Genomic DNA, 56,491 nt, shown 5'->3' with positions numbered 1-56,491 from the left:
CGTATTACGGGTTTGGCTAGCCACACAGATTTTAAGCTGTATAAATTAACGCCAAATGAAGGGCGCTATGTGGTTGGTTTTGGTAAGGCTTATGCGATCAAGGGCGAAGGCTTTTTAGGCGATAGCATCGAACATTTGCGTGACGGCCATAAAAAGCGCGAAGAAGAAGCGGCTTAAAAAAGGGGGGTAGAGTGTAAAGACTCTGACCCCAAATGTGAATTTAAGAGAGAATAAAAAAAGCCGCATGGCAAGCATAGCGGCTAAGGGACAAGCTTGGATGTTAAATGAGAACAGGTAAAGACTCTCAGTGATTTTTACGTCCTTTATTTTTCCTTGGATCAAATTACCTAAAAATTATTGGAACAATTTTTAGAATTAGGTTGATGCGAAAAATGCTAGATCTAAATCGTATGACTGATGAGGTGTTATTAAGTTCAATTCAGGGGTGTTTGGAGAAGCGAGATCTCACAATCACAAGCGCCAAGCTTTGGCATAAGACGAAACTTATGCCGTTTATTTTATGTGGCGTCCGCCATCAAGATTGAGGATTCGACCGGTAACGTACTTGCTTTCGAGAAGATATTCGACTGTTGCAATTGCTTCTTCGAAACCGCCTTCCCAGGGTAGGCTAGCCTTCTTCACGGCTTTCTGTTTGTACTCGTCATCGTCACCTTCGTTGAATTTCAGAAGTGCTGGTGCGATTGAGTTCACTTTAATTTCTGGCGCAAATGCTGCCGCAAAAGATAGCGTAAGGTTTTCTAGTGCCGCTTTGCTCGCCGCGTATGCAATATGCTTTTTACTTCCTTTTTCGGCGACAAAATCTGTGATGTGAATAATATCTGCAAGATGCTCTGCATTGCTCGAATTTCTGAGATTGTCTCGCAGGTTGAGGTTAAATAAATATGGGACCTTGGTATGCACATTAAACATACGATCGAACACTTGCTCGTTTGGGAAGCCTTTTCCTTCTGGCATCCAATCTGAAGCATTGTGGATCACGGCGCGTAGACGTATGTGTTTCAATTTGATTTCAGCGTTTAAATCGTTGACCGCATCCATATCCTGAAAATCGCATTGGTACAAAGTTGCTCCTTTGTCCCATAGCGAGTTCAATGACTCCGACTCACTGCGATAGGTGCCGACGACTTGCCAGCCTTTATCTAAAAAATGGTGAGCGAGGGCCAAGCCTAGTCGTTTAGTAATCCCTGTAATCAATACGCAGTGTTTATGATCCATTTCACCCTAGGCCTGTGACAAAAACTCTTGACGGGTGCGCTCATTCGACTTGAATGTTCCGCCTAATGCAGTCGTTGACGTGTAAGAGTTTGAATCCATTATGCCGCGCGATTTAACACAGTAATGAGTTGCATTAATGGACACCGCAACATCTTCCGTTCCAAGCAATGTCTGTAATGATAATAGAACTTGTTGTGTCAGTCTTTCCTGAACCTGAGGGCGTTGAGCGAAGAATCGAACAATACGATTAATTTTCGATAAGCCAATCACTTTGTCTTTTGGAATGTATGCAACCTTTGCTGAACCATCGATCGTTACGAAGTGATGCTCACAGGTGCTAGTGACGCTAATGTTAGATACCGTGACCATCTCATCAACGTTCATTTTATTGTCGATCACAGAAATCTTTGGGAAGTTTCCATAGTCGAGACCAGAAAATATCTCGCGAACGTACATCTTGGCGATTCGATGAGGTGTCTCGGCTAGGCTGTCATCGTTCAGATCAAGGCCAAGTGTTGATACTACGTCTGTAAACAAGGACTTCAAACGTTCGTATTTTTGCTCGTTATTTAATCCTGTTGGGATGAGTGGCGTTTCAAGGCCTGCTTCGACGAGCGCGTCTCGAACCAAGCGCGCTTCTTGGCTCACTTTGTGAGTGACTGTGGTGCTTAGAGCTTCCATGATTTAGTCCTTCTGTTGAGTGCTTTGGACAGCGTGGAATTAGGCTTGAAATTCAAGTGAGAGTGAAACAGAATCAGCAAAGCGTAATGCATGTGGTTTATCTATCTTAACACGAGCATAGCTGACCCAGGGATGTTCATGACAAATCAATAAAACGTCACTCACTAATTTCTCGAGCAATAAGAATCTGCCTTGCTCGACGTGCTTAATCACTTTCTTAGTAATGTCTTTATAATTCAGGGCGTCGTCTACGCTATCGCTTAGGCATAATTTACTAGCCGGATAGTGAATCTCAGCGTTGATCACGACATCTTGTTGCTTCTCTTTTTCTTCCTGATTAAAGCCAATAAATGTTCGCAACCGGAGGTTGGTAATGTTGATAATCGCTTGGCTTGTGTCTGATGAGCTCATTCGAATCTCTATGTCAGTTTAAAGTAAGTTGTCGATCGCACGTGAAAGCACGGCTGCGTTTGGCCTCACAGAACTGCCAAAAACTTCTACGACTTCGCCTTGGGTGTTAACTAAATATTTGTTGAAGTTCCATCTTGGCTCAGAACTTTGGGCGCTCAATTCTTTGAACACCGGGTGAGCACTTGAGCCGCGAACATCAACCGTCTCTGTCATTGTGAATTTTACACCAAAATTGACGAAACACACTTCGGCTGCTTTTTCCTCAGACTTAGCAGCCTGTCGAAAGCTATTTGAGGGGAATCCAATGACTGTGAAGTTCTGGTTCTCGTACTTTTCGTAGAGGGCCTGCAACTCCTTGAATTGTGGTGTAAATCCACAGTGGCTTGCCGTATTGACAATTAAAACATTTTTTCCGGAAGTGATCTCGCATAGGTTCAATGTTTCTTGACTGTGAAGTTTACCGATATCGATATTCAACCATTCCGGGCAAGCGTTAGCAGAACTGTTCTGGCTCGCAAAAGCGAATATTAAGAAACATAAAATTGTGCGTGCTGATCGTGTCATTCAAGACTACTCTTCAGTTATTTCGTGATGGTTCATACGCGACATAGTAAGCTTTGGTTTACCTAAATGTATCTAAGTATTGAGTTGACCTAGTGGTCAGATTATTATTCATGCTTTCATTTTGATCAAAAGAGAGAGTTCAATGACCTACCCAAGAGACCTCGTTGGTTATGGCCAACATACGCCTAAAGATGTATGGCCAAAAGGCGAGCGTGTTGCAGTGCAGTTCGTTATTAATTACGAGGAGGGTGGTGAGAACTGTATTCTTCATGGTGATCCTGCATCAGAAGCATTCTTATCTGAAATTATAGGAGCTCCTGCAATGGAAGGCGTTCGTCACATGAGCATGGAATCTATCTATGAGTATGGAAGTCGAGCAGGGTTTTGGCGTCTTCACCGAATGTTCACGGAACGCAACATGCCAGTCACAGTTTATGGTGTGACGACAGCATTGGAGAAACATCCAGAAGCTGTGCAAGCCATGAAAGATGCTAACTGGGAAATCGCGGCACACGGATATAAGTGGATTAATTATCAGTACATTGATAAAGATGAAGAACGTCATCAAATTCAAGAAGCGATCAAAAAGCATGAAGAAATTACCGGTGAACGGCCGCTAGGTTGGTACACCGGACGAACTAGCCCGAATACACGTGATCTAGTGTATGAAGCAGGTGGTTTTATGTACGACGCTGATTCGTATGCTGACGATCTTCCGTATTGGGTGTATGACTACGAAAACCCATTTCTAATCGTCCCATACACGCTTGATACGAATGACATGCGATTTGCAACGAACCAAGGTTTCAACACTGGAGAGCAATTCTTCACCTACCTAAAAGATGCCTTTGATGTGCTTTATGCGGAAGGTGAAACAGCGCCAAAAATGTTAAGTATTGGCTTGCACTGTCGTTTGGTTGGTCGTCCAGGTCGTGCCGCGGCTCTGGCGCGTTTCTTAGATTATGTTCAGTCGCAAGAAAATGTTTGGGTGACGCGTCGCATAGACATAGCCAAGCACTGGCATGAGAATCACCCTCCAGTTAAGTAAGTCAGAGCTACTGCGCTTACTTATACTGCGTTAAAAATTGGGGTCAGAGTAAAAGTACTCTGACCCCAATTTTATTCTTCCAAACTTTAGCTACACTTTTGTTCAATTTTAGAACTTCTATTGGGGTGACCTATGTCTACCGAGCAAGAGCAAATGAAACTCCTAATTGATCTTCACTCGCACAATGAGCGTCAAGGCCCCGGCGGTAAAGCAGAGATTGAGTAAGCGATTTATTTGGCCGGCTTAGATTTTAAGGTCAAGTATCGCATCGCAGATATTGGCTGTGGGACAGGCGCAGCGAGTCTCGTACTGGCTGATACCTTAGATTGCGATATTACTTCGGTAGATTTTCTGCAGGCCTTTTTAGATGTGTTGAATGATCGAGCTTCTGAGGTGGAACTCGCTTCAAGGATTTCGACGCTCTGTGCTTCGATGGATGATCTACCTTTTGAAGCAAATAGTTATGATGTTTTATGGTCTGAAGGCGCAATTTACAACATCGGTTTTGCCAAGGGCATTCAAGAATGGAAAGCCTACTTGAAACAAGGCGGTGTGCTAGTAGTGTCTGAAGTTACCTGGACGACGGATGAACGACCGCAAGAGTTAGAAGATTATTGGGAAGCTGCATATCCCGAAATCGATACCGCTTCGAATAAAATGAAGGTGTTGGAGCGAGCAGGGTATCAGCCACTTGGTTACTTCACATTGGATTTACATTGCTGGCTTGAGGGGTATTATGGTCCGATTCAAGCTTCATATAATGCTTTTCTCGAGCGTAATGCAAATTCTGAAGGGGCGAAAGAAATTATTGCTGCTGAAAGAGAGGAGGTGGCGATGTATGAGAAGTTCAAAGACTTCTATAGCTACGGAGTCTACATCGCCAAGAAACTATAATTTTAGTTCGTAGCCGCTTTTGCAAAGTTCGCGAGCGCTTTGCGTACCTTTTCTAATACGGCATCGCAACCTCTTATCTCGTGTCGCTCCTTCAAGTAAGCTGGATCGTTGTACGTGAGCATTACTTTTCCTTCTTCATCTTGTGTAATCAAAGCTTTTTGCGGTAAATCAATACCGACCATCTGCGTACATGCCATCAGTGGTGCACCCACTTTGGGGTTTCCAAAAATGATCAATGTCGTAGGGTTGATCGTTACACCTACATCTTCTGCTCCTTTAGAGTGACGGATGGTCGCAAAGACTTTCATGCCTTTCTCCTTAAGGGTTTCAAGCAACTTTTCTTGGGTTGTTGCGAAATCATTATTGCTTTCAATGTGAAGCATTCCGTTATGCGCCATGGCTGTTGAGCTGACAAATAGAAAGCAGGAAAGTATTAGCTTTAAGGATCTCATTTTTGTTCTCCAGAGGTCTTAAGTGGTGGATCTAGATTGAAGAGCGTTTTTGTGTTTTGCTAATGCTTCAGCATATGATGTGAAGCTACTCGAGACAAATTGCCGCCAGGCTTTCAGCAATATCGCTTTGAATTATTTTTTGTAGAGGTAGACAAATGAGCGTTGCTAGCGTTTCAAAAACAATAACAACCACCGCTGGATATCTTGTTTCACTCATCCGAAAATATACACCGCTAAGCGCAAAATCTGAGACGCTCGAAGATATTTATAACTACCTTCCAATCTCAGACTTAGTGACTACATCTGGTCAACCTAGCGAGGCACAGTTTGCTTTAATCAAAGAATCTGGTTTTGAACACGTTATCAACCTTGCACCTGCTAATGCGGAAAACTCTCTGAAAGATGAAGATGGCACACTCGCTGATCTGGGCTTAAGTTATACCCACTACCCAGTGAACTTTGTGAAGCCTTCTGAACGAAAGTTTGGATTATTTGTTGAAAAAATGCAGGAGCTAGATGGACAGAAAGTATGGGTGCATTGTGCTGCGAATATGCGCGTCTCCGCGTTTATGTATCGTTATCGAACTCAAGTGTTGAAGTTAGATATGGTAGAGGCTCGCCAAGATTTAGAAAAAATATGGGAGCCTCTTGGTGTTTGGAAAACGTTTATTTCTCGTTCTTAAAACCACCAGTTAAATCGTGTAGGGAAGTCTGCGAACATCTCTTGCATACGCGCATTGGCTTTTTCGGCATTAAATTTCTTAACATTGACCTGTGTTAAATCGCCAGTTGTCGCGGCTTTCCAAACTACATCTCCTGAACTCGACTCAATCACGTTAACAAGCATGCGAGCTTCAAATACTGCTTCCATATGAGGTGGGTGCGCAGGAGGAAACCTCCCTAATACGCCAGGCGTTGGGGCTTGATCAAATTCGAGGCGTTGAGATTGCTGTGTGCGTAAAGAATATTGAATAACGAAGTCAGGCTCTGCTCCGTCTACATATCCTTTATCAAGCATGACATTAGCAATGGCTTCGTTTAATAGCTTCTCGGCTTCAGTGGCAATATCTGTATGTGTGTGCACGACCTTGAAAGATTTGTAGTTGTTACCGAACTTGGGGCTTTGCTCATACAAAACCTGCATTTGTGGGGCTTGGCAGGCTGATATGAGAACAGCGAGCGCTATAAGTAAACCTGATTGATTGAGTTTAGTTAGCATCGGTAAATCCCTTCAATGATCATTCATTAAAAACTATAACACTGCAAATGCATGTTTGTAATTCAATAAGTTAAGCGATTGCATCACGTTTTATGTATAAGCTAACCGGACTTATCTCATCATCAAACGTTTCGCTAGTCTGGCTAGATTCGCTCTATCTACACCAAGCTGTTTTGCTGTCTTTGACCAGTTGTTATCGTTTCTTGAAAGAGCTTCTTTAATTAGCTTGCGCTGAAACTCTTGGGTTTGTTCTTATAGTGTCGTGCCCTCAGTGCCTTAATCAGTATTGTGAGAGTCCGTTTCGTTCGAGATTACGATTGTTCTATTGAACGCGCTATTAGTTTGCTCAGTGCTGATCGGGATGCTGCGCTCGTTAAGGTAAAGGACTTGTTTGTCGTTTGAGCGACTTTGTTCCGTTACAAGGATTCGCGCCACCATATTTTCAAGCTCTCGCACGTTTCCAGGCGACGCATATTCATTCAGTATTTGCATTGCTTGATCTGAATACCGGACTTCATCAATGCCAATTTTGCTTTTCCATTGCTTCGTAAAGAACTCAATAAGCAATGGGATATCACCATGGCGTTCTCTAAGAGCTGGGGATTGAACAGGGAAGACGTTCAAACGATGGTATAAGTCTTCCCTAAAGCGGCCTTTAGCTACTTCATCTGAAAGGTTGCGATTGGTTGCCGCAATGACTCGGCAGTTTACGCGTATGCTGGTTTTAGAGCCGAGGCGTTGAATTTCTCCTTGCTGCAGTGCTCGCAGTAACTTGGCTTGCAGTGCTAAAGGCAGCTCGCCAATTTCATCGAGAAACAGCGTACCGTTATCAGCGAGCTTGAACTTTCCCCGTTTTGCTTTATCTGCACCAGTGAATGCTCCTTTCTCATGTCCAAACAGTTCTGACTCTGTTAGCTCTGAAGGCAGAGTAGCGCAGTTTAGTGTCACGAGCACTGTATCTTTAAGATGCGATTGTTGATGTATCTATTGGGCGATTAGCTCTTTCCCTGTACCACTTTCGCCTTGAATTAATACGTTCAGACCTGTTGTCGCAATAGCGGAGATGTTGTTTTGCAAATTTACCATCCCTGTACTGTTGTCAATGATGCGAGGCGATGGATTGATGTTTGTTTCTTGAATCTTCGAAAGTGTGTCGATGCTTATTTCTATGCTAAGGCAAAGGCTTGCAAGTTCGGTGACGACTTTTAATAGGTTAGGGTCTAGATCATTAAATGCATGGGGTACTAGGGTATCGAACGTTAATATTCCCCAGCGCGAGCCATCAATATTAAAAAGTGGTGTACCCATGCAGTCATGCACAGGGAGGACTCCTTCAATGCTATCGACAAGGTTGTCATAGGGGGCGGGTAGTGGCGAGTTAGCATCAAAGCGAACCCAGTCTCTACCTTGGAGGATGGTATCTAAGCGCGGATGATCTTGAGCAAAAAAGGTCGTTTGTGCGCTTTCTTCTCTCAGGCTTTTTTGGGCGGCGATCTCCAATTTGTCTGCTGATCCGCTTAGAAGTACCGCAGCATCGCATGGAAAGATGGCCTCAACCATTTCAATCAAACAATGAAATGCGCTTGCCTTGTCATTGTGTGCAATGGCATGGAGCACACGATTAAGTTTTACCAAGATAAGTGTGTCTGTAGTCATATTGACCTTGATGTTGTCTAAAAGACTTCATTTTATTGTGGTCGAAATGACATTTTTATTCTTGATTTTATATTAAGTTTTTGATTTATAAATAAATAAGAATTGGCATTTTCCTCGCTAGCTAGTCATTAAACAGATCTAGCTGATACAAAACTGAGGAATGAAAATGAAAAACTTCGCTGCAATCTCTAGTGTTGGTGGAAAAGTAATGGCTGTGAGCGGTTTGATTCTAGTGTTAAGTATTCTTGTTTCTTATCCGTTCGCATCTATGTTCTCTTTAGTCATTCAATTAATTGGTCATATCGTGACTATAGTGTCTGCTGCAGCATTCAAAATTGGCTATATCGTTTTCGCGATTGGTCGCCATGGGCATTGTTTAGAGTTCTAGGTGGGGAGTATGACTTCATTTCTGAGTAGTCCGTTTAGGCCGTTCTTTTTATTAGCCGCTGCTTATTCAATCTTATCGCTTTCCTTATGGGTGTCAGTGGTTGCAGGCTTTTTTGCTTTTGACCGTGTAGGGCTTGTTTGGCATGTCCGTGAAATGTTGTTTGGTTTCGTAGCGACTGTGATGTTGGGCTTTCTGCTGACTGCGTGCGCTAATTGGACAGGGCAGCAGACTTTCAAAGGCGCAATGTTGGGCGTTCTCGTCTCGATCTGGATTGCAGCGCGCTTTTTTTGGGTCACTGGAAGTAGCTTATCAATCGCTGCGGCATTAGATGGTCTTGTATTCGCTGCTGGTGGGCTAAAGCTCGCGCATATGGTGTTGATCAGTCGTAATACGCGTAACTATGCCTTTCCTGTTGTTTTGTTTGTCTTTGCGAGCATATGCGCCGTTGAGTCGTATCTGTATATGAATGATCAACATCTTTCGTTGGATGTATTAAAAATCGTATTTTTCATCATGATGCATGTTGTCCTCGTGATGGGAGGCAGGGTAATACCCTTTTTCACTGACCGTGGCTTACAACGATCACAAACAAGGCGTTATCCAGTGTTAGAGCGCTTATCGTTAGTCTCGAGTATTTGTTTCGTGTTGGCGTTTGCTTTTGATATCCCCGAGGTTTGGCTGCAAGCGATAGGTGCGCTTGTTGCGCTATTAAATGCTGTGCGTTGGTTGACCTGGCGTCCTTTTGAGAGCTTGGGGTATTCAATGATTTGGCCTTTGCATTTGAGTTACCTGTTAGTGTGTTTGGGATTTGCGCTCTTTGCTTTTGGTTCGCCAAATAGTCTTGTCATGCACGTGTTCGCGATTGGAGGCTTCGGGATGATGATTTTATCGATGATCTCTCGTGTTTCACTTGGCCATACGGGTAGAGCTTTATGCTTACCGCCTTATATGGTGACGGTATTTTACTTATTGCTAGGCTCTTTAATCTTGAGAGCTTGCGCTGTGTTCTTTGGGGGGACGTACCAAGCGTTTATAACCTTAAGCGCCATTGCATGGTTTTTGGCATATGGTATTTTTTTAATCAGTTATACCCCCATACTGATTTCGCCGAGGGCTGATGGCAGATAATTAAAGATAGAACGAGATATGAAGTGGAAAATTAATGAGAGCCACAAGGTCAAAAAGGAATCTAAGAAGCTTGCCGCCGAAATTGTTCAACATTATCAGGCATGGAAGCAGATTATTATTGATCAGGGCTTAGAAGGCATGCTGTCGCAAAATGGCTTGCACGAGGAGCATCTACATGGGGGCTTATCTCATGAGCGATCGGACAGATTAAATCAGCATTTTCGCGTGATATATCGTGTAGATAAAAAGAAAGGCGAGATACATGTAGAAGATATCTCGCCTCATGCTTATCGTGCACATCATTAGTTTATTTGTGCAAGTATTTCGTTTGAAATTCTACAGAGCTAAAAACGTTTTTTCACCAGTTTTGCGGATTTCTTTTTCGCTAGCCCACTCGAGCTCTGCTGTCTCCAGATTTAGCACCTTCATCGTAAACTTGTAATAGACATCCTTTTTATCGTCATTGCGTTTTTGAATGCTCGATAAGTTTCCGTACAGCATATATTGAGCGCCGGTTTGTTTGCCTAGAGCTACTGCTTTAGCTGGATCGACCAAACCACTTTCTTGTTGATAGTTAAGCTGCTTTTTAACTTGTTCAACGGCAGTCATATCGACAAAACGGAACTTACCGCTTTGAAGAAGTTTAGTTTGAATCGAGTCGGTGATTGATTCGGTATCAATGTGTTCTGTGGTTTTGTTTTTTATTTTATCTACGAATGCAACAGGACGGCCTTGCTTTGAAACCTCAGCAACAAAGGGTGAGGCTAAAACGTCATCTACCATTTTTGTTGCGATTGATTGTAAGTCGGTCGAGCCGAATCCAATGGTCGTGGTTTCTGTTGCGGTTGCATCGCCATACGCAATTTTTTCTGAGCACCCAGATATGCCAATACCAGTCGCCAGTAATGCTGTCGCGAGGAAAAGAGGTTTAGCGTTTAATTTCTTCAACATGATTTTCTCCATTTAATCCTGTACCAAAATTTTGAATGAGGCAGCACTTGGGTTAGGGGCAACAGCTTGAACATTCTTGCTTTCATATGCCGTGATACTGAGTGGTTGCCATGGACGGCTATCGAGAGACAGTTCAAATCCATCTTTGTCTAGCCATTTGAATTTGTATTGGAATTTCGCATCGTTACGAGAGTCATTCTTAATTGTTACCTGAACTTTGAGTAGGTCTCCTGCTTTCGCGACGATTGTGTCAGTGACGGTAATATCTTGAGAAAATAAACCGCTGTTCGACTCAATAATAGTCTGTTTTTGATTGGATTCATCAATCTTAACGCTTGCGGTTTCATTGACGGCGCAGCCTGACAATAAACTAAACCCAATAAATAGGCTCAGTAGATAGTTCTTTTTACTCATAGAATGCTCTCCAAATTTTCTGTTATTTAAAGTGGAAGAACTTGCGTAATCAGTCGGTTGTTTACGTTTACAATACGGATAAAGTTCGTTTTTCCTTTTCTAATATCGACATCGAGTTCAACAGACTTTGATTTTGTACGGAACGCAAGGGTGCGCTGTCCTGATGGAAGATTAACGCGCAATGCTTGGCCTGATCGGGGAAGAGTAAGCCAAGAGCGAAGATCTGCTCGTTCAGAAATAATGCTGTAGATGTTCGCGACAAAAAGACCTAGCGCGCCGCCACTGTCTGCCGATTGTTTCTGTAGCTCATGTTTCGCGAAACCCCTCAGTACCTGACGTACGATGAGGCTAGGGAGCTGTTCTTTCAGATTTTTTACAGCGAGAGTTCCGTAGTCAGTCAGCGGGAATGTTTCGCCATAATCTACAAATTGGTCATCTCTTATCGATAGCGGAGTAGGGCGTGACCATGACTCTGTATTGGCGTAGAACGGAAACGCTACGCTAATGATTCCGCCATCGTAAAAATTAGGGATACTCAGAGCAAATTCAGTTCTTTCTGGAATAAAGCCTTGTTCATACAAAATAACGATAGAGCCTTCGTTGTCCTTGGGTGAATTGGTTTCGCCAGAACTTGATCCTCCGAGTTGGGCAGATACACGTCTAATATCTGCCTGAATAGACTGAGAGTTTGGCACGATCTCTAAAGCGAGCTTGTAATCAATTAATGCATTGTTGTACTCGCCAATGGCTTCCCAAAATGCGGCTGATGTGTAGTAGGTATACGGGCTCAAAAAGGAGCTTTTTACTGATCCCGCGATTTCATCTAACCCCGAGAACTTTTGGCTGATACTCGCGATATCTATGTTGTTTTGTTGGGCTTCTGAATGCGCTTTAGCAATCTCATCTTCATAGCGTTCGCTCAATACACGTTGTTCGAGCGCGACTTTACGAAACTCGACACTGGCACCCTCAATGTCATTTTGAGCCCAGTAATTTAGCGCTTGTTGATGATGAATGAATATCCTCTCATATCCAGCACCGCTGTATGGAATTGCGTTTTCATTTGTCAGTAAGGAGCCGCTCTTTGCGCCAACATCACTTAGTCGAACTGTAGCTTGTAAATCTTGTTTTTCGAAAGCGTTTATCACCTGATTCGCGTTATTTTTACTTCGCTCAAATTGCTCACTGAGCTGTGCAACGCGAGAGCTTTCCATCATGTAAAGCATGGCATCAGCGGTGTCTTTTTTACTCTCTAAGTTTTTGAGTACGGATTCTGATTCAGCGTTATTACCGAGCGCCGATTTCGCAGACTGTACTTGGCTTGGGTAGGGCGTGAACACAGAGGTTGATGCGCAGCCAGTGAGCGCAATGAAAAAAATACTGACGAGCCAGATTTTCGCTCCAGTAAATGAAGGTGTCGAGGTGGTGTTGGCGCTTATATTCATGCCTACAAGCTTAGTTTAATAGAATAAAAAAAGAGAAGATTTAATCGATGATTTACTGAACTGTAATAGCGTAGGAGGCTGAATGAAAACATAAAAAAAGCAGCGGGGCTAAACCTTGCTGCCAGGGTCTCCCCAATAAAGTAGATCTATACTGTCCCTAAGATCTTCTGAGGTATTAGGCTGCTGCGTGAGCTTTTAGCATGTTGAATAATTGATCTTTGAGGTTGAGGCGCGTCTTTTTGCGTTCCTCTAAATAGTCATCGCTAGGTATTTCGACGCCTTGTTCAATGCGATGTACTTCACGATCAATCTCATGATACTCATCGAATAAACGCGCAAAGTGAGCGTCTTTCATTTTTAGTTCATGGATGTCGTTACGGAATTCTGGAAGCTCGTGGACAAGATCGTGTTTTTCTATTGTCATGCTTATCTCCTAGCAATTGAAGCGATGTGTCTTGAGATAAGCATGACCTCAAATGCGACAAGAGGACTTGATGCTGATCAAGATAAAGTGCGGCTAGCTAACAAATTTTTACTTACCAATCTCGCGTCGAGAAATTCGTTGGCGTAAGAACGGTATCGTTCGCTTCGCTTTGCAGAGATGGATAGTCAAGCGTGTAATGCAGACCTCGACTTTCTTTTCTTTGAATCGCCGAGCAGATAATGAGGTCCGCTACCGTTACTAGGTTGCGTAATTCTAGAAGGTCGTTATTTACCGAGAAATTACTGTAGTAATCGAGGATTTCTTGATGCAGTAAATCGACACGATGCTTTGCACGTTGCAAACGTTTGTCTGTTCGAACAATGCCAACATAGTCCCACATAAAACGGCGCAGTTCGTCCCAGTTGTGCGAGATTACGACATCCTCGTCAGAGTCGATTACGCGTGATTCATCCCAAGCCGGCGCCTCTGGTGGTTCAGGAATAGATTTCGCTTTCTTGTTGATATCTTCTGCTGCTGCATGCCCATAGACAATGCACTCCAATAAGGAGTTGCTCGCCATTCGGTTGGCGCCGTGTAAACCAGTAAATGAAGCCTCACCGAGAACGTAAAGCTGGTTAACGTCACTTCTGCCGCGATGATCGACCATCACGCCGCCACATGTGTAGTGTGCCGCGGGAACAATAGGGATGGGTTCTTTGGTTATGTCGATACCAAATCCAAGGCAGGTATCGTATATCGTTGGAAAATGAGCTTTGATGAAGTCTGCGTCTTTATGGCTAATATCAAGATATAAGCAGTCAGCACCGAGGCGTTTCATCTCATGGTCAATAGCTCGCGCTACGATGTCGCGAGGTGCGAGTTCTAAGCGTTCGTCAAAGCGATGCATAAAACGCTCGCCGTTTGGCAAGAGCAAGTGACCGCCTTCACCTCGCACGGCTTCGGTGATCAAAAATGTCTTCGCTTGTGGGTGGTATAGGCATGTCGGGTGGAATTGATTGAACTCCATGTTGGCTACGCGACAACCACTTCGCCACGCCATCGCAATACCATCACCGCTCGCGCCATCTGGATTACTGGTGTACAGGTATGCTTTCGAAGCGCCGCCAGTTGCAATGATGACAAATCGAGCTCGGAACAGTTCAACTTCACCATTCTCTCGATTAAGAACGTAAGCACCGACACATCGATTGCCGGGTAGAAAGAGCTTTTTATGTGTAATCAGATCGATCGCAACGCGATTGGTAAATACATCTATGTGCTCAGCTGCAAGTGTTTGCTGGCACAAGGCACTAGATATCGCATGACCTGTTGCATCATCAGCGTGCACGACGCGGCGATGACTATGTCCGCCTTCTTTTGTTAAATGATAGTGTTTAGGGTTTTCTGCATCGCTATCGCGAGTAAAGTCGACGCCTTGATCTTTCAGCCATTTAATACTGACCTTTCCGCCATTTACAGTCTGTTCAACCGCATCTTGGTGACACAAACCTGCCCCAGCGATCAGAGTATCTTGAATGTGTGATTGCTCGTTATCTTGCTGATCTAGAACGGCTGCGATGCCCCCTTGCGCCCAGGGCGTCGATCCACTTGATATTTCGCCTTTAGACAAGACCGCGACACGTAAACTAGAGTCTAGCTTTAGAGCTGCGCTAAGGCCTGCAGCGCCGCTGCCAATAATAAGAACGTCGTAAGAATCAGGCGAAGACATAGAAAATTTCTTAGATTTTGTGTGTGAATAACATAGCAATGCGAGAATTTTATTCGCGCTTGGAACTTATTTGCAAACCTTATGTCATAACGCGTGTACATAACTATAGGGATAGGAAAATGCCGCACGCTTTGCGTATTGTTAAAAACGATGTTTGTGTTTCTGCTGTTGCCGTGGATAATACTGCGGATTGTCCTAGTGTAGATCAGCCGCAACCGATAGATAAAGCGAACAAAACCGTTCCCTGTAATTCCATGACGCAAGCTCCCACGCACACACAACAATTTGCGACTAATCCTGAACGCGTTGTCGATCAGAAGCTTGTTGCGCGTGCTCAAAACGGAGACAAAGCATCGTTTGACCTACTTGTGTTGAAGTATCAGGGCCGAGTCGGTGCGATTATTTCTCGATATGTGTCTGATCACCATGAAATATCTGATGTTGCGCAAGAGACGTTTATCAAGGCGTATCGTGGCATTAAAAACTTCAGATCAGACAGTGCCTTCTATACATGGCTGTTTCGGATAGCCGTGAATTGTGCCAAAAACTATCTTGCGTCTAAGGGGCGCAAGACGCCATCGGTTGATGTTGATATTGACGATGCTGAGGTCAAAGGTAATCACGCAAGCTTACAAGATATTTCGAACCCAGCAGATCAGTTGAATCGAGATCAGTTGGAGGCTCTGGTACTCCGCACGATTAAAAATCTTCCTGAAGAGTTAGGTGTTGCCTTAACGCTGCGTGAGTTTGAAGGTTTGAGTTACGAAGAAATTGCAAATGTGATGGGCTGCCCTGTAGGCACAGTCCGTTCTCGAATATTCCGTGCGCGTGAAGCAATCGATAAAGCGATGCAGAAGGCGCAGGGAGAATTAGCTTAATATGACTAAGCTAAATAGTTATATTTTGATTCTTAGGAGAGTGTAAGTGGACGATAAATTACGCGAATCGCTTTCAGCCCTAATGGATGATGAAGCGAATGAAATTGAAGTTCAGCGTGTGTTAAGCAAGGCGGACTCTGAGCAACTCAATGCAACTTGGAAACGCTACCATGCCGTACGTGATGTGATGGCTGATATGCGTGGTGATTTTAATTCAGCAACGAGCCTAGATATCGATATCTCTGCCTCAGTCGCTGCGGCGATTAGGGAAGAGGATGAGCAGGTTTCAGAGCATTCTGGTTCTGCTAAAACAGAACAAGTGGTTGTTCCTCAAAAGAGTGCCAAAATTTGGCGTTATGGTGGGGCTATAGCTGCTTGTTTTGTGTTGGCCTTGGGTTTGAATAACGAATTCGGTGATGTGGCTTCTCAAGGAGATTCTGTGCAGGGCTTGGTTGTGAATGAGTTAGACCCTTCTCAGGTGAAAAACTTTAATCAATACCTTCTTCGACATTCTGAATTGAGCGCTCTCACGGTGTCTTCTGGAATGGCACCTTTGATTCGTGTTGCTAGTGTTAATTCTGTTGGTATTTAACTGGGTTATATGATGTTAAAACGTATTTTATTCAGTCTGGTGTTAGTGCTCGTTAGTACCTCAGCGTTTGCTGAGCAAGACGCAGCGCACTGGATTAATAAAATGCGAACGGCTTCGACATATGAATCCTATCGTGGGGTTTTCATGTTTAGTCGTGGTGACATGTCTAGCTCTATGCGTGTTGTGCATCGATTTATAGACGGACAAGAGCAAGAGCGTTTGACTCAGCTTGATGGGGATATGGGAGAGATTCTGCGTCGTGGCACGCAAGTCATGTGTCTTATCAAGGGGCAGCGCTTAGTTGAACTTGATAAACCGGACTTTGCTAATCCTGTCAGTAATCGATTTGCCAATTTTATTCCTGGTCATATGCATTACACCCTGCATAAAAAAGGCTATGAACGGATCGTTAATCGATCGTCTGTTAAATTAAAGATTATGGCCAATGATGCAAAGAGATATAGCTATGCGTTATGGCTTGATGAAGACACGGGTTTGTTGTTGAAATCACAGGTCTTGGGTGTTCAAGACAAACCATTAGAGTTATTTCAATTCTCCCAATTAGAATTGCCTGCCGAAACGTTTGATTCTGATTTTGAATTTGATGTGGATAGTAGCGTTGTTTCTCACCATAAAGTGCCGATGAGTGAAAACGATATGCGTTGGCCAGAAAGACTAAACTGGACTGCTAATTATCACCCTCCCGGATTTATGGAAGTAGAATCGACTAAGAAAGCGGGTAGTGTTGTGTTGTACTCCGATGGTCTTGCGAACTATACCGTTTTTGTTGAGTTGAAGAGCAAGGCATCGTTACCAAATGGCGCGACTAAGGTTGGTGCAACAACTATGTATATCAAACCTCTAGAGTTTAATGACTCTGAATACACAGTGACGGTTGTTGGTGAAATTCCACCCATGACGGCGATGAACATCGCTGAGGGTGTTCAGCCGATCATGGAGTAGCCGCATGGCAAGTGAACGCGGTATAGTTCTTGAGCTTCGTGATCAGCGTGCTCTTATTCAGACTCAAAGAAGAAGTTCTTGTCAAAGTTGTCAGTTAGAAAACTCTTGTGGTCAAGGCTTGATCTCAAAGCTCGGCTCTGAGAAGAGCATGGAGTTTTGGGTTGATAACTCCTTAGATGCACAGGTAGGCCAGACTGTGACGATAGATTTACCAGATGAAGGCTTGCTGTACGCATCGGTCTTAATGTTTTTGGTGCCTCTCATCATAATGCTTGCATCTGCAGGACTAGCTTTCGCAACAACAGAGAATGAACTCTTTTCGATTTTCGCTGGGGTAATCGGATTGCTGTCGGGCTTTTATTTCGCACGCGTTAAAAGTCAGTCGATGCAGAATGACTCCCGTTTCGTACCAGTGCTGAACACGATTCAGTTATCTAGTGCCGAAGGTGGCGCTTGCTTTCCCTCAAAGTGATACTTTGGGCACAACTGAGTTGTGGCCCTTCTTATAAAAATAGTGCCTTACCTAAGGTTAATTTGAATCTCATTCACACAACACTAAATATGAATGTAAGAGACCTTTTGTTCCTTTAATGTTAGGAGTCGTTATGCGTCATTCCCTCGTGCAAACAGTGCACATTCTTACTTTTTTTCTAACGTCTTTTTTTGTTTTAAACGCGCACGCTAGAAGTCTTCCAGATTTTACGGATCTTGTTGAAGAGCATGCGCCTGTCGTCGTTAATATCAGCACCGTCAGTAAAACGAGAGCTGATAACGGGCAGGGCTTTCAAGGTGACATGGAGCAAATACCGGACTTTCTTCGCCATTTCTTTGGAGGGCAATCTCCTTATCAAGAGAGAGATCAGGAACGTGAGCGCTCTTCTACTGGCTCAGGATTTGTGGTGACGGAAGATGGTTATATTCTGACGAATAATCATGTTGTCGAAGGTGCTGATGAAATTTATGTGCGTTTTAATGACAGAAGTGAATTAGCAGCTGAGCTTGTTGGTTCTGATAAACGCTCCGATTTAGCGGTTCTAAAAGTAGATGCTGATGATTTGCCTACTGCCAAGTTGGGTAAATCAAAAGACCTAAAAGTAGGCGAGTGGGTATTCGCCATCGGATCTCCTTTTGGCTTTGATTACACGGTAACTGCTGGCATCGTGAGCGCTAAGGGCCGAAGCTTACCCAACGAGAATTATGTTCCATTTATTCAAACTGATGTCGCGATTAATCCGGGTAACTCAGGTGGCCCTTTGTTCAATATGGATGGGGAAGTTGTAGGTATTAACTCTCAGATCTATACGCGTTCTGGTGGTTTCATGGGTATGTCTTTCGCTATACCAATGGACGTTGCTATGGAGGTCGTTGATCAGCTACGTGGTCAAGGTTATGTCTCGCGCGGTTGGTTGGGTGTTTTAATTCAAGAGGTAAATAAAGAGTTAGCGGAGTCGTTTGGTTTGGATAAGCCGCATGGCGCCCTAGTTGCACAGGTTGTGCCTGGCTCTCCAGCCCAGAAAGCTGGGATAAAGGTTGGCGATATCATCGTTAAGTATGAAGATGAAAAAGTAGGTTTATCGTCTCAGTTACCTCACTTTGTTGGACGAACCAAAGTTGGTGAAACCGCGAGCCTTACACTCATTCGAGATGGCAAAAAACAAACCGTTGATGTTGAAATAGGTGAGTTGCCAAACAGTGCTGACAAAACTGCGAAGCCTGCAAAAGCAACAGCTCCCAAAGCAGATCGCCTCGGATTGATGGTGCAGGAGCTTGATGACGCGATTGTTAATGAAATTGGAATGACGGGAGTTGAAGTCGTTAGCGTCGAAAAAGGTGCTGCGAGTAAAGCGGGTATTCGTCAAGGTGACATCATCGCCAAATTGAATAATGAGAGCTTCGAAGACTTAGATAGTTATGAAGACTTGGTTGATGATTTGCCGGAAGACAAAGCTATTCCGGTTCTAGTTATTCGAGGTGGAAATCCTTCATTCTTGGTTCTTAAAATCGAAGATTAATATTTGAGGTATCGATGTTGCCCTTGGAATTACAGGAGTGGCTTTTTAACGAAGGCTACGACTGGCAAGATGAGCAAACAGTGCTTGGTGGCGATACCTGTGCAAATATAGTTTGTTCACATCGCAGTGAACCGCCGGTGTTTATTAAATATATGGCATCGGCTCCACCAAGCTTTTTTCAATGTGAGGCTGAAGGCCTCTCATATTTATCTAGTGTCTCTAATGTTTGTACGCCAGATGTATACGCTTATGGACAGAGCTACTTGGTTTTGGAATACATTCGACCAAATCAATTGGCAAAGGACTTTTGGGAGCAGCTTGGTGTTCAGTTGGCTGCGATCCATTCATTGACTCGTGATGAATATGGTTTCGTCAACGATAACTATTGTGGTCGAACTGTTCAGTCGAACAAACTCACGAAAGACCCATTCAATTTTTTTGCTGAGCAGCGATTAATGGTGCTTGCAGAGAAAGCATTTGATTTGAATTTTCTGGCCGTAGGAGATCTTCAAGCGATTGAGGCATTATGCTTACGGCTAGATAATATTGTGCCTTATCAATTAGCTTCGCTATTACACGGAGATCTTTGGTCAGGGAACGTTCATTCGAATCAGCTTGGGTTGCCTGTATTTATCGATCCAGCGGTGTATTACGGATGGGCTGAAACTGATATTGCGATGACGCGCTTGTTTGGCGCCTTTGATCAACGTTTTTACGATGCGTATCAAAGTGTTCGTCCGATGGAGCAAGGCTGGGAAGGTCGCTTGGACCTTTATAATTTATATCCATTATTGAATCACTTGGTCTTGTTCGGACAAAGTTATTTGCCTAAAGTGCGTGATGTACTTGCAAAGTACGCATAGCGCTTTAAGAGCGTCGTTCACTTAAACAATAAATGTGAGTATTCCGTGCTGTTTCCTGATTTAGACGAAGACACTATTTTTATTCATCGCGCTGATGACAAAGAACAATTTGGAGTGTTTTCTCCTCATTCTTTTGACTTAGAAGGTAAATCTTGGCCAACGGTTGAGCACTATTATCAAGCGATGAAATTTAGCGAAACAAACCCTGAATATGCTGAAAAAATTCGCCTAGCTAGCTCGCCTAAACAAGCGAGAAAGTTGGGACGTACGCGATTTAGAAAGATCAGAAAAGACTGGTCAAAGGTTAAGCGTGTGATGATGACGAGAGCTGTGTATACCAAGTTCAAATCATATCCCGAGATTGCTTCTGCTATACTCGATACTGGATCTGCGAAAATTATGGAAGCAAGTCAGTATGATTATTACTGGGGATGTGGCCGAGATCGACGTGCTGAAAACACGTTCGGAAAAGTACTAATGGATGTGCGTAAGAAATTGTCAGAAGAATCTGCGTAAACAAAAAAGCCCAGTTGAAACTGGGCTTTTTTATGTCTACTGCAGTATTACTTAGCTTTACGTGCTGCTCGTAATGCGATTAAACCTAGGCCAAGTAGTACGAAGGTTTGTGGTTCAGGAACTTTCTGAACTGAGATTGCATCGACATCAAAACCATCTGTGCTTTTTGAGCTAATAGTTGCGCTGATGTCTACTAAAGCAAGGTACGTCCACGTGCCATCAAATAGTACGGAACCTCCGCCATTCGCTTCGGTATTTGTGATGTCGCCAAGATGCGTGAAATCACTAAGATCACTAAAGTCATGGCTACCGAAATTGTAATTGTTGCCTACCCATACTTGCGCTTTTTCAGGGTAATGACCGCAGTCGTTACCGCAGCCAAAGGTAACTTCCCAAATAGATGATGGGCCAGTAAAGGTTTCGCCAAACTCAAATACTGCAAAGCCACCAAGACCAATCGCAGTAAACTGACCATCAGGTGAACCTAGTGCATTTGCAGGGTTGGCTCGGTCATTAGTGCCACCGATCGTGCCATTGTTTTGCCAATCAATATCCGTTGCATAAATTGCGCCGGCATTTGCATGAGCAGCCAGTGACAGCAAACTAACAGCTAAAAGTCCCTTTAATAGTTTCATGTGTTAATCCTTAAGATTGAGATGAATCAATATTGATTTGTGTTAAAAAGTAAGCAAACTAGACGCCTATATTTTTAATATATTGATTTTTATGGGTAATTTAGGTTTTCGATAATGCTGGATAGAAGCAATGTGTAAATCATTTCTAAACTTTTTAGTCGGTTTTAGAAACGAGCGTAAATTTATTTTCGATTCAGAATATGTCTTGCTCGATCTGCAAGATCACTAGCAAGCAAACCTCGTTCTCCGTGTGCGGCGGCCTCTTCATCTGCTGCATGGCTGTGAAGGCATACCGCTAATTCTATAACGTCATTGATGCTGCTTTGGTTTTGGTAAGTCTGAGCGATTAATGCTGCAGCGATTCCTGTTAACGCATCGCCCATTCCGCCTGCTGCCATGCCGGGGTTGCCGTAGCGGCATACCGTAATTAAATCGGTATTAGGATGAGTGATCAGAGTTCCTGAACCTTTCAAGGTTACGTGACAATTCAGTTTTGCTCTTAGAGCCTTAATCGCTTTTATTCGGTCTTCCTCGATATCTGTTGTGCTGCAGTCAAGTAATCGCGCAGCTTCACCAGGGTGAGGGGTTATAAGCGTATTCGTATCGAGACTTTCAATTAAAATTGGGTTTTCTGCGAGGATGTTGAGAGCATCAGCATCTAACACTTTAAAACAGTTTTCGTTGAGAGTCCGTTTCAGAAGTCTCTCGGCCCATTCGTCTTTACCCAAGCCGGGGCCGATTGCAATGACATCAGCCATCTCAAAAAGCGTGTTACTTTCGATCGGGTTATATGTATGAGCCATTACTTCTGGTTGGTGAAGGATAACACTGTTTAGATAGTCTTCATGCGTAATGACAGATGTTAAGCCGGCGCCCACTCTAGCGCACGCTTGAGATGCGATTAATATTGCGCCGCCAAATCCTTTGTTACCTCCGACAAGCAAGGCCCTTCCTTGTTTACCCTTGTGCGTATGTTGTTCTCGAGCGGGGAGTACCTCAAGTAATTCAGTAATCTTCGGTAGATGCAAACTGCTGGGAACTTCACTAAAAATGCCTTCTATAAGATTGAGATCATGAAATGCGATCTGACCAGAATAATGACGACCGACGCCCGTCATTAATCCTATCTTGTTTGCAATGAAGGTCGTTGTAAGATCAGCTTCAATGCACGCATTAAAAATGCGTCCGGTATTTGCACTTAAACCTGATGGAATGTCTAGCGAGATAGTATGGATATTGCTTTTCTCTCTTCGAACGGTATTGGAAAGCTCGATGGCGTCAGCATAGTTTGCGTCAAGATCTCTGTTTAATCCTGTTCCAAATAATCCATCTACGATGATGCAATCAGAGGTTTGTTTGTCGAGCAATATACGAAAGGTGTCGCAATTGTATGCAGCAATATGAACCTCTGTTTCATGGCATTGTTCGTAGGCTGACTTTGCATCGCCGCTTAGGGTGTTTGGGGCAACGAAGTGTATACATTGTGCTTCGAGGCCTTTTAATTTAGCGAGCATTGCAACGAGGTAGGCGTCGCCGGCATTATTTCCTTTTCCGCACAGGGCAATGACCATTTTTGTATTTGGCCAAGTTGCCAATAATTGTTCTAACGAAAAGTTTGCGGCGCGACGCATTAACTCAAAGCCAGGTATGCCATATTCTTGGATGGCTATGCGGTCTAGCTCTCGAGTTTGTTCTGCTGAAAATACAGTTTTTGGTAGTGTTTCGACTGGAGATTTCATCATTCAATATATCCCGACGCGTGAGGACTGGATGTTAATTAGAAATATTGAAGCATCTGATAATTCTATTGTATCGCAACTTATTCGCGATGTGTTGACGGAGTTCGGCGCTAATCGACCCGGTTTTGCATGGCAAGATCCTGAGCTTGATGCAATGTCTCACGCGTATGAAACGCCTGATCGAGTCTATAAGGTGATAGATCTTGAAGGGCGAGTTGTTGGCGCAGGAGGAATCGGACCCTTCTTGAACAATCAATATGATCGTTGTTGTGAACTTCAGAAAATGTATTTGGATGCAGGGCAGAGAGGCAAAGGATTTGGTCGATCGTTAATTGAAACTTTATTGCAGTCTGCTCGAGAGCTTGGTTATGAGTATTGCTATCTCGAGTCACTATCAACTATGAAACAGGCGATCGCTCTATACGAGATACAAGGGTTTAAGAAGCTTGAAGGGCCACTAGGAGCTAGTGGCCATAATGCTTGTGATGAGTGGATGCTGCTAAAACTTTAAATCTGACTAGCAGCTTCTTTAGCTGAAGTTTATTCTTTTCGTGCTGCAGAGCACTCTGCATTTTCGGGCTCAAGTTTGCAGCGCACTTTTCGCATTAGTTTGAGTGTTCTTGAGTCATATATTCCCATTTCACCTAACTCAATGCGGCTCTGACGAAAGTCTTCTACCCAATAGTCATATAGATGTTTGGGTATCTCAATCCAATACTCTTCCGGAATTGTGGCCTCAGGGTCGACTAGCCATTTGACGAAACGGTTGTATTCTCGCATGGCTTGATCACGTGCTTTTTGCGCAAATCCTTCAGGAAACTTTTCCCATCGCGCAACGACTTGCATGGTGATGAACAAAAATGGCTCTTCGTATATACCGCCATTTGGTTCCAAGCCTTTATGCATTTCAAATGGCTCGTATACGATTGCGGGAGCAGCGGTAAGGTCGACACTTCCGTTATTGAACTTTAAGATCGAATTGAAAATGGTTGAGCTAACTGGCGTGATGCCGTGTTTCTTTGATAAATAAGCAGACTCAGGTATGTCATCTAGTACTGCCATTCTTTTACCAGCGAAGTCACCAGGAAGGAGAATTGTTCTGTCGCGTGTAAACATGAAAATTGCGCCAGCTGGACCGATCGCAAAAATCTCATACTCACCATTACGCATAAGTTTGGAAGCTTTCTTTGAAGAAAGAGATTTAAGGACAATGCCCATAGCTTCGTAACTTGGGATTGCTCCAATCGCACCGAGACTTCCTGTTAAGGAGTTAAACTCCCGAGCACGAAAGCCCAGCATATTTACTGCGTCACAGCGCCCTAATTTGAATTCTTCAATCGCAATGCGCTCGTCCTCATAGACCACATAACTGAGGTCAACGCCCCAGTTCGCGGCATGAATCTTAGCTTCGGCCATGATCTGGCCGACAGGGCCCGCTTTGCCGATAGGATCCCAAACACAGGCGAGAATAGGGATTAAGTTTGTGGCTTTTCCGCCTACCGTTTGATTAGCCGTAAGGGCAGTACTGGTGAGCGAGATACTTATGAAAATGAGAGTAAGGACTGCTTTCTTAAAAATCATATTGATGGCACTTTTTATTTTGATCAGGTGAAGTGTACTGAGCGTAGGAAGCGGTGTCGTGGATTGCCGCACAAAACCTGAAAAACATCCCTAAATCTGTACTGCTTATACTGCCTTAAAGGTGTATTGATACTCTACGCCTATTCATTGCTAGGATAATGTTTTATTCGGCCAAGCAAGGAGAGGTATTTTGATGAACATCGATATTTATCAAGTAGATGCATTTACTGATACGATTTTTAAAGGAAATCCTGCTGCAGTCATTCCTTTAGATGCGCCTATCGAAGAAGTGCTCATGCAGTCTATTGCCGCCGAGAACAATCTTGCTGAAACAGCATTTTTTTACCCCATTGATGGTGGGTATCACTTGCGATGGTTTACTCCGACTGCAGAAGTCCCCCTGTGCGGGCACGCCACGCTCGCAAGCGCCTTCGTTGTCTTTAAGTTCCTAAAGCCTGAACTAAATAGTATCCGCTTTAATTCAGCGAGTGGTTGGCTAGTCGTTAATAAACGAGCATCGGATCTCGAGTTAGATTTTCCTTTGATTTCCTATGACTCCATAGATTTGCCTGAGTCAGTGCACAGGGCTTTGGGGGGTAATGTTATTGAAGCGTATCGAACAGAAGGTGACCCTAATTATCTTGTCGTGTTGGAAAGTGAGACAGCGGTACAATCGATAGATCCCGATATTCGAGCATTGAAAGACGCGGCAGAGGTTGGCGTCATCGTAACTGCACGTAGCGATATATCTAGTGTTGATTTTGTTTCTAGATATTTTGCGCCAGCAATGGGAATAGATGAAGATCCAGTCACAGGATCAATTCATTGTGTGCTAACGCCTTATTGGTCAGAGCGTTTGAACAAAAAAACGCTTCAGGCTAAACAGCTATCGGAGCGGCAAGGGGAGCTTGAATGTGGATTGCGCGAAAGCCGAGTTTTGATTCGAGGGAAGGCGACACTCTTTATGAAGGGCGCGCTGCATTTGGATATTTAGCGTTTATTGGTATTAGCCTTTCACTTACTCTTTACATGGTTCATGTATAAATTTCTATTGTGGACGGCATTCTGTCTTAAGTGGCCAAGCTTATTAAACGGTATTGGCAAATGGAATGCCTGAGAGTAGGATTTACGCCGCTTTGCGTATTGCTTGAAGCACAGCTACGATTTAAACGCGGCGATTAAGGAAACAATAATAAGAAACGATAAGGGATTTATCACTGAGAGTAGATGACCATGGTTTACCTTGAAGATCAAATTGCCGCTCAAGACGGCCTTCAGCTAAATGTTTATCGATGGATGCCTGAACAGCCTGCTCACGCTGCTTTAGTTATCTCTCACGGTTGGAGTGAGCACGCAGCGCGTTATCATGAATTAGCGACATGGTTTACTCAGCAAGGATTTGAAGTGCATGCTCTAGATCATCGGGGGCATGGTAAGTCTGAAGGCAAGCGCGGTCATGTTGATGCATGGACAGATTACACGCGAGATCTCGAAACCTTGCGTCAAACCATTTCGCACGAATATCAATACATTCTCGGACACTCAATGGGGGGTATGATTGCTGCGCTTCACTTACTTGAATATCCAAACCGCTTTAATGCCGCTGCCCTGAGTGGTCCAGCAGCAGATGTATCCTACAAAGTTCCTGTTCTTAAAAAGCTCATCGGTAAGATTATGAGTGCTTGGTACCCAAGCTTGGCGCTTAAAAATAAGGTTGACCCTAATATTGTCTGTGGAAATCCAGACGTTGTACGAGCTTATATGAATGACCCGTTAAATCACGGTCTCGTATCGGCGCGATGGTTTAGTGATTATCTACAGCAGATCGAACGCCTTAAAAAAGAAGCGGCTAGTATTCGAGTGCCTGTTGCTATCTGGCATGGCGAGAAAGATGAGTTGGTGGCTCCATGGGTCGGTAAACAGTTGCACGAAGGTCTTCAATGCTCGGGCAAGCAATTTCATACCGTTGAAAACGCCTTGCACGAAATTCTATTCGAGCAGAATTGGCAGTCTTTGGCTGGCGATATGAAAGTCTGGTTAGAGCAGTATTAAATTCACAATCACAGGCCGCTATGTATTGGCGGTAATCGTAGCAAAAGTGTAGAATACGCGCCTTTTTACGATTGCCCTCAAGGACTGTGAATGCTTGAAGTAAATCCTATTGTTCAGAAGATTAAAGAAATGCTCGAGCGTGTTGTAACGCTTAGGGGGTATCTTTGACTTCGATACCAAAAATGAGCGCTTAGTTGAAGTTACGCGCGAGCTAGAAGATCCTGCTGTCTGGGACAATCCCGAAAATGCGCAAGCGCTTGGTAAAGAGCGTTCAAGTCTCGAAGCTGTTGTCACTACCATCGAAGATTTAGAAAGCGGATTGAATGACTGCCAAGACCTATTAGATATGGCGGTTGAAGAGCAAGACGAGGACGCTGTGAACGACGTTCAAAGTGAAATCGAAAGCTTAGAAGAAAAGCTAGCTACTCTTGAGTTCCGTCGTATGTTCTCTGGCGAAATGGATCCCAATAACGCGTACTTAGATATTCAATCTGGTTCGGGCGGTACTGAAGCACAAGATTGGGCATCGATGATTATGCGCATGTATTTGCGTTGGGGTGAGCAAAAAGGGTTTAAAACTGAGTTAGTTGAAGTGTCTGATGGAGAGGTCGCAGGTATTAAAAGTGCGACCATTCAATTCACAGGTGAATATGCTTTCGGCTGGCTCAGAACAGAAACAGGTGTGCATCGCCTAGTTCGTAAATCACCTTTTGATTCGGGAAATCGTCGCCATACTTCATTTGCTTCTGTGTTCGTCTCCCCAGAGATTGATGACAATGTCGACATTGAAATTAACCCAGCAGATTTGCGTATCGATACATATCGATCAAGTGGTGCGGGTGGTCAGCACGTCAACACGACGGATTCAGCGATTCGTATCACGCACGAACCTTCGGGTATTGTTGTTCAGTGTCAAAATCAGCGTTCACAGCATCAGAACAAAGACAAGGCCATGCAACAGTTGCGTGCCAAACTCTATGAACTTGAGATGATGAAGCGTAGTGAAGCAGCACAAGCCTTAGAAGAGAGCAAATCGGATATCGGCTGGGGAAGCCAAATCCGTTCTTATGTACTAGATTCTTCTCGTATTAAAGATTTACGTAGCAATGTCGAAACTAGCAACTGCAATGCAGTGTTAGATGGCGATTTAGATCAGTTTATTGAAGCTAGCCTCAAGCTAGGATTGTAATTTTATTCGGAACCAAACATGTCGAACGATGTAAAGTCAGAGCAAAGCCTATCTATTGAAGATGAAAACAAGTTGATCGCAGAGCGAAAAGCGAAACTTGAGCAGTTGCGTGAAGGTAGTAAATCGAACGGTCACCCCAATGACCACCGTCGTGAGAACTTAGCGGGTGATTTGCAAGCGCAGTATGGTGATAAGAGTAAAGAAGAGCTTGTTGAGTTAGCTATCCCTGTTGCTGTTGCCGGGCGCGTTATGCGTCGTGGTGGCCCGTTTGTAGGCATTCAAGACGTATCTGGCTCAATCCAGAGTTATGTGGGCAAGCCTATCCAGAAAGAATCGAAAGATTGGGCCAACCTAGATCTTGGCGATATTGTTGGAGCAACCGGCACGCTGAGTAAATCAGGTAAGGGTGACTTATATGTTGAAGTTACTGATGTCGCTAACTTCCGTATTTTGACGAAATCTTTGCGTCCTCTGCCTGATAAATATCATGGCTTAGCGGATCAAGAAACAAAGTATCGTCAGCGTTATGTTGATTTGATTGCTAACGAAGATACGCGCAACACCTTCATGATTCGTTCGAAGATCGTGAGTGCTATTCGCAATTACTTAGCTGAAAAAGACTTCATGGAAGTTGAAACACCAATGCTTCAGGTGATTCCAGGTGGTGCGACGGCTAAGCCATTTGAAACGCACCACAATGCTTTAGATATCGACATGTTTTTGCGTATCGCGCCAGAGCTATATTTGAAGCGTTTAGTTGTTGGCGGTTTTGATCGTGTGTTTGAAATTAACCGTAATTTCCGTAATGAGGGGCTGTCAACGCGACATAATCCTGAGTTCACAATGATCGAATTCTATCAGGCGTATGCTGATTACCACGATTTGATGGATATTACCGAAGATATGCTGCGCACTGTTGCTTTACAGGTATTAGGTACTACCGATATCAAGAGCACGAAGAAAGATGCAGATGGCAATGTGGTTGAAGAGACTTTATATGATTTCAATCAGCCGTTTACACGCATGACCATGGCTGAGGCTGTGTTGAAGTACAACCCTGATTTTGACGCTGCGGTGATCAATAACCCTGAGTCGAATATTGATCAAATGAAGGCTTATGCGAAGCAAGTTGGTGTGCCTGATTCACCTCAGCAAGCGACGTGGGGCGCAGGAAAATACTTGTGCGAGATCTTTGAAGAGACTGCTGAAGAGAAACTTGATCAGCCAACATTTATCACCGCGTACCCTTGGGAAGTTTCGCCTTTGGCACGCCGTAATGACGATAACCCATTCGTCACTGATCGATTCGAATTCTTCGTTGGTGGCCGTGAATTAGCGAATGGCTTCTCAGAGTTAAACGACGCGGAAGATCAAAAGCAACGTTTCTTAAAGCAAGTTGAAGAGAAAGATGCGGGTGATGATGAAGCGATGCACTTTGATGCTGATTACATTACGGCACTTGAGTATGGTTTGCCGCCAACCGCTGGTGAGGGTATTGGTATTGACCGCTTAGTGATGCTGTTTACTGATTCGCCAAGTATTCGTGATGTTATATTATTCCCGCACATGAAGCCGCAAGGTGCGTAACTCATTGCAATGATGATCAAGGAAGAAGATTTATCAGCGTCTTGGAAGACGATAATAGGGGAGCAATTTACGCTCCCCTATATGCGTGAGCTAGATTCTTTTCTTGATTCAGAGCTCGCCGCTGGAAAAACTATTTATCCCGCATCAGATCTTCTTTTTAGTGCCTTAAATGCAACTGATTTTGAAGATGTTCGCGTTATCATTTTAGGGCAAGACCCTTATCATGGGCCAAATCAGGCACATGGTCTGAGCTTTTCTGTTCAGCCTGGTGTAAAAATTCCACCTTCTCTGATGAACATTTATAAAGAGCTTGAAACCGACATTGGATGTCCGATTCCGATGCATGGTTATCTACAAGAATGGGCAGAGCAGGGTGTTTTATTATTGAATGCTGTTTTGACGGTAGAGCAGGCGAACGCAAATGCGCATCAAGGAAAGGGGTGGGAGCAGTTTACAGATGCGATTATCCGCAAACTAAATGATGAACGAGAGAACCTCGTGTTTATATTATGGGGTAGCTACGCTCAGAAAAAAGGGCAGTTCATTGATACGTCGAAACACTGCGTATTAACGTCAGTGCATCCTTCACCATTATCTGCGCATCGAGGTTTTTTTGGGAGTCAGCCTTTTTCAAAGGCTAATCGGTATTTAGAGGAAAATGGGGTTTATCAAATTGATTGGAATCTGCCGTTCTTTCTATAAATTAGAAGGGCAGACTCCGGTTGCTGTGAAAGCGAAAGCTACATACTTAGAAGAGCCATTGCTGCTTCCATTTCTGCATTTAAATCTTCATCTTCATGTTCAGGGTCAGGATTAATCCCAACGCGCTCAAAGGCCGATACTTGGTGATAGTCCATCTCAGTGTAGTGATGATCTGTGCCGTTATAGCTTTGAAGTAAAGACACCATAACAAGATCTGCATAATCAACTTGCGCAACGGTACGCGTGAAGTTTGTGCACTCTTTCGGAACGATCGCAAGCTCTGCCGGGAACGACCATTTAGTAAGGATTTTGTCACCGACGAGGGGCTGAAGCTCATCTAATAGGTTATCTAAAATAACGCTATTGATCTGAATATCGTTGTCTTCGACAAACTTTAAAACAGGCAGAGCGCCAATCGAATGAATCAATCCAGCTAGAGTTGCTTGGCCAGGTTGAAGATGTTTGTGCTGGCGAGCGAGTACGGTACACATGCCTGCAACTTCGGTACTTTTTTCCCAGATCTCGCGCATACGTTTATCGATCATATCTGAGGTGGCTTGGAACATCTGCTGCATAGCCAAACCCATTGCCAAGCTACTTGTGTACGACATTCCTAGTCGACTAACAGCCATGTTCAGGTTAGAGATTTCGTTATTGCCGCGAAATAGTGGGCTGTTGCTCACCTTAATGATTCGAGCAGAGAGTGCTGCGTCTTTTTCAACAACGTCAATCAGATCGCCGATACCAGAGTCTTCTTGTTCTGTCACTTCACGCACGTTAAGCGCAACCTCGGGTAGTGACGGTAGAATTAGGCGATCATCATCGATAGCTTTGGTAATGGCTTCGACGATCTTACTTGCGAGTTCAGACATGCTTACACTTACCTCAAAAACTAATAACTTTTAGATATACGTAAGTGTAGAGCAGAATTACAATAAAGCGTGTAAATTACTGTTTTTAGTTAGGATTGTAATGTAATTCGAATAACTCAGCTTTTACAGATTGATTCGAATTTAGATAAGCGACGTTACTGTCTTTTACTCGCTCGATATCGCAAACAGCTAGGCCTAAGGTATCGTTTTCATTCGTATGAACGCGAACAATCTCTCCTAGTTTTTTACCAGCTTCATCAAAAATATTTTCTCCGGGAAGTAGGCTTGCAGATTGCCCAGATTGAAAGCGATACATACGCTTCTTCGCTTTCCCAAGAAATTTCATACGCGCGATAATTTCTTGCCCAGTGTAGCATCCTTTTTTGAAACTCACCGCACCTAAGTCTTGAAGATTCAGATTTTGAAGAATAAATGTCTCGATGGTTTCAGGATATAGTTCTGGGATTCCAGATAGGCAGTCCTGCTTATACCACTCGTTGAGTAAATTAGGGTCTAAGGTAATTGGCGCGTCTGCCTCATTCAGTTGCCATAGTTCTTGTCGTTGTGCGTCGACTTGGCGAGTAAGACCGAAATTCGTGTTTTGCAGCACGTGTTCATCTTTTAAATTCGACTCGTCGAAAACGCCAAACACTTTTGCATGTTCAAGCGTTTCGATCTCGCATTTAAAAAAGACTTTGTATTTACTCAAAGTATCGACGCCTTGTTGGCGAACGCTTTCATGTACTTTTATCAAAAAACCGTCTTCGATTCTGGCGATGACGAACAACCAATACATGCGCCCTTTGGCGCTGTTAGCTGTGCCATAGGTGCATTGAAGCGGTGCTAGTTCAGTTACGTCGCAACTAAATTGGCCCTGCAAAAATTTCTCAGCATCTGGGCCGCTTACTTTGATTAATGAATAGGGGAGTTGTACACCTGTCTGTATCATTTTGTCGCTATCGTTGAAGTTGTTTGTGAAAGTTCTTTGTTATGCCGATCGTGAACGTATAGTCTGCGATGGTGATCTTTTTTACTGCTCGTTAGAGGGCTCAAGCAAATGATGTATTTCGCACCGCTATTAGTGGCTAGTACCAGAATCGCAAAGGCGTGCGTGAGCCAAACTGAGCTATGAATCGAGATTGGTAAGTAGTGTCCATCGCGACGATAAACGAGTTTTTTCCCCTCAATCATGAGAGCATTGTTGTGTGCGTGAGATTTGAAAACCGAGTAAGTTAAATAAGCATTAGTCCCTATGGCGATGCATGCAGCACCTGCACTAAATAATGAGGCTTCTGCGATTATCAACATAGCTAGTGCCACGATGCTAGGTAAGGTTAATATACCCAGCATTGCGTAGGACTGTTTAATGGTGATATTAACTTGGTTGAACACGATCCAATATCATTTTTACCATGTAAGCATGGTCTGCATTGTCCGGTACGCTCTTTTGCATGAACCACTGGAAGAGCTCAGTGTCTTCGCATGTTAAGAGGTCTTCGTATTTTGCTTTATCTTCTTCAGATAGATCTTTGTAGACTTCCTTCAAAAAGGGAACCAACAACACATCTAGCTCGAGCATCCCTCGGCGGCTATGCCAAAACAGACGATTGAACTTAATCGTTTCTGGGCAATCTTGCTGAGTATTGGCTTGGTTTGACATAAGGCTATCTCTAACTGTAAAGAGTCGAATTATAAGAATGCTCGCGCGCACTAACAAGCATCATGAGCGATGATTATAATTTTATTTCTATACGGTGGCCGAGGTGTTCAGAGATTCATTATTCACTAAAAATATTTAGAATCCCACCGACTCCATTTTCGATCAATTCAGTGATTAAAAATGGGATGATCAGGCCTGCTATCAAAGACCAATAAATTGAAAAAAGAAGAGGGTTTTCTGGTTGTTTAAATGTTGGCCAAACATGTAAGTAAAACAAACACTGATAAGCTAGTAGGCCTAATGCGAGTATAGCTAGACCTAAACCGATGATTGGAAATGTATTGGATGCAAACCACATCAACAATGACAAAACTAATGTTATGGTGATTGAAAGATTTTTAGGTCTGATGAGTTTATCGTTTCGAAACATAAGTAATGCAATATGCGATGGCTGAGTACGACGGATTATATGTAAAATCTGCCTAGTGTTTTATATGTTTTGTTGATTAGATGTGGATGAATGTCGTGGAACAGCGCTGGTATGTTTATATGGTTGAGACTGAGTGCGGTGTCCTTTATACCGGAATCTCAACAGATATTGATCGCCGTTTCTCAGAACATTGCGCTGTATCTAATGGTGGAAAGCAGGGTGCTAAGTTCTTTAGAGGCAAAGTTGCGAAGGCTGTCGTATACCGTGAACAGTGCCTGAATCGAAGCGAGGCATCGAAACGAGAATATGTAATTAAAAAATTAAGCGCCGCTAAAAAAAGAGCTTTGATTAACGGCGCAGACTGACTTAAGCGCGTCTTTTCTTAAATGCGTGTCTACCCACCGAAAATAGTGTTTGGCCTACGGTAGACCATGCATTCAAACTCGGTTTAGGAAGTTTTCCATCACCCATTCTCGCGAGTTGGAATTCGTACCATGTGATCGAAAGCATGGCCATTTGATCCACACTTTTTACGCCCGTTGTAGGTTCTTTCCAGTCGATTCTATATGAGGCGTCATCTAATAGTTTTTGTCCGACTTTAGGGTCGATCGCAAGTGGACGCGCTAGCCCGATCATGTCACAAGCGTTTTGATCGAGAGCATGTTGCATTGCTTCTGCTGAACGGAATCCTCCGGTTACGACAAGTGGTACGTTTACTTTGTCGCGGATTGATTCTGCGAACTCTAGAAAATATGCTTCTCTTTTTTGCGTACTTTCTGCGATTTTGTGGCCCATCATTTTAGGACTTTCGTAGGTGCCACCAGAGATTTCAATTAGATCAATGTTCAGTTCACCAAGTCGAGAAATAACCTGCATGGCTTCTTCATGACTGAACCCGCCTTTTGAATAATCGGCTGAGTTGAGTTTAATACCTACTGGGAAATCATCGCCGACTGCTTTTCTTATTGCGGAGTAAACGCTTTCAACAAAGCGCATGCGATTTTTTAATGATCCGCCCCATTTGTCCTTCCGTTGATTGTGGTGGGGGGAGAGGAACTGACTAACCAAATAGCCATGTGCGCCATGGATCTGTATGCCATCAAATCCTGCTTCTTTAGCGAGTCGCGCGCTGGTCGCAAACGCATCAATAATGTGGTTGATCTCATTATCGTGCAAAGCGCGGGGGCAATTGAAAGATGCTTGCAGTGCGCCTCCTAGAGGAATCGCTGATGGCGCAACAGGCTCTTTGCTTAGGAATTTAGGTATTTGTTTACCTGGATGATTTAACTGCATCCATACTTGAGTACCGTTCTTTTTTGCGGCTGTAGCCCAGGCTCTAAAAGCTGCGAGGTCACTTTGTTCATCTAATACAACGTTCTTAGGCTCACCTAAAGCGGTTCTGTCTATCATGACGTTGCCCGTGACAAGTAAACCTGTGCCTCCTAATGACCATGCTTCATATAACTTAGATAGACGTTTATCAGGATTATGTTGCTTGTCGCCAAGCTGTTCGCTCATGGCAGACTTGAACAAACGATTTTTTATTTCAGGCTTATTGTTTGGACTAAATGGGCTATTTAATGCAGGCATACATCATACTCGTACTTTGATTTTATTAGCGAGCGAGCAGGATACTTAGTTCTATTTGCGAGCGATAGAGCACGGCCGTATTTCTAAATGTTTTTCAGAAATGAACTAACTATCTTTGAGCCTTGATCAAAGAGAGAGTTTTGTGTGTCCAGCCAATGGATTTTTACGCCTTTCTTCTCGATATTGCGAAACCACTTTTCCTGTTGTTTCGCAAACTGATGAATAGCGCTGCGTAGCTTTTGATGCATGTCGTTCAAGTTCATTTCTCCAAGTAGATGTTGAGAGATAAACCGATACTCTAAGCCGTAATGCTCAAGTGCTTCGTGTGAGACACCATCTTGAATAAGGTTTTCTACTTCTTCGATCATACCTTCTTCTAGGCGCGCCGATAGGCGCGCACTGATTCGTTCACGAGTCACTTCTCTTGGAAACTGCAGGCCTATAACGCAAGGCTCAAAATCGGGCCAATGTACGCATGGGCTACCAGATTTCTCTGCTAAAGCGATTTCTATTGCGCGAATGGTTCTGTCTTTATCAATTGAGTCGGTCTCGTTGTGAAGACTAGGGGATAATTCGTGAAGCTGGTGTATAAGCTGTTCGTGCGATTTTTCTTCTAATTCTGAACGCAGCTTTTTATCAATCGGGGCTGAGGTTAATGCATAACGCTGGAGTGTCGCATCCAAATACATTCCCGTTCCACCAACAAGAAAAGGCAATTTATTACGAGATATGACTTTTTCAAAAGCGGAAGAGAAGTCTTGCGCATACCGAAAGAGATTATATTCCTGGCCCGGCTCGGCAATATCAATGAGATGGTAAGGAAGATCACCGTATTCTTGAAGATCCTTCCCCGTTCCGATGTCCATACGACGAAAGACTTGTCTTGAATCTGCGGAGATAATTTCGCCATTAAATTGTTTGGCGAGCTCAATCCCTAAACGAGTTTTTCCATTTGCGGTAGGCCCAAGGATCACGATTAGAGGTGTTTTTTTTTGAATTTGCATGATCTTGTTCAAAGTTTGCGCAGAATGATTTGATGCTTGAGGAGTGCACTATTAATGTAGTGCCCCCTTGAAGCTTCGCAGCAATGTTAGCAGGCTTTATATGCATTTGTTGACCACTGTTTATTAAAATAACTCGGCAGTGGAACCAATAATGATAGCGGTTACATTTTCTATGAAAGCACGGACAAGCTTATATTCGCGCGATACAGTGATACGTTGTTTCGTAATAACGTTGTTACTTTCAGTATTTGCATCATCTGCACATGCACTTGAGCGTAAAGTGTTTTGTGTATGGGATCCTGTCGGCCGCAGTGGGCCTGTCATGGCGTTTTATTCAGATCTTATTCCTAAAGCGCAATCCTGGGGCTTAAGTATACGGTTCATCGCTTATACAGATGAAAAAATCGCAGCAAATGATTTCAAAGCGGGAAAGTGTGACGCCGTCTTGCTAAGCGCTATTCTATCGCGTCAGTTTGTAAAGTTTGGCGGAACGATGGATGCCATCGGTGCGATTAGCTCGCAGCGAGGTTTGGAAACTGTATTAAAAACCTTAGCCAGACCCAAAGCTGGAAGGTTAATGACTCAGGGAAAGTATGAGGTTGTCGCAACATTCCCTGTCGGCTCGATGTACGCTTTTGTGAATGATCGATCCATCAATAATATAGGTGATTTTTCTGGGCGTCGTATCTCTGTTTTGAATAACGATCCACAAGCTATGAAGTTTGCCAAACTTGCTGGAGCAACGCCCGTTGCAACGACCCTTTCTACTTTCGCTCCCATGTTTAATAACGGCAACATAGACATACTGCTTATGCCCGCGCTTGCGTATAACACCTTCGAGTTGTATCACGGTTTAGGAAAACGAGGTGGCATTATCGATTACCGATTGTATTACGGCATGTTGCAGACGGTGTCACGCAAAAGTGCGTTTCCTGACGATTTCGGATTTAAAATGCGTAAATATATTTTTACGCGTTTGAAAGCGATCGATAAATTGGTTAGTGATGCCGAGAAAGAAATACCGGCGAAATATTGGATTGGGGTCGATCAATTTACGAAAGATGATATTGACCACTTCAGTAAACGTGTTCGCTTGGCCTTGAAAGACGATAAGGTGAATCATCCAACAGCGCTTAAATTATTGTGGAAGATACGTTGTCGACAAGACCGAAGTCGTGGTGAATGTGTCAGACCAGAATAGCGAAGGAATAAAAACCAAAAAAATTAAAAGGCGCCAATTGGCGCCTTTTTTCTTATGATGCTTGCTGATTTACTGTGACAGCGTCATTGACGGCTTCTTTGTTTTGCATTGATGTTGTATGGGATTTATCGCCCTTATCAAGCCATAGAAGCATTGCAGGTAATGCGAAGAAATCAAAAATCAAAGCGAGTGTAATCGTGATCGCAGTGAAGATTCCCATGTATGCGTTCATATTAAAGTCTGATAAAGCAAGTACCATAAACCCTGCAACAAGTACGAATGTTGTTACCCATAGGGCGGTGCCTACCATGGTAAATGCATATCGAACGGCTTCTTCAGCGGTATAGTTTTTCTCTCTGCGAGCGCGTTGATATTTGCTAAGGAAGTGCACAGTATTGTCGATCACGATACCCAATATCATGCCAACACCACTTCCAATAGAGATGCCTACATCGCCTTGAAATAGTCCCCATATACCAAAGGTTGCGCCGATTGGTACGAGGTTAGGGATAATGCTTACAGCGCCTAATCGTAAGGAGCGTAAAACGATACACATCACGATGATGATAACGATTAAGGCATAGCATACGCCCATGATCATACTGTCGACATTGCGCTTTCCGATATGGGAAAACATCAAATTGGTGCTTGCTGCATAAAAAGATTCGATATCTGTATTATCTTCGAGCCATTGGCTAATTTCCTGCTCGAGGCGCAATGTAGTTCTGGTATCAACGTTTTCTAACGAGATTAATATTCGTGCAGAGGACTTATCGATATTCAACTGGTTGTTCAGGTCTAAGCCATAAGGAAGCGACATCTCATATAGCAACAGGTACTGTGCAGCTAATTCTTTGTCCTCAGGCAGCATGAAGAAGTCCTGATTATCGGCATGCATGTTTTTGTTTAAACGTTTGAATATCTCGGTGATGGTTTCGACATTTGTGACTTCTGGCTTTGATTTGAGCCATTGCGAGAACGACTCAACTTGTCTCAAGAATTCTGGTTGGCTAATACCGTTGCTTTCGCCTTGCTCCAGAGAAAAGGCAATATTGTAGATGCCAGTTAAATTGTCAGATGTGAATTCAGTGTCTGCACGGAACTCCACCGATTCCTTGAAGTAGGCGATAAAGTCATCGTTAATTTGATTTAGCGGAATTAAAGCGAACAAAACGACTGTGACAATGCCAGAGCCGATCAAAACGCCATTACGATTGTTGATGATGAAAGAGGCAAGTTTGTCCATACCCTTGCTTTGACGTGCTGCTTGCTTCTTCGTTGAAATTGGCATCACTGACATAAATGCAGGTAGGAAGAATACTGAGAAGAAGAGCGCCGCAATCACGCCCATTGCTACTGTGTTTCCTAGGTCTCTAAAGGGAGGGACTTCAGAGAAGTTCATCGTCATAAAGCCAAGAACAGTCGTTAGACTAGTGATAAATACTGGTTGGAAGTTGATACGAATACTTTCTTGCATCGCACTATGCTTTGGCATGCCTTGACGTAAGTTGTAGAGAAATGTGACGAGTATATGCACGCTGTCGGCAACGGCCATCGTGGTGATGATGACTGGCGCACTTGTTGTTGGGCCGGTAAGCACCCAACCTAGATGACCGAATAGCCCCATCGCTGTCAACGCAGAGAGAATGATGACAAGAATCGTCGCGACGGTTCCCGTGAATGATCTTAGAAGGAGCCATAAAGTCACGATAATGACGCACAACATGATTGGCATTAGTGATTTCATGTCAGCTTCAGAGGCCTCAGCAAAGGCGTTGCCAAGCATTGTTGTTCCGGTGATATAGACAGACAAGTTTGGATATTTTTCTTCAAAGTCAGCCACAATATTTCTTGCTGCGCTGACGACCTCTCGGGTTTCTGATTCGGATAGCTCGGGAAGCTGAATCGTCACATTTACTGCAGTGACATGCGCTTCTGGAGAGATTAATCGACGCACTAACAATGGCTCGTTTAGTGCAACGTTTTTGACATAATCAAGGTCAACGTCTTCAGGGAATTCAACCAAGTCTGCAACGATTAAGTCGTCTTCTTCGGCTTGGGTATGCTGGTAGTTTGTAATGGAATCAACGCGCGTTGAATATGGAAGTTGCCAGCTGCTTTCCGTCAGTTCTTGAATTGCAGAAAGAGTTTCTCTGCTGAAGACGATCCCATCTTCAGGCTCGACGACCAAAAGCACATTATCAGACTTCGAGTAGGTATTTTGAATGGTCTCGAAGGCTACCAGCTGTTCATTATCCGAAGAGAAAAAAACGCGATAGTTTGAGCTAAAGCTTATGTTAGTAAGACCTGAAGCGATGATGCCAACAATGACAAAAGTTGCGACGATGATTGCCCAGCGCCACTTAATAATACCCGCGGCAAGCTTGTCGGTAGTCATGATGAAGTCCTTAGTGAAGGTTGGGATTTACCCTGATTATTGTGATGCGAGCTAGTTTATTCCGAAATTATGCTCATAAAAAAGAACAATCTATTGAATGTACTGTTTCATTTGTGGCATAAAAAAGAAAATGTAGCTTGTTTGTTTCATTTCTGTGGGCAAAGGTGGTTTATGCAAGATTTAAATGAAATGGCGATATTCGCTGTTGTCGTGGGGTGCGGTAGTTTCACGAAAGCAGCGGATAAATTGAGGTTGCCAAAATCGACGGTAAGTCGAAAAGTTTCCCAGTTAGAAAAGCGTGTTGGTGTGAGACTTATTAATCGAACGACGCGAAATTTAAAACCAACTGAGACAGGAAAACTCTACTACGAAAACTGCATGAAAATGCTAGAGCAGGCTGAGGAAGCAGACCGCATTGTTAATAACATGCAGTCAGAGCCAACAGGTCTGCTAAGAATCAGTACTCCCTTAGCTTTCGGAGTTCCGTTCTTTATTGATATTCTGAAGCGCTTTTCTGAGATGTATCCAAAGGTCAATCTTGAGATTATCTCTGATAACAAACCTTTGGATATGCTCGATGAAGAAATTGATATTGCGTTTCGAATTGGCCCCTTAGAAGATTCTAGCCTTGTCGCACGAAATCTTGGCACTGCACGTTTATCATTATGTGCAACACCTGAATATCTGGCTAAAAATGGCATCCCCAAATCAATTGAAGATCTGAAAGAGCATACGTGTATTACTCACCCAGAATTTGAATGGGTATTGCAGGGTAAAAACCAAATTGAAGCGCCGAACATTCAATCTCGTATGATTGCTAACGATGTTGAGTTGATCCAGCGACTTGTTCTTGAGCACTATGGCATCGGTGCTGTTCCACAGCTACTCATTGCTGATGATGTGCGAGCCGGTAAATTGAAATTATTGCTGCAAGATACGCCTTTCCAAGAAAGAACGTTTTATATGGTATACCCGAGCCGTCGCGAACCACCTTCAAAAGTCGTTGCGTTCACGGAATTTATGTTAGAAAACACGGTCAATCCTCCTTGGGAGCAATTGTCGGATGTGTTTAGTGTTCGTTGTCCTGCCGATTTAGCAAGTGCTGAATTAGAGGGCGAGTTAGAAGCAGTATAAGAGAGAAGATAATGCAGAATGACGATGATACGGATTTGTTTGCTGCTGAAATGTCTGGTGTTGAGCGCATCAAGCAAAACCGCGCGCATTTAAAGAAAGTTGAAAGTGATACGCCCGGTAAAGTTGTACGTAGAAGCTTGGCGGTTTCTGCAAAGCAAGCGCTTGACCCCTTAGCGTCGACAGTAGTGCCAGAGTTAAAAGCGGCAGATGTACTCGAGTATCGTAAAGATGGAGTGCAGCACGGCGTATATAAAAATCTGAGAATGGGGCGCTACGACATTGAGGCGAGGCTCGACCTACATAGGCTGACAGTTGAAGAAGCGCGTCGTGAGGTGTTCCAGTTTTTGCGTGACTGCTTTCAATACGAACTTCGTACAGTTCTGATACTCCACGGTAAGGGCGAACGCAATGCAGACAAGATCGCTGCGATAAAAAGCCACTTGTCTGTATGGTTGCCTCAGATCGACGAAGTTATGGCGTTTCATTCTGCTCAACCTCGCCACGGAGGCACGGGGGCTGTATACGTGATGTTAAAGAAAGGGGATAAGTCTAAGCAAAGTACAAGAGAGAAGTTTGGCTTGCGCTAGATAAGGCATTATCACACTGAAAACAAAAAAGAGATTCATATGAAATTTTTTCTGAATGGTGAGGAGCGCGAAGTTAACGTAGACGCAGATACGCCTTTATTATGGTTTATTCGTGACACGCTTGAAATGACGGGCACTAAGTTTGGTTGTGGTATGGGCTTGTGCGGGGCCTGTACTGTGCATTTGAATGGCCAAGCAGTTCGTTCGTGTATTACACCAGTGTCTGCTGTTGAAGCGCAACAGATTACAACGATTGAAGGTCTGTCCGACGGCGAAAGTTTGCATCCTGTTCAGAGCGCATGGGTTAAGCACAATGTCCCTCAGTGTGGTTACTGTCAGCCGGGACAAATTATGTCTGCTAGTGCGTTATTAGCGGGTAATTCAAATCCATCTGACGATGATATCGATGTGGCTATGGCTGGTAATGTATGTCGTTGCGGAACTTACCCTCGAATCAAAGCGGCGATTAAAACTGCAGCGACAGAGCTTGCATACGAAGCAAAGAAGGGTGGGGTGAACAATGGATAAGCAAATCATGAAAGGCCCTGCTATTACGCGAAGAAATTTATTAGTAGGTGCTGCCAGTACTACAGGCGGCTTGGCGGTTGCATTTAGCATGACAGGTTGCGCCAATACTGCCTCTAAGATGGACGAGGCAGGGAAGTGGTCGCCGAATGCTTGGTTAGACATTTCCCCAGAAGGCAAGGTCGTGTTTACGCTTGACCGCGTAGAAATGGGCCAAGGCACGTATACAGGTCTAACCACTCTGATAGCAGAAGAGTTAAATCAATCTCCAGATACCATCGAAGTAAAATTTGCTGGTGCTGCGCAACAATATCGCAACCCAGATTATGGCCTACAAATCACGGGTGGTAGTAACAGCCTATCCTCTGCATGGAAGCCAATACGGGTCGCGGCAGCTGCGGTTCGAGAGATGCTTGAAAAAGCTGCTGCCGATACCTTTGGTGTTGATGCCAGTTCCGTTGTTCTGTTTGATGGTGTTCTGACGAATGATGCCGGGCAAACCTTAAATATTTCAGAAGTTATTGCGATTGCAGCTAAGCAAAGTGTACCAAGTGAACCAGCGCTTAAAGCGAAGCAGGACTTCCGATTCATCGGTAAGCATTCTTCTCGTTTAGACGCGGCTGCGAAAGTACAAGGTACTGCGAATTTCGGAATTGATGCATCTGTTGATGATATGGTGTTTGCCGTAGTCCTTCGATCTCCAGCGATTGGTGGTCGATTGAAAAGCTTTGATGCTTCGGAGCTCAACGCAGATAAGGATTTCATTGGAGCATATCAGATAGACACCGGGGTGGCGGTTGTCGCGACGAGTTCCTGGAAGGCCCGAAAACTTTCAGAGAAAGTGTCGCTTGACTGGGACTTACCACAAGAATTGATTTCAACAAAAGCAGCATTTGAGCTGTATCGTGACGCGGCTTCTAAAGATGATGGCGACGTTGTACGTGAGGTTGGAGACGCCCAAGAAGCAATCGATAACTCGTCTAATGATGCAATTGAACTCGAATTCGAAATGCCCTTTTTAGCGCATGCCACGATGGAACCGATGAACTGTTTGGCGCATGTACAAGAGGATCGCGCAGATATTTGGGCTTCGACCCAAGGGCCAGATATTGCCCAGGTCTCGGTGGCTAAGGTGACACACTTAGATTTGGATGAAGTACACATTCATAATCAATTTATTGGTGGTGGATTTGGTCGTCGTTTGAATCAAGACTTTATTGGTGAAGCTGCCGAGATTTCGATGGCGGCGAAACGTCCTGTGAAGTTAGTTTGGTCACGTGAAGATGATATGAAAAATGACTTTTATCGCCCCGCGACATTCCACCGTTTACAAGCATCTGTTTCGGATTCGGGCGAGGTCGAGGCTTGGAAGCATCATGTTGTCGGTCCAGGCGTCATGGATTGGTATATCTGGGATGCTGCACCAGCCATGTTCCCATCATCTCCAAAGTTTATGTTCCCTATGCTTGGTAAAATGGGCTTAGCAACGCAAGGCACTCCGATGACGCCTGCTGATCGATCTGCTTACGAGGGGGCTGACGACTTGGAATATGAGTTTAAAGCTCAAGAAATAAGCTATAGCAAGGCAGATATCGGCGTCCCTGTTGGTTACTGGCGTGCTGTTGGACATTCGCATAATGGATTCGTGACAGAAACCTTTGTCGATGCCTGTGCAGAAAAAGTCGGTAAAGATGAATTAGCATTTCGCTTGGACCTGCTTAAAAATCAGCCACGCTTGGCATCAGTTTTAAAGTTAGCTGCTGAAAAAGGTGGTTGGGTTGCCGAGAGACCTCAAGGCCGATATGTGGGCATTGCTGCGCATAAATCATTCGGGTCGTATGTTGCAGAGCTTGTTGAGCTTAGTGTTGAGTCAGGACAGATACGCGTTCATAAGGTCGTATGTGCTGTTGATTGTGGGCAAGTAGTTAATCCTGATATCGTTAAAATGCAAATGGAAAGTTGCATCGTTTTTGGCATTACAGCAGCTTTACATGGCGAGATTGAATTTGTTGACGGTGGAGCTGCGCAAAGCAATTTCCATGATTACCAAATGCTTCGCATGAATGAGTGCCCAGAAATAGATGTGCACATAGTCGACAGCGCTGAATCGCCAACGGGTGTGGGCGAACCTGGACTTCCTCCAATTGCGGCGGCGATGGGGTCAGCGATTTATAAGGCGACGGGCACACGCCATACTCGACTTCCATTTAAAATAAGCTGATATAAATGAATACTCAGCGTTATCAGGTTTTGCTCAAATTAAAAGAGTGTTTAGAGGCGGGGCGCCCAGCATTTCTAGTCACCGTGCTAGAAACATGGGGAGCTTCACCTCGACCTGCTGGAAGTATTTTGGTTTTTGATCCGTCAGCCAATAAAGTCTACGGCTCTGTCTCCGGAGGCTGTGTAGAAGAGGAACTTCTGAGAGATCTTTATGCAGGAACGACTTTCTCAAACGCGCATGATGCCCCAATTCTTACACGATTTGGTAGGGATTTAAGTGGTGTGTCTTTACCTTGCGGTGCTGAAATAGAGCTTATGATCGAAGAGTTTTCATGCTCTGAATCCAAGCATGAAACGCGTGGTATTACTCACGTTAAAGAACTGGTAAGAGCGATAGACGAAGGCCGTGAGGTCTGGCGTTCGGTGCATTTTGATTCTTCGTTGGTAGGCTTTGAGACCCGCTCTGGTAATGAAAAATCATACTCAGTCGTTAATCGTTTAGCCGATAAAGTAAAGCTCAGATATGATCGTCCAGATCGCTTATTGCTTATCGGATTGAGTGATGTATCACTTGCATTGTTACCACTGGCAGAAAGTATTGGATACGAGGTTCAGATCTGTGATCCGAGACACGAGCATGTTGCGCGACAGACGAGTGCGCAGGATATAAGTGTCGTGTCTAATGTGCTTCCCGATGACTTGGTTTATGCATCTTACATGGATGAGAATTGCGCGATTGTTGCGCTCGCACATGACCCTAGAGTAGATGATCTGGCGGTCTATGCGGGACTACAAGGGCAGGCTCATTTTGTCGGTGCAATGGGATCCCAGCGCAATGCTTTACTGCGTCAGAATCGTCTGCAGGCACTTGGTTTGTCATCCGATTTACGTCAGCGATTACATGCGCCAGTTGGTGTGCAGATAGGAAGTCGTACACCCAGTGAAATTGCTATTTCTATTGTTGCCCAATTAGTTCAGGTGCGAAGTCAGCGCGTCAAGATGCCTCTGCAGGTTAATTCTGTCGCTACTTACGCATAAGTCGTTGACAAGCTCTTCTGTTCATACCATTCTTATCGCCATGAAATTAATTAGCAAAGCAAAACACCGTTGGCCTCAATCACGACTCGTGCGTATTCTCGTGCTCGTCGCGATGGCGCGCGCCTGTTCGCGTTGTGTGGTTAGCTGATTAATTGAAATCATTTGGCCACGGCATTCAGCGGTGGCTTTCTTCTCCCTAGCTCTCTGAATTCCGTTGTCGCTTTCGACCTTTAGTGTTGGTTGTTTTTTTAACGAGAATGAGAGGAGGGAAATCTCGTGCAAGCGCCCTTTGCTTACCTGACGATTATTGCCGTGTGGTCTACAACGCCACTTGCGATTAATTGGAGTAGTCAAACGATCAGTCCTGTTGCGGCCCTTGGACTGCGAATGGCATTAGCTGTGATCGTAGGGCTACTTCTATTGGCGATTTTACGTGTACGCATTGTATGGACAAAACATTCTATCGCGACCTATTCATATGCTCAGTTAGGTATCGCAGGAGCAATGCTTTGTGTGTATAGCGCTGCTCAGTATATTCCGTCCGGTTTGATATCGGTATTGTTTGCCTTATCGCCAATGATATCGGCTATTTTTGCCTTTTTTATGCTTGGTGAAGACAACTTTCAGAAGCACAAAATCATCGCATTTATAATGGCCTTGTTTGGTCTAATTCTTGTTTCTGTTGATACGATTTCGTTATCACAAAACGGATTGTTGGGGATTGCCTTATTGCTTAGCGGAGTGGTTCTCTACAGCTATAGCGGAGTGAAGGTCCAAAAGATTGGATTTAAAGGCCATCCCTTATCCACGACAGTTGCAAGTTTATTGGTGTCTTTGCCTCTGTTCTTTATCGCTTGGCTACTTCTGGATGGTGATTTACCGATGTTTGATATTAATAGTCGTTCGGTTCACGCGATCATTTACTTGGCTATTTTTGGTTCATTGCTTGGCTTTTGCGCTTACTTTTACTTGTTGAAAGAGGCTGGTGCGTCTTCTGTGGCAATGATGACATTACTTACACCTGCGCTTGCATTGATGTTAGGAGCTCAAATTAATAATGAATCGATTGGGGTGAATGTGATTTGCGGCACTGCCTTAATTTTATCGGGCTTATTCTTGTTTTATTACAAGTTGATTCTTGCGAGCCCCGCGAATACGGGGCAAACGTCAGAAGACTCCGTTATTTGATCAAAAAACTAGCGATGATGTGTGCGCGAATTTCGATGTCTTTGATTTCATAGCTGCTATTAGACGACTCCGCTGCGTCGGCACTGAATGCCATCGCACGCATCGGGCGCACATTTCTTTGTTGATCCATGTTGTGTTCAACATGTGCGAGCTTGCCAAGCTTTACGCGGAAAGATTCCGCTATCGTAAGCGCTGCTTCGCGTGCTTTTTGTGCAGCGTCTTTTAAAGCGAAGGTATGTGCTGACTTTCGATCTTTTGTATCGAATGAAATTGATTGTATATGTGTAACGCCTGACTCGGTGATGTCGTTAAGAATGGATTCAAACTGGTTCAAGTTATTGAGCTCAAAGAGTACCGTGCGGACCACTCGATAACCCGTCAAACTTTGTTTGCCGTCATCATAGTTATAGGTAGGTGATACGCTAATTTGGCCGCTATCGATAGTGTCTTTATCGATGTTGTATCGTTTAAAGTTACTGAGAAGCTGACTAACGGAATCATTTGTAAGCTGTTTTGCTTTTGATGCGATGGGAGCTGTTTTTTCAACGAGTAAGACAAACTTAGCGATGTCTGGCGTGACATTCACTTTGCCAGTAGCAGAAACGCTAATAACATTATCGTCGCTCGCTTGGGCTGTGATGGATATAAGTGCTAGTAAAATAGCCGCGATGAGTAGACGAGATTGAAGTAAGACTTCGCGAATTGTGGTGGACATGATTTTATATTCCTCTTTCAATGATGCGATAAGTTTAGACTAGGGAAGTTAGTAGGTAACATCAATTTAGTATTGAGACCTAGCTTGGGTTTCTATCAGTAAATTTTGGTAAGGCAGAGAGAGTTTAAGTGGTATTAGGAATCTTAGATTGCGACGAAATCGCACCAGAGTTACGTGAAGAGTTCGACAGCTATGGCGCGATGTTTGAAAACCTGATCAGGCAAATAGCACCGAATGAAAATATAAACCAGATTCGTATTTATAAAGTTTGCGATGGTGACTTACCGAAAGATGTATCTGAGTGTCAGGCATACTTAGTGACGGGTAGCAAAACAGGTGTGTATGACTTAGTTGCTTGGCGAGAACCTTTACGCCGCTGTGTATCTGAGATCTATGATATGCATATTCCAATGGTTGGAGTGTGTTTCGGTCATCAGTTACTTGCCGATGTGCTTGGCGGCGAAGCTATAAAATCAGACAAAGGTTGGGGGATTGGTGCGATGACGCATAGCCGTCAAACGCAGCAAGATTTTTTTCAAAATATGCCTGAGTCAATCACCTTGTTGTACAGTCATCAAGATCAAGTCGTGTGTCTGCCGCCGACTGCGGTGCGTCTTTACGGGAGTGATTTTTGCCCAAATGCTGCATTTTGCATTCCGGGTAGGGTGTTAGGGTTTCAAGGGCATCCAGAATTTACGGTTGATTATAGTCAGCAACTGATGTCGTTAAGAGAGTCTTTATATCCGCCTGATTTATACAAGCAGGCTATGGCTTCGCTTCAGAAAACGACGGATGAGCGTTTAGTGAGTACATGGATAACAATGTTTTTGACGAATACGGCGAGTAATAAGTAATGGCTAGATTTTCAAATTTTGGCAACAAATTAGGTGGTGAATCGGGTATTACAGGATTAATGGAAGACCTTGGGAACGCTTTAAATTCTGGGTCTGATATGATCATGATGGGAGGTGGTAATCCGGCTCATATACCTGTCGTCGAAGAACTGTTTCGTGATCGTTTAGCCGAGTTGGCGAACAGTCCTGATGCCTTTCGCCGATTGATCGGAATTTACGATCCGCCACAAGGTGAAATTGACTTTATTGGTGCCATTGCAGACTTATTGCGTCGTGAATATCAGTGGCCAGTTAGTCGCAAAAACATCGCGTTGACAAACGGCAGTCAGGCCGCATTTTTCATGTTGTTCAATATGTTTGGTGGGCGTTTTAACAAGGATGATAATAAGCAAATATTGCTGCCACTTGCTCCAGAATATATCGGGTACAGTGACGCTGGCTTAAACGATCATTTATTCCGGGCGTTTAAACCAAATATTGAACGCATTGATCAACAGACATTCAAATATAAAGTCGATTTCGATTCCTTAGAAATTGATAAAGGCGTTGGTGCGATCTGTGTGTCGCGGCCAACTAATCCAACCGGTAACGTCCTGACCGATAAAGAAGTGGCAAGGTTGGATCAGCTTGCAAAACAAAATGACGTGCCTTTTATTATCGACGGAGCATACGGTACGCCGTTTCCAGATCTAATTTTTGAAGAGGTAACACCTCACTGGAATGACAATACGGTTGTTTGTTTAAGTCTCTCAAAATTGGGCTTGCCGGCTGTTCGTACAGGTATCGTTGTCGCGCGCGAAGACATCATAGAGAACTTGTCCGGAATGAATGCGGTGATGAACCTTTCAACTGGGAGCTTTGGCCCGATGCTGGCACATGAGCTGGTGAAATCGGGCGAAATATTGTCGCTGAGTCAGAATCACGTAAAACCCTATTATGCTGAGAAAGCTGTTTGGGCTGAAGATTACTTCAAAACGCTATGTCGTGATTTACCTGTGTCGCTCCACAAGGTCGAAGGAGCCATGTTTTTATGGGTTTGGATGGAGGGTTGTCCCGTCGATAGTCAAAATCTGTATGAGCGCTTAAAGCAACGTGGTGTTTTAGTTGTTTCTGGCCATCATTTCTTCCCGGGTTTAAGTGATAAAGACAAAAACGAATGGCGACATAGCCGCGAATGTCTTCGAGTTACATATTCTCAGGATAAAGAGAAAGTGAAAAGAGGCTTAGAGGTTCTCGCCGATACCTTGCGAGAAGCCTACGAAAACTAGTACTGTGAGAGACAATATAAAATAAAAAGAAGGAACGAAGATGGATGATGTAATTCATGCGTTGATGTTTATTGCGATATTTGGCTCTATATTTTTGAGCGTGATTGGTATTGAAATGTGGGTTCTGTCGCGACAAAATCGTCAGTCATATCACTGGAAGGAGACACTAAGTAATATGACGACGGGTGCTATGTATAAAGTCGTTGACGGTATTGCTATCGCGCTTTTCATCCAAGTTTTTTATGACTATGTACGTGAGTACGGGTTTCAGTATTCTCCAGATGTGACAGCTTTTAGTCTTGTTTTTTTGTTTTTGGCTGTCGATTTCTTTTTCTATGCATATCATTTTTTGATGCACAAAGTACGCTGGATGTGGTCGGTACATGCGACCCATCACACATCAAAAAATCTAAATTTTTCAACAGCTTTGCGACAAAACTTCTTGTTAGATCTTAACTTTGGTTGGGTGTTTTGGTGGCTGCCTTTAGCGCTAATTGGCTTTGAAAAAGATTGGGTGATTCTAGCGATCGAAGCAAACCTCGCTTATCAGTTTTTCTTGCATACTGAAACGGTCAAACGTTTGGGGCCTTTAGAATGGGTCCTTAATACTCCGTCACATCATCGAGTTCATCATGGCTGTAACGAAAAGCAGGTGGATACCAATTTTGGCGGAGTGTTTATTATCTGGGATAGATTGTTTGGTACGTTTAGGGATGAGACTGAAGCAGGAAAACTAAAGTACGGCGTTGCGTTTCGACAGCCCACGACACTTAATCCATTAAGACTCAACTTAGATGAGTTCATTGATATGTTTAAAGATGCATATCGCTATAAAGATCTGTCGATCTTTGTAAGGCATCCGTCTTATGTTGAGCAACGGTATCGAGCTGACGAAAAAAAAGCAGCTCAGTGAGCTGCTTTACTTCGAGTGTTTATCCGCCTAAATAGGCTTTTTTCACTTCATCATTGACCAACAGGTTGTCACCAGTGTCTTGCAATACAATACTGCCGTTTTCGAGAACATAGCCACGGTCAGCAAGCTTAAGTGCTTGGTTCGCGTTTTGCTCGACTAAAAAGATAGTCATGCCTTGCTCGCGTAACTGTTCAATAATCTCAAAAATTTGGTTAATGATGATAGGGGCCAGTCCGAGCGAGGGTTCGTCCAAAAAGAGCATTTTTGGCTTGCTCATTAGTGCTCGGCCGATAGCTAGCATCTGCTGCTCGCCGCCAGACATGGTTCCACCACGTTGTTGAAAGCGTTCTTTCAGACGAGGAAATAACCCAAACACATACTCGAGAGACTCTTCGATACTTTCATTTGTCTCGAAAAAACCACCCATGTGTAGATTCTCTTCCACCGTCAGCCCAGAAAAGATACGGCGACCTTCTGGAACAACGGCAAGGCCGCTTCTCATTATTTCAGCAGTATCTGTCTTGGATATGTCTTTGCCTTCAAATTCAATACGCCCCTGGCTCGCGCGAGGGTCTCCACACACTGTCATCAGTAGGGTAGATTTACCTGCACCGTTAGCACCAATTAGTGTGACGATTTCACCCTTATCGACGTTCAACGAAACGCCTTTAAGTGCTTGAATCTTTCCGTAGTAGGTATGGACATTATCGAGTACTAACATCAAACCTCTCCCAAATATGCTTTGATTACGTCTGGATTTCCTTTGATCTCTTCTGGAGTACCAGAGGCAAGAGGAGTTCCTTGATTGATAACGTAAATGTTGTCTGAAATACCCATTACGAGATTCATGTCGTGCTCAATTAGCAATACCGATACGTGGTAATCTTCTTTGAGCGAAACAATTAGATTATCTAGGTCTTTCGTTTCTTTCGGGTTTAGGCCAGCCGCAGGTTCATCAAGTAGAAGCAGCTTCGGTTCGGTTACCATGCAGCGTGCTATTTCTAGTCTGCGCTGTTGGCCGTAAGACAAGTTGCCCGCCTCGCGGTTAGCGACATCGGTCAGCCCCACTTTGTCGAGCCAGTATCTCGCGCGGTGCATCGCACGTTCTTCAGACTTCTTATAAGCAGGCGTATTGAATAAACCTGAGAGTAGGTTGGTATTTGAGTGTCGATGCTGGGCAACTAACAAATTCTCAACCACGGTCATTTCGTTAAATAAACGAACATGTTGGAAGGTGCGGACCATGCCTTTTAGAGAGATTTTGAAATCAGGAAGCTTTTGGATTTCTTCTCCCATAAATTCAACAACCCCCGAAGTAGGCGTATAAAAGCCACTTAAGCAGTTAAAAACGGTTGTTTTCCCAGCACCATTAGGACCAATGATTGATACGATTTGACCCTCTTCAACACGCAGGTTTACACCGTTGACGGCAACGAGTCCGCCAAACTGCATTCTGAGATCAGATACGTTTAGTAGTGTCTTATTTGTCATCTGCTAACTCCAAGTGTGGACGTTTTGAAGGAAGCAAACCTTGTGGTCGCCATACCATCATAAGAACCATCATTAAGCCGAACATCAACATTCGGTATTCTTGGAATTCACGAGCTAGCTCTGGCAGTACTGTCATTGCAATTGCAGCGAGGATAACGCCCATTTGTGAGCCCATTCCACCGAGAACAACAATCGCCAAGATAATGGCTGATTCAATAAACGTGAATGACTCTGGAGAGATGAAGCCTTGGCGCGCGGCAAAGAAACAACCGGCAAATCCTGCAAACGCAGCACCGATTGTAAATGCTGAAAGCTTGATCGCGGTGCGATTCATACCTAATGAACGACAGGCTATTTCATCTTCGCGCAATGCTTCCCAAGCTCGGCCAACTGGCATTCGAACAAGTCGACGGATCACGAAGACGGTGATGACGACAAGGATAAGCGCTAACAAATAAAGGAAGATAACTTTGTACGTTGAATCGTAAGAGATTCCCATGACTTCATGGAATAGTGTATTGCCGTCTTCTTTTACGCGGCGTCCAAATTCCATACCGAAGAGTGTCGGTTTATCAATGCCTCCAATACCATTCGGACCACCCGTTAGGGATGTAGCATTGAGAAGGAAGATACGGATAATCTCGCCAAACCCAAGAGTTACAATGGCCAAGTAGTCTCCGCGCAAGCGTAGTACTGGAAAGCCCAGTAAGAAGCCAAACAAAGCGGCCATGATCCCAGCAATCGGCAATGCCAACCAGAATGAGATGTCGTAATACAGAGATAGTAGGGCATAGCTGTATGCACCCACTGCGTAGAATGCTACGTAGCCTAAGTCTAACAAGCCCGCTAGGCCGACAACGATGTTCAAGCCAAGGCCTAACATCACATAGATAAGTACCAGAGTTGCGAGGTCGATAGAGCCACGGCTCACCATAAACGGCCAAACTAGCGCGATCAAAATGATTGCGAAAGTAAACCAGTTTTCTAATTTTGCTTTCTTCGCCGGTTCTAGTGATTGATAACCGGTATTAAAACTTGGTTTAGGAATGTGGCTAAATAATCCAGTGAACTGGTCTCTGAATAATTGGAAGAAAAATACGATCGCAACGGCAGCACCGATATACATCCAAGTCGTTGGCCCCGCACCTTCAATAGACATTGAAGTGCCGCCTGTAACCAAGTTGAGGCCCAGTAAAGGGAAGGACACGATTAAGGTGATGATTGCAGTAAATACTGCATGACTGAAATTCGATTTCATTAGACTTTCTCAACCTCTTGTTTGCCTAGTAAGCCAGTCGGCTTAAATAAGAGGATTAGAACGAGAAGACTAAATGACACGGCGTCTTTCCATTCTGAGCTAATATACGCTGCAGTTAAGCTTTCCGTTAAACCTAGAATAATTCCGCCGAGCATAGCGCCAGGAATGCTCCCAATGCCACCAAGTACCGCTGCGGTAAATGCTTTCAGTCCGGCAATAAAACCAATATGTGGATTGGCAACGCCGTAATAAAGGCCAAGTAATAAGCCCGCGACAGCCGCTAAAGAAGCGCCAATGACAAATGTTGCAGAGATCACTCGGTTAGTATTAATGCCAAGCAGATTTGCCATCTTGATGTCTTCAGCAACAGCGCGACATGCTCGTCCCATTCGTGACTTAGAAATAAATAATGTGAGTGCCGACATGCAGATAAATGTCGCTATAAAAATAATCAGCTGCATGTAAGACAGAGATGCTTGGAAGTTTTCAGTACCGAAAGTCCAACCGCCACTAATCATAGGAGGAATCGCAACATCGCGAGCGCCTTGCGCATTCACTACAAAGTTTTGTAGAAAGATAGACATACCAATTGCAGAGATTAAAGGAATTAATCGATTCGCTCCGCGCAGAGGTCTATATGCTGTTCTTTCAATCGCCCAGCCGAAAGAACTCGATACAATAATGGCTATTGTGAGTGCAGCGAGGATAATAATAGGAACATATTCGATGCCTAACATCGTTAGTCCTGCTATCACGACAAAGCTGACATAGGTGCCGATCATGTACACTTCACCATGCGCGAAGTTGATCATGCCAATAATGCCGTAAACCATGGTGTAACCGATCGCGATTAACGCATAAGTACTACCAATCGTCAGTCCATTGAGTATTTGTTGTATGAAATATAAGAATGCTTCTAGCATCTATCCCTACCTTGTTACCAAAAAAAACACCCACTCTCAGTAGAGAGCAGGTGTTCTAATTACTCTAACTACTTGTGTTTACTTGGCTTCAGTTTTTGAGCCATCTTGGTGCCAGTTGTAAACAACAAAGTCGAACTGCTTAAGATCGCCTTTCTCGTCAAACTGGATATCACCTGTTGGCGTGCTGAAAGTCATTTCACGCATTGCTTTCTGCATTGCGTCAGTGTCAGTACCGCCTGTTTTGACCATTGCATCTGCAAGTACTTGAACCGCTGAGTAAGCTGTCAATACGAACGCACCGCTTGCGTCCTGACCCACGTCAACAAAAGACTTAACCAAGTCTGCGTTTGCTGGGTTTTTGTCGAAGCTTGGTGGAAGTGTTACTAGCAAACCTTCAGACGCAGGACCTGCAATTGCATTGATATCATTGTTACCAACACCTTCTGGACCCATAAATTGTGCTTTAAAGCCTTTTTCAGCTGATTGACGCAAAATTAGACCAAGCTCTGGATGGTAGCCGCCGTAGTAGACGAAGTCGACATTTGCTTTTTGAAGTTTTGCAATAAGTGAAGAGAAGTCTTTGTCGCCAGAAGTAATACCTTCAAACATAACGACATTAACGCCTTTTTCTTCTAGCGTTGTTTTTACTGAAGTAGCAATGCCTTCGCCATATTGTTGCTTGTCGTGAATGATCGCAACGTTGCTAGGCTTGATTTTGTCAGCAATGTAGTTGCCTGCTACTGGTCCCTGGTGGCTATCTAGGCCAATCGTACGGAAAACCATTTGGTAACCACGTGTAGTGATGTCAGGGCTTGTAGACGCCGCTGTTACCATCAAAATACCTTCGTCTTCATAAACGTCTGAAGCCGGTTGAGTAGAGCTTGAGCATAAGTGACCAACTACGAAGCTGATACCGTCATTAACTACTTTGTTAGCAACCGCAACAGCTTGCTTTGGATCACATGCGTCGTCGTATACAATTCCTTCTAGTTGAGCGCCATTTACGCCGCCAGCTTCATTGATCTTTTGGATCGCCATTTTTGAGCCGATCATTTGCATATCGCCGTATTGAGCAACGGGTCCTGTTACTGGTCCTGCTAAAGCAATTTTGATTGTTTCAGCACTTGCGACACTTGCTGCACCTGCAAGCAATGCTGCAGCGCCTAATTTTAGGAATTTCTTATTTGAACTCATTTATTGTTCCTTGAAATGTGCGAAAAATTCGCTTCAGTCTTAATTGTTTCATAAGGGGACTTTAGATACGACGAAAGCCGCGCCCTAACACGTCAATACTACAAAGAATAGAAAGGATAGGGAAGTTTAAGCATCTTCGCTCTACATTAATTTTGTAAAGCGCTATTCGTGATGCGTTAAAACTGCCCAAATATTGCATCCCATGGGTTAGAGAGGCTGGTCGTTTCAAAGGATTTAGACCAATATTTATCGGCGATGCCGTTGCCGTTGAAATCTTCAGCCGAGGATATTCTGTTGCCCGAGGAGTCATAGCGATATTGAGCGAATTGGTCAAACAAACCATCACCATTCATATCTTTATCGACACTCGTGCGATTGTTGTTCTAGTCATACGTATAACGTTCTTGGTAAACAATCTGGCCATTGAGATATTTGATGTATTTGATGAATAAGTCGCCAGAGTATTCGAATTCGTCGTAGCTCGTTTCGCTTCCTTGGTCATTAATCGGAACGCTGAATACTGATTTATTTTCCTGTGCGTCATAGCTGTAAGACACGATTAAATCGGGTGTCCCATCATTGTTTTTGTCATCAGAGTAAACGGCAAGCAAGTCGTCAGGGAAATAAGTCTCTTCGATGACTGTGCTAGGAGTACTTGAAGAATCGCCGTTGTTGTATATACGTGTCGTAACTTGATTAGCAACAGAGCGATCATACAACGTCAGTTTATCGATACTTCCATCATTGCCGTCGTCGTATGAAAATGAAACCAGTTCGTCATTCTTATAGGTGTAGGATTCACTTGAGTCTGAGCCATTGTCTCGGAACGCGTTTCGTGAAGTTATTTTCCCCGAGTCAGAGTAGGTAAATGTTTCGAGGAGTTGTTGGCGTGTATTGGTCTTCTCTTCAATACGACCATCTTCATCATATGAGTAAGAAACAACAAAATCTTCGCCGCCTGACTGGTTTTCTGTTCGTTCGGAGATTAGCCGGCCGCTATCATCGTATTCAAAATAGGTATTTTGCGTTTGGGTGCTCCCTGATTTTTGAGCACTTTGAGCGATATTGTCTGCTTGAACTTCAATCCCGAGACTATCGTATAAATGGGCGACATTTCGCTGCAATGAGCGAACAGGCCCTGTAAGTCCGAGTTGCTCTCTTATGCTAGCGATATTGGACGAGGCAGCAAAGTCTGTGGCCTTGAATGCGCAGATGTCGAGTCGGCTATCTTCTAATTCTTGGTCAGCATTACCTAGGTTGATTCCGTTATCAGGATTGCCATCAATATCTAAGTTCTGAAGTAAACTTGCGATCTTCAATGCTTTGTCGAAAGTAAGAACAGAAGATAAAAGAACGCGCTCCTTTATATGGGGCTACTCGCTAATTAAATCGATATCGTGTGCGTTATTTTTGTGCGCATTAACAGAAGTTTAGAGACTGAGGTGTAAATATGCTGCTAACTGGTGCGGAAACATAGAAGAGAACTTAAAACAATCGTGAATGAGGGTTGATCATATTTCTAAATGCTAGTGGTTTGGTTGGCTTGCTCGTGGGTAAATAGTGACTTTAAATGATGATCGAAACTTTTAAGAAAAACACTTGCTATCCAAAGCGAGATATTTAAAATGCTCGCTCGCTTTGAGGGAGGCACCTAAGGGAGTCGAAATTGAGGTGAGAAGTGAAGGTCTTCTAGCGTAATTTTTGATCTTTGTTTCTGGTGATTTTTGAGAAGTTTTTGTTGCTTATTTAAGTGTTGAAAACGAGCTCAAAAATAAAATCAGAAAGATCAAAAAAAGTAGTTGACCGGCGAATTAAGATCTATATAATTCGCGCCTCGCTTGAGGGAAGACCCTTCAAAAGGGTTGGAAATAAGCGAGAAGTTAACACCTAATTTTGAGTTTGATTTCAATAAGTTAGTTGCTTAGAAAATTAAATTCAGAAAGTTAAGAAAAGGTGTTGACAATCAACTGAGGCTCTGTAGAATACGCGCCTCGCTTGAGGGAACGGAAACGGTCATCAAGCAACGATCTTTAAAAATTAGCCAAGCAATTCGTGTGGGCGCTGACTGAGATGATGTCA

General features: G+C 43.9%; 60 protein-coding genes and 2 pseudogenes (1 of these 62 cut by a window edge). 31 read left to right on the top strand and 31 right to left on the bottom strand.

Going from position 1 to position 56,491, the window contains the following annotated elements:
- Positions 1-177, top strand: the 3' end of a protein-coding gene (locus tag A3738_RS22380) for a pyridoxamine 5'-phosphate oxidase family protein (RefSeq protein WP_068479956.1). The gene continues 351 nt to the left of window position 1, outside the view; only the last 177 of its 528 coding nucleotides appear in the window; its start codon lies beyond the left edge, outside the window; the stop codon is at positions 175-177.
- Between the two features lie 336 nt (positions 178-513).
- Here the strand turns inward: A3738_RS22380 and folM are convergent, their stop codons facing one another.
- The 4 genes from folM to A3738_RS22360 are packed head-to-tail and all read right to left on the bottom strand — an operon-like array spanning position 514 to position 2,805.
- Positions 514-1,236 (bottom strand): dihydromonapterin reductase, encoded by a 723-nt coding sequence (folM, locus tag A3738_RS22375; RefSeq protein ID WP_068479957.1) that lies wholly within the window; start codon positions 1,234-1,236, stop codon positions 514-516.
- Between the two features lie 6 nt (positions 1,237-1,242).
- Positions 1,243-1,917, bottom strand: a complete 675-nt coding sequence (gene folE, locus A3738_RS22370; RefSeq protein WP_068501114.1) for a GTP cyclohydrolase I FolE — start codon at positions 1,915-1,917, stop codon at positions 1,243-1,245.
- Positions 1,918-1,956: 39 nt separating this feature from the next.
- Positions 1,957-2,328 carry a dihydroneopterin triphosphate 2'-epimerase gene (gene folX, locus A3738_RS22365; RefSeq protein ID WP_068478089.1) on the bottom strand — a complete coding sequence of 124 codons (372 nt, stop codon included), beginning with the start codon at positions 2,326-2,328 and terminating at the stop codon, positions 1,957-1,959.
- Between the two features lie 18 nt (positions 2,329-2,346).
- Positions 2,347-2,805 carry a glutathione peroxidase gene (locus A3738_RS22360; RefSeq protein ID WP_197472243.1) on the bottom strand — a complete coding sequence of 153 codons (459 nt, stop codon included), beginning with the start codon at positions 2,803-2,805 and terminating at the stop codon, positions 2,347-2,349.
- Between the two features lie 229 nt (positions 2,806-3,034).
- Here A3738_RS22360 and puuE point away from each other — a divergent pair, with 229 nt between their 5' ends.
- Positions 3,035-3,940: an allantoinase PuuE gene (gene puuE, locus A3738_RS22355; protein WP_068479963.1), complete on the top strand. Its 906-nt coding sequence runs from the start codon at positions 3,035-3,037 to the stop codon at positions 3,938-3,940.
- Between the two features lie 234 nt (positions 3,941-4,174).
- Positions 4,175-4,834 (top strand): class I SAM-dependent methyltransferase, encoded by a 660-nt coding sequence (locus A3738_RS22350; RefSeq protein ID WP_197473964.1) that lies wholly within the window; start codon positions 4,175-4,177, stop codon positions 4,832-4,834.
- Positions 4,835-4,836: 2 nt separating this feature from the next.
- On the opposite strand, the gene A3738_RS22345 is transcribed toward A3738_RS22350, so the two are convergent.
- The gene (locus tag A3738_RS22345; protein ID WP_197472078.1) at positions 4,837-5,217 is read right to left on the bottom strand and encodes a DUF302 domain-containing protein; all 381 of its coding nucleotides are present in this window, start codon (positions 5,215-5,217) and stop codon (positions 4,837-4,839) included.
- A 224-nt stretch (positions 5,218-5,441) separates the two neighbouring features.
- Here A3738_RS22345 and A3738_RS22340 point away from each other — a divergent pair, with 224 nt between their 5' ends.
- Complete coding sequence (locus A3738_RS22340) at positions 5,442-5,969, top strand: protein tyrosine phosphatase family protein (protein ID WP_082878616.1); 528 nt, start codon at positions 5,442-5,444, stop codon at positions 5,967-5,969.
- Here A3738_RS22340 and A3738_RS22335 read toward each other — a convergent pair.
- From A3738_RS22335 to A3738_RS32120, 3 genes and pseudogenes are all read right to left on the bottom strand, one after another.
- The gene (locus A3738_RS22335; RefSeq protein ID WP_068479967.1) at positions 5,966-6,505 is read right to left on the bottom strand and encodes a DUF4136 domain-containing protein; all 540 of its coding nucleotides are present in this window, start codon (positions 6,503-6,505) and stop codon (positions 5,966-5,968) included. The genes A3738_RS22340 and A3738_RS22335 overlap by 4 nt on opposite strands.
- A gap of 111 nt (positions 6,506-6,616) precedes the next feature.
- Positions 6,617-6,733 (bottom strand): annotated as a pseudogene (locus A3738_RS32710) (helix-turn-helix domain-containing protein); the annotation flags it as partial.
- A 48-nt stretch (positions 6,734-6,781) separates the two neighbouring features.
- A pseudogene (locus A3738_RS32120) lies at positions 6,782-7,813 on the bottom strand (sigma 54-interacting transcriptional regulator).
- A gap of 514 nt (positions 7,814-8,327) precedes the next feature.
- Here A3738_RS32120 and A3738_RS22325 point away from each other — a divergent pair.
- Genes A3738_RS22325 through A3738_RS22315 form a run of 3 tightly spaced genes read left to right on the top strand, consistent with a single transcriptional unit; the run spans position 8,328 to position 9,983 of the window.
- Positions 8,328-8,549, top strand: a complete 222-nt coding sequence (locus tag A3738_RS22325) for a hypothetical protein (RefSeq protein ID WP_197469173.1) — start codon at positions 8,328-8,330, stop codon at positions 8,547-8,549.
- A 9-nt stretch (positions 8,550-8,558) separates the two neighbouring features.
- Positions 8,559-9,677, top strand: coding sequence for an NnrS family protein (locus A3738_RS22320; protein ID WP_068503250.1), 1,119 nt, complete (start codon positions 8,559-8,561; stop codon positions 9,675-9,677).
- 18 nt (positions 9,678-9,695) lie between these two features.
- The gene (locus A3738_RS22315) at positions 9,696-9,983 is read left to right on the top strand and encodes a hypothetical protein (RefSeq protein WP_068503254.1); all 288 of its coding nucleotides are present in this window, start codon (positions 9,696-9,698) and stop codon (positions 9,981-9,983) included.
- 30 nt (positions 9,984-10,013) lie between these two features.
- Here the strand turns inward: A3738_RS22315 and lpoB are convergent, their stop codons facing one another.
- The 5 genes from lpoB to nadB all read right to left on the bottom strand — a co-directional run bounded on the left by lpoB (position 10,014) and on the right by nadB (position 14,640).
- Entirely contained in the window at positions 10,014-10,628 is a 615-nt protein-coding gene (lpoB, locus tag A3738_RS22310; protein ID WP_156493360.1) for a penicillin-binding protein activator LpoB, read from the bottom strand.
- Positions 10,629-10,640: 12 nt separating this feature from the next.
- Complete coding sequence (locus A3738_RS22305; protein WP_068479894.1) at positions 10,641-11,042, bottom strand: YcfL family protein; 402 nt, start codon at positions 11,040-11,042, stop codon at positions 10,641-10,643.
- A 26-nt stretch (positions 11,043-11,068) separates the two neighbouring features.
- The gene (locus A3738_RS22300; protein ID WP_082878619.1) at positions 11,069-12,487 is read right to left on the bottom strand and encodes a COG3014 family protein; all 1,419 of its coding nucleotides are present in this window, start codon (positions 12,485-12,487) and stop codon (positions 11,069-11,071) included.
- 175 nt (positions 12,488-12,662) lie between these two features.
- Positions 12,663-12,911 (bottom strand): YdcH family protein, encoded by a 249-nt coding sequence (locus A3738_RS22295; protein WP_068503261.1) that lies wholly within the window; start codon positions 12,909-12,911, stop codon positions 12,663-12,665.
- A 112-nt stretch (positions 12,912-13,023) separates the two neighbouring features.
- Entirely contained in the window at positions 13,024-14,640 is a 1,617-nt protein-coding gene (gene nadB / locus A3738_RS22290; RefSeq protein ID WP_068503265.1) for an L-aspartate oxidase, read from the bottom strand.
- A gap of 254 nt (positions 14,641-14,894) precedes the next feature.
- Between nadB and rpoE the strand changes: the two genes are divergently transcribed.
- The 7 genes from rpoE to A3738_RS22255 all read left to right on the top strand — a co-directional run bounded on the left by rpoE (position 14,895) and on the right by A3738_RS22255 (position 20,464).
- Positions 14,895-15,518, top strand: a complete 624-nt coding sequence (gene rpoE, locus A3738_RS22285) for an RNA polymerase sigma factor RpoE (RefSeq protein ID WP_068500617.1) — start codon at positions 14,895-14,897, stop codon at positions 15,516-15,518.
- A gap of 46 nt (positions 15,519-15,564) precedes the next feature.
- Positions 15,565-16,110 (top strand): sigma-E factor negative regulatory protein, encoded by a 546-nt coding sequence (locus A3738_RS22280; RefSeq protein ID WP_068480934.1) that lies wholly within the window; start codon positions 15,565-15,567, stop codon positions 16,108-16,110.
- Positions 16,111-16,122: 12 nt separating this feature from the next.
- A complete protein-coding gene (locus A3738_RS22275) occupies positions 16,123-17,073 on the top strand; it encodes a MucB/RseB C-terminal domain-containing protein (protein ID WP_231876734.1) in 951 nt (316 codons plus the stop codon).
- Between the two features lie 4 nt (positions 17,074-17,077).
- A complete protein-coding gene (locus A3738_RS22270) occupies positions 17,078-17,545 on the top strand; it encodes a SoxR reducing system RseC family protein (RefSeq protein ID WP_068499849.1) in 468 nt (155 codons plus the stop codon).
- A gap of 133 nt (positions 17,546-17,678) precedes the next feature.
- Entirely contained in the window at positions 17,679-19,085 is a 1,407-nt protein-coding gene (locus A3738_RS22265) for a DegQ family serine endoprotease (RefSeq protein ID WP_156493361.1), read from the top strand.
- Positions 19,086-19,099: 14 nt separating this feature from the next.
- Positions 19,100-19,948, top strand: a complete 849-nt coding sequence (locus A3738_RS22260) for a fructosamine kinase family protein (RefSeq protein WP_068480928.1) — start codon at positions 19,100-19,102, stop codon at positions 19,946-19,948.
- A 45-nt stretch (positions 19,949-19,993) separates the two neighbouring features.
- Positions 19,994-20,464: an NADAR family protein gene (locus A3738_RS22255; RefSeq protein ID WP_068480925.1), complete on the top strand. Its 471-nt coding sequence runs from the start codon at positions 19,994-19,996 to the stop codon at positions 20,462-20,464.
- A 47-nt stretch (positions 20,465-20,511) separates the two neighbouring features.
- Here A3738_RS22255 and A3738_RS22250 read toward each other — a convergent pair whose 3' ends face one another.
- Both A3738_RS22250 and A3738_RS22245 read right to left on the bottom strand, forming a co-directional pair.
- Positions 20,512-21,099, bottom strand: coding sequence for a PEP-CTERM sorting domain-containing protein (locus A3738_RS22250; RefSeq protein ID WP_068502503.1), 588 nt, complete (start codon positions 21,097-21,099; stop codon positions 20,512-20,514).
- 182 nt (positions 21,100-21,281) lie between these two features.
- Positions 21,282-22,841: a bifunctional ADP-dependent NAD(P)H-hydrate dehydratase/NAD(P)H-hydrate epimerase gene (locus tag A3738_RS22245; RefSeq protein WP_068502500.1), complete on the bottom strand. Its 1,560-nt coding sequence runs from the start codon at positions 22,839-22,841 to the stop codon at positions 21,282-21,284.
- 28 nt (positions 22,842-22,869) lie between these two features.
- Here A3738_RS22245 and A3738_RS22240 point away from each other — a divergent pair, with 28 nt between their 5' ends.
- Entirely contained in the window at positions 22,870-23,349 is a 480-nt protein-coding gene (locus tag A3738_RS22240; protein WP_068480916.1) for a GNAT family N-acetyltransferase, read from the top strand.
- A 29-nt stretch (positions 23,350-23,378) separates the two neighbouring features.
- Here the strand turns inward: A3738_RS22240 and A3738_RS22235 are convergent, their stop codons facing one another.
- Positions 23,379-24,419 carry a putative solute-binding protein gene (locus tag A3738_RS22235; protein WP_068502499.1) on the bottom strand — a complete coding sequence of 347 codons (1,041 nt, stop codon included), beginning with the start codon at positions 24,417-24,419 and terminating at the stop codon, positions 23,379-23,381.
- Positions 24,420-24,612: 193 nt separating this feature from the next.
- On the opposite strand from A3738_RS22235, the gene A3738_RS22230 reads away from it, so the two are divergent.
- From A3738_RS22230 to ung, 5 genes are all read left to right on the top strand, one after another.
- Entirely contained in the window at positions 24,613-25,413 is an 801-nt protein-coding gene (locus tag A3738_RS22230; RefSeq protein WP_068502496.1) for a PhzF family phenazine biosynthesis protein, read from the top strand.
- A 233-nt stretch (positions 25,414-25,646) separates the two neighbouring features.
- Complete coding sequence (locus tag A3738_RS22225; protein WP_082868956.1) at positions 25,647-26,471, top strand: alpha/beta hydrolase; 825 nt, start codon at positions 25,647-25,649, stop codon at positions 26,469-26,471.
- Between the two features lie 90 nt (positions 26,472-26,561).
- Positions 26,562-27,660 (top strand): peptide chain release factor 2 gene (gene prfB, locus A3738_RS22220; protein ID WP_156493262.1). Its coding sequence is split into 2 segments (ribosomal slippage): positions 26,562-26,636 and positions 26,638-27,660, totalling 1,098 coding nucleotides; the frame shifts between segments, so codons are not numbered across the junction.
- An 18-nt stretch (positions 27,661-27,678) separates the two neighbouring features.
- Complete coding sequence (gene lysS / locus A3738_RS22215) at positions 27,679-29,247, top strand: lysine--tRNA ligase (protein WP_068502493.1); 1,569 nt, start codon at positions 27,679-27,681, stop codon at positions 29,245-29,247.
- A gap of 9 nt (positions 29,248-29,256) precedes the next feature.
- The gene (gene ung / locus A3738_RS22210) at positions 29,257-29,949 is read left to right on the top strand and encodes a uracil-DNA glycosylase (protein ID WP_068502488.1); all 693 of its coding nucleotides are present in this window, start codon (positions 29,257-29,259) and stop codon (positions 29,947-29,949) included.
- Positions 29,950-29,987: 38 nt separating this feature from the next.
- Here ung and A3738_RS22205 read toward each other — a convergent pair whose 3' ends face one another.
- From A3738_RS22205 to A3738_RS22190, 4 genes are all read right to left on the bottom strand, one after another.
- Complete coding sequence (locus A3738_RS22205) at positions 29,988-30,821, bottom strand: HDOD domain-containing protein (protein ID WP_068480897.1); 834 nt, start codon at positions 30,819-30,821, stop codon at positions 29,988-29,990.
- Between the two features lie 85 nt (positions 30,822-30,906).
- Positions 30,907-31,770, bottom strand: a complete 864-nt coding sequence (locus A3738_RS22200) for a folate-binding protein YgfZ (RefSeq protein ID WP_068499913.1) — start codon at positions 31,768-31,770, stop codon at positions 30,907-30,909.
- Positions 31,767-32,213, bottom strand: coding sequence for a hypothetical protein (locus A3738_RS22195; RefSeq protein WP_068763543.1), 447 nt, complete (start codon positions 32,211-32,213; stop codon positions 31,767-31,769). The genes A3738_RS22200 and A3738_RS22195 overlap by 4 nt, the downstream gene beginning before the upstream one ends.
- On the bottom strand, positions 32,197-32,481 hold the full coding sequence (locus A3738_RS22190; protein ID WP_068500121.1) for a succinate dehydrogenase assembly factor 2: 285 nt from the start codon (positions 32,479-32,481) through the stop codon (positions 32,197-32,199). Before A3738_RS22190 ends, A3738_RS22195 begins: the two co-directional genes overlap by 17 nt.
- A 525-nt stretch (positions 32,482-33,006) precedes the next feature.
- On the opposite strand from A3738_RS22190, the gene A3738_RS22180 reads away from it, so the two are divergent.
- Positions 33,007-33,276 (top strand): GIY-YIG nuclease family protein, encoded by a 270-nt coding sequence (locus A3738_RS22180; RefSeq protein ID WP_231876733.1) that lies wholly within the window; start codon positions 33,007-33,009, stop codon positions 33,274-33,276.
- A 1-nt stretch (position 33,277) separates the two neighbouring features.
- Here the strand turns inward: A3738_RS22180 and A3738_RS22175 are convergent, their stop codons facing one another.
- Positions 33,278-34,501 carry an NADH:flavin oxidoreductase/NADH oxidase family protein gene (locus tag A3738_RS22175; RefSeq protein ID WP_068502478.1) on the bottom strand — a complete coding sequence of 408 codons (1,224 nt, stop codon included), beginning with the start codon at positions 34,499-34,501 and terminating at the stop codon, positions 33,278-33,280.
- Positions 34,502-34,584: 83 nt separating this feature from the next.
- Positions 34,585-35,505, bottom strand: coding sequence for a tRNA (adenosine(37)-N6)-dimethylallyltransferase MiaA (gene miaA / locus A3738_RS22170; protein WP_068502475.1), 921 nt, complete (start codon positions 35,503-35,505; stop codon positions 34,585-34,587).
- A gap of 151 nt (positions 35,506-35,656) precedes the next feature.
- Between miaA and A3738_RS22165 the strand changes: the two genes are divergently transcribed.
- Positions 35,657-36,706 (top strand): putative solute-binding protein, encoded by a 1,050-nt coding sequence (locus tag A3738_RS22165; protein WP_156493263.1) that lies wholly within the window; start codon positions 35,657-35,659, stop codon positions 36,704-36,706.
- A gap of 52 nt (positions 36,707-36,758) precedes the next feature.
- Here the strand turns inward: A3738_RS22165 and A3738_RS22160 are convergent, their stop codons facing one another.
- A complete protein-coding gene (locus A3738_RS22160; RefSeq protein WP_068502474.1) occupies positions 36,759-39,104 on the bottom strand; it encodes an RND family transporter in 2,346 nt (781 codons plus the stop codon).
- A gap of 171 nt (positions 39,105-39,275) precedes the next feature.
- Between A3738_RS22160 and A3738_RS22155 the strand changes: the two genes are divergently transcribed.
- The 6 genes from A3738_RS22155 to A3738_RS22125 all read left to right on the top strand — a co-directional run bounded on the left by A3738_RS22155 (position 39,276) and on the right by A3738_RS22125 (position 45,796).
- Positions 39,276-40,238, top strand: coding sequence for a LysR family transcriptional regulator (locus tag A3738_RS22155; protein WP_068480870.1), 963 nt, complete (start codon positions 39,276-39,278; stop codon positions 40,236-40,238).
- Positions 40,239-40,249: 11 nt separating this feature from the next.
- The gene (gene smrA / locus A3738_RS22150; protein WP_068502473.1) at positions 40,250-40,825 is read left to right on the top strand and encodes a DNA endonuclease SmrA; all 576 of its coding nucleotides are present in this window, start codon (positions 40,250-40,252) and stop codon (positions 40,823-40,825) included.
- 39 nt (positions 40,826-40,864) lie between these two features.
- On the top strand, positions 40,865-41,353 hold the full coding sequence (locus A3738_RS22145) for a (2Fe-2S)-binding protein (protein WP_068502472.1): 489 nt from the start codon (positions 40,865-40,867) through the stop codon (positions 41,351-41,353).
- Positions 41,346-43,571, top strand: a complete 2,226-nt coding sequence (locus A3738_RS22140; protein WP_082878511.1) for a molybdopterin cofactor-binding domain-containing protein — start codon at positions 41,346-41,348, stop codon at positions 43,569-43,571. The genes A3738_RS22145 and A3738_RS22140 overlap by 8 nt, the downstream gene beginning before the upstream one ends.
- Positions 43,572-43,576: 5 nt before the next feature.
- Positions 43,577-44,608, top strand: coding sequence for an XdhC family protein (locus A3738_RS22135; protein ID WP_068502471.1), 1,032 nt, complete (start codon positions 43,577-43,579; stop codon positions 44,606-44,608).
- A gap of 276 nt (positions 44,609-44,884) precedes the next feature.
- Entirely contained in the window at positions 44,885-45,796 is a 912-nt protein-coding gene (locus A3738_RS22125; protein ID WP_068754449.1) for a DMT family transporter, read from the top strand.
- On the opposite strand, the gene A3738_RS22120 is transcribed toward A3738_RS22125, so the two are convergent.
- Positions 45,789-46,511, bottom strand: coding sequence for an SIMPL domain-containing protein (locus tag A3738_RS22120; protein WP_068480854.1), 723 nt, complete (start codon positions 46,509-46,511; stop codon positions 45,789-45,791). The two genes, A3738_RS22125 and A3738_RS22120, sit on opposite strands and share 8 nt — an antisense overlap.
- A 128-nt stretch (positions 46,512-46,639) precedes the next feature.
- Here A3738_RS22120 and A3738_RS22115 point away from each other — a divergent pair, with 128 nt between their 5' ends.
- From A3738_RS22115 to A3738_RS22105, 3 genes are read left to right on the top strand one after another with little or no spacing between them, the layout of a single operon-like run.
- Positions 46,640-47,365 (top strand): hypothetical protein, encoded by a 726-nt coding sequence (locus A3738_RS22115; RefSeq protein WP_068500023.1) that lies wholly within the window; start codon positions 46,640-46,642, stop codon positions 47,363-47,365.
- Positions 47,365-48,633, top strand: a complete 1,269-nt coding sequence (locus A3738_RS22110) for a valine--pyruvate transaminase (protein ID WP_068500025.1) — start codon at positions 47,365-47,367, stop codon at positions 48,631-48,633. The genes A3738_RS22115 and A3738_RS22110 overlap by 1 nt, the downstream gene beginning before the upstream one ends.
- Positions 48,634-48,673: 40 nt before the next feature.
- Positions 48,674-49,546: a sterol desaturase family protein gene (locus tag A3738_RS22105; protein ID WP_068480845.1), complete on the top strand. Its 873-nt coding sequence runs from the start codon at positions 48,674-48,676 to the stop codon at positions 49,544-49,546.
- A 19-nt stretch (positions 49,547-49,565) separates the two neighbouring features.
- Here the strand turns inward: A3738_RS22105 and A3738_RS22100 are convergent, their stop codons facing one another.
- The 7 genes from A3738_RS22100 to A3738_RS22075 form a co-directional block, all read right to left on the bottom strand.
- Positions 49,566-50,267, bottom strand: a complete 702-nt coding sequence (locus A3738_RS22100; RefSeq protein WP_068480842.1) for an ABC transporter ATP-binding protein — start codon at positions 50,265-50,267, stop codon at positions 49,566-49,568.
- Complete coding sequence (gene livG / locus A3738_RS22095) at positions 50,267-51,037, bottom strand: high-affinity branched-chain amino acid ABC transporter ATP-binding protein LivG (protein ID WP_068480839.1); 771 nt, start codon at positions 51,035-51,037, stop codon at positions 50,267-50,269. The genes A3738_RS22100 and livG overlap by 1 nt, the downstream gene beginning before the upstream one ends.
- Positions 51,027-52,295: a high-affinity branched-chain amino acid ABC transporter permease LivM gene (locus A3738_RS22090; protein WP_068480836.1), complete on the bottom strand. Its 1,269-nt coding sequence runs from the start codon at positions 52,293-52,295 to the stop codon at positions 51,027-51,029. Before A3738_RS22090 ends, livG begins: the two co-directional genes overlap by 11 nt.
- Entirely contained in the window at positions 52,295-53,218 is a 924-nt protein-coding gene (gene livH / locus A3738_RS22085; RefSeq protein ID WP_068480833.1) for a high-affinity branched-chain amino acid ABC transporter permease LivH, read from the bottom strand. Before livH ends, A3738_RS22090 begins: the two co-directional genes overlap by 1 nt.
- A gap of 78 nt (positions 53,219-53,296) precedes the next feature.
- A complete protein-coding gene (locus tag A3738_RS22080; protein WP_068480830.1) occupies positions 53,297-54,412 on the bottom strand; it encodes a branched-chain amino acid ABC transporter substrate-binding protein in 1,116 nt (371 codons plus the stop codon).
- 176 nt (positions 54,413-54,588) lie between these two features.
- Positions 54,589-54,765, bottom strand: a complete 177-nt coding sequence (locus A3738_RS30120; RefSeq protein ID WP_156502239.1) for a hypothetical protein — start codon at positions 54,763-54,765, stop codon at positions 54,589-54,591.
- Positions 54,766-54,795: 30 nt separating this feature from the next.
- Positions 54,796-55,731 (bottom strand): hypothetical protein, encoded by a 936-nt coding sequence (locus A3738_RS22075; protein WP_068480827.1) that lies wholly within the window; start codon positions 55,729-55,731, stop codon positions 54,796-54,798.
- Positions 55,732-56,491 lie beyond the last annotated feature (760 nt).

This window comes from Oleiphilus sp. HI0066, assembly GCF_001635725.1.
This window is presented reverse-complemented; position numbering and strand designations above follow the sequence as displayed.

Bases quoted from the DNA above. Each gene is read 5' to 3' on its own strand.
- A3738_RS22165 (WP_156493263.1), top strand. From the start codon at position 35,657: ATGATAGCGGTTACATTTTCTATGAAAGCACGGACAAGCTTATATTCG.
- A3738_RS22340 (WP_082878616.1), top strand. From the start codon at position 5,442: ATGAGCGTTGCTAGCGTTTCAAAAACAATAACAACCACCGCTGGATAT.
- A3738_RS22305 (WP_068479894.1), bottom strand. From the start codon at position 11,042: ATGAGTAAAAAGAACTATCTACTGAGCCTATTTATTGGGTTTAGTTTA.
- A3738_RS22295 (WP_068503261.1), bottom strand. From the start codon at position 12,911: ATGACAATAGAAAAACACGATCTTGTCCACGAGCTTCCAGAATTCCGT.
- A3738_RS22320 (WP_068503250.1), top strand. From the start codon at position 8,559: ATGACTTCATTTCTGAGTAGTCCGTTTAGGCCGTTCTTTTTATTAGCC.
- puuE (WP_068479963.1), top strand. From the start codon at position 3,035: ATGACCTACCCAAGAGACCTCGTTGGTTATGGCCAACATACGCCTAAA.
- A3738_RS22155 (WP_068480870.1), top strand. From the start codon at position 39,276: ATGCAAGATTTAAATGAAATGGCGATATTCGCTGTTGTCGTGGGGTGC.
- nadB (WP_068503265.1), bottom strand. From the start codon at position 14,640: ATGTCTTCGCCTGATTCTTACGACGTTCTTATTATTGGCAGCGGCGCT.
- A3738_RS22190 (WP_068500121.1), bottom strand. From the start codon at position 32,481: ATGTCAAACCAAGCCAATACTCAGCAAGATTGCCCAGAAACGATTAAG.
- A3738_RS22260 (WP_068480928.1), top strand. From the start codon at position 19,100: ATGTTGCCCTTGGAATTACAGGAGTGGCTTTTTAACGAAGGCTACGAC.
- A3738_RS22270 (WP_068499849.1), top strand. From the start codon at position 17,078: ATGGCAAGTGAACGCGGTATAGTTCTTGAGCTTCGTGATCAGCGTGCT.
- A3738_RS22245 (WP_068502500.1), bottom strand. From the start codon at position 22,841: ATGATGAAATCTCCAGTCGAAACACTACCAAAAACTGTATTTTCAGCA.
- folE (WP_068501114.1), bottom strand. From the start codon at position 1,917: ATGGAAGCTCTAAGCACCACAGTCACTCACAAAGTGAGCCAAGAAGCG.
- A3738_RS22325 (WP_197469173.1), top strand. From the start codon at position 8,328: ATGAAAAACTTCGCTGCAATCTCTAGTGTTGGTGGAAAAGTAATGGCT.
- livG (WP_068480839.1), bottom strand. From the start codon at position 51,037: ATGACAAATAAGACACTACTAAACGTATCTGATCTCAGAATGCAGTTT.
- smrA (WP_068502473.1), top strand. From the start codon at position 40,250: ATGCAGAATGACGATGATACGGATTTGTTTGCTGCTGAAATGTCTGGT.
- A3738_RS22090 (WP_068480836.1), bottom strand. From the start codon at position 52,295: ATGAAATCGAATTTCAGTCATGCAGTATTTACTGCAATCATCACCTTA.
- miaA (WP_068502475.1), bottom strand. From the start codon at position 35,505: ATGCAAATTCAAAAAAAAACACCTCTAATCGTGATCCTTGGGCCTACC.
- A3738_RS22145 (WP_068502472.1), top strand. From the start codon at position 40,865: ATGAAATTTTTTCTGAATGGTGAGGAGCGCGAAGTTAACGTAGACGCA.
- A3738_RS22335 (WP_068479967.1), bottom strand. From the start codon at position 6,505: ATGCTAACTAAACTCAATCAATCAGGTTTACTTATAGCGCTCGCTGTT.
- folM (WP_068479957.1), bottom strand. From the start codon at position 1,236: ATGGATCATAAACACTGCGTATTGATTACAGGGATTACTAAACGACTA.
- A3738_RS22345 (WP_197472078.1), bottom strand. From the start codon at position 5,217: ATGCTTCACATTGAAAGCAATAATGATTTCGCAACAACCCAAGAAAAG.
- A3738_RS22265 (WP_156493361.1), top strand. From the start codon at position 17,679: ATGCGTCATTCCCTCGTGCAAACAGTGCACATTCTTACTTTTTTTCTA.
- A3738_RS22235 (WP_068502499.1), bottom strand. From the start codon at position 24,419: ATGATTTTTAAGAAAGCAGTCCTTACTCTCATTTTCATAAGTATCTCG.
- A3738_RS22205 (WP_068480897.1), bottom strand. From the start codon at position 30,821: ATGTCTGAACTCGCAAGTAAGATCGTCGAAGCCATTACCAAAGCTATC.
- A3738_RS22240 (WP_068480916.1), top strand. From the start codon at position 22,870: ATGTTAATTAGAAATATTGAAGCATCTGATAATTCTATTGTATCGCAA.
- A3738_RS22080 (WP_068480830.1), bottom strand. From the start codon at position 54,412: ATGAGTTCAAATAAGAAATTCCTAAAATTAGGCGCTGCAGCATTGCTT.
- A3738_RS22160 (WP_068502474.1), bottom strand. From the start codon at position 39,104: ATGACTACCGACAAGCTTGCCGCGGGTATTATTAAGTGGCGCTGGGCA.
- A3738_RS22275 (WP_231876734.1), top strand. From the start codon at position 16,123: ATGTTAAAACGTATTTTATTCAGTCTGGTGTTAGTGCTCGTTAGTACC.
- A3738_RS22100 (WP_068480842.1), bottom strand. From the start codon at position 50,267: ATGTTAGTACTCGATAATGTCCATACCTACTACGGAAAGATTCAAGCA.
- A3738_RS22105 (WP_068480845.1), top strand. From the start codon at position 48,674: ATGGATGATGTAATTCATGCGTTGATGTTTATTGCGATATTTGGCTCT.
- A3738_RS22200 (WP_068499913.1), bottom strand. From the start codon at position 31,770: ATGATACAGACAGGTGTACAACTCCCCTATTCATTAATCAAAGTAAGC.
- livH (WP_068480833.1), bottom strand. From the start codon at position 53,218: ATGCTAGAAGCATTCTTATATTTCATACAACAAATACTCAATGGACTG.
- A3738_RS22225 (WP_082868956.1), top strand. From the start codon at position 25,647: ATGACCATGGTTTACCTTGAAGATCAAATTGCCGCTCAAGACGGCCTT.
- A3738_RS22110 (WP_068500025.1), top strand. From the start codon at position 47,365: ATGGCTAGATTTTCAAATTTTGGCAACAAATTAGGTGGTGAATCGGGT.
- ung (WP_068502488.1), top strand. From the start codon at position 29,257: ATGATGATCAAGGAAGAAGATTTATCAGCGTCTTGGAAGACGATAATA.
- A3738_RS22135 (WP_068502471.1), top strand. From the start codon at position 43,577: ATGAATACTCAGCGTTATCAGGTTTTGCTCAAATTAAAAGAGTGTTTA.
- A3738_RS22140 (WP_082878511.1), top strand. From the start codon at position 41,346: ATGGATAAGCAAATCATGAAAGGCCCTGCTATTACGCGAAGAAATTTA.
- lpoB (WP_156493360.1), bottom strand. From the start codon at position 10,628: ATGTTGAAGAAATTAAACGCTAAACCTCTTTTCCTCGCGACAGCATTA.
- A3738_RS22250 (WP_068502503.1), bottom strand. From the start codon at position 21,099: ATGAAACTATTAAAGGGACTTTTAGCTGTTAGTTTGCTGTCACTGGCT.
- A3738_RS22175 (WP_068502478.1), bottom strand. From the start codon at position 34,501: ATGCCTGCATTAAATAGCCCATTTAGTCCAAACAATAAGCCTGAAATA.
- folX (WP_068478089.1), bottom strand. From the start codon at position 2,328: ATGAGCTCATCAGACACAAGCCAAGCGATTATCAACATTACCAACCTC.
- rpoE (WP_068500617.1), top strand. From the start codon at position 14,895: ATGACGCAAGCTCCCACGCACACACAACAATTTGCGACTAATCCTGAA.
- A3738_RS22315 (WP_068503254.1), top strand. From the start codon at position 9,696: ATGAAGTGGAAAATTAATGAGAGCCACAAGGTCAAAAAGGAATCTAAG.
- A3738_RS22230 (WP_068502496.1), top strand. From the start codon at position 24,613: ATGAACATCGATATTTATCAAGTAGATGCATTTACTGATACGATTTTT.
- A3738_RS22120 (WP_068480854.1), bottom strand. From the start codon at position 46,511: ATGTCCACCACAATTCGCGAAGTCTTACTTCAATCTCGTCTACTCATC.
- A3738_RS30120 (WP_156502239.1), bottom strand. From the start codon at position 54,765: ATGAATGGTGATGGTTTGTTTGACCAATTCGCTCAATATCGCTATGAC.
- A3738_RS22300 (WP_082878619.1), bottom strand. From the start codon at position 12,487: ATGAATATAAGCGCCAACACCACCTCGACACCTTCATTTACTGGAGCG.
- lysS (WP_068502493.1), top strand. From the start codon at position 27,679: ATGTCGAACGATGTAAAGTCAGAGCAAAGCCTATCTATTGAAGATGAA.